The following is a 44,549-nucleotide window of genomic DNA, read 5'->3' as shown; positions in this document are numbered from 1 at the left end:
GCCCGGTCCGCATGCGGACCGGGCCGACGACGTTTCTCGCGTATTCGCCGCGCGTCTCCCCGCCGCCGCGGAGACGGCCGGAACTGACCGGTGAATTGACATGAGAATTTCCCGTGAACGACGGAACGGCCTCTCACGCCGAGGCCTCCCGCATCACGGTCTCCCGCACCGCCGCTTCCCGCATCACGGTCTCCCCCGCCACGGTCTCCCGCTCCGCTACGGCCGGGCCATCCAGCCGCCCACCCGCCGCGCCGCCGCCAGGCTCGCCCACGCGGTCAGCTCGATCAGGCCCGCGTCGTCCGGGCGATCCGCCCGGAAGTCGTCGACGACGGACCGGCCGACCTGGTAGGAGGCCAGGGCCGTCAGCAGGGCCAGCCGCCCCGCTGGACGCTGGGCGACCGGCAGCCCGGACACGGCGTCGTCGGCCCAGGACCGGCCGAGAGCGACCGGCTCCCCGTCCCAACCGGCCAGGGTGGTCACGACGAGGTCGCGGACGGGCTCGGGCACCGAGCGCAGGCCCGCCTCCTCGACGGCCCTGGCCGTACGGGCGAACGCGCCCGCGATGTTCGGCGCATCCGCCGCCCAGGACAGGTCACCGGGCAGCGGGGCGGCGGGCAGCAGGCCCAGCGAGGTGCCGGGCTCCCGGTCCCCGCGGGCCGCCTGCCGCATGAACCGGCCGAGCACCCGCATGAGGCCGCCGCGCGCCGGGGCGGGCACGCGCGGCGGCAGGGGGGTGTCGTCCAGGAACACGTTGACCATGCGGTTCAGGTAGTGGAAGGTGACCGCGACTCCCACGAACTCCGCGGCCTGCCCGGCCGGGAACGGTGTCCCGTGCCCGGCGGCCTCCCGCCGTACCCCGCCGGCGCGCGCCCACTCCGTGATCGGCCCGGCGGCGCCGCCGGTGACGTCCCGCCCTCCGAGCAGGCCGTGCAGGGTCGCGCCGTGCACCCCCACGCAGTAGGGGCAGGCGTTGCCGAGCGAGACACCGGTCGCGACCGCCTCCTTGGCCACCCGTCCCGCCCGCCCCTCGACCACAAGCGTCTCCCGCAGCATCATCCAGCAGGCCGCGAGGATCTCGGGGGCGGGCGAGTGAAGGGCGACCGGCGGCGCGAGCATGCCGAACTCCCGCTCGGCCCGCGTGTACACCTCGGCGACCAGGCCCCGCGCGGCGGCGGGCCGTACCGGGGAGACGTGGTGGATCCGGTCCAGCGACCTGCGAAGTGCCCGCTGGGTGAACGTCCCGTCCATCACACGCTCCCTGGTCCGGTGGAACCGCCGCTACTTGCGCGTCAGGCTGGGGACGAACGGCAGGGCTCCGCGCCTGCCGCTCGTGGCGCCGTCCGGCGACGGCGCCCCGTAGGTGACCTCCACGCCGCGCTGCCTGGCCGCCTGCACGATGCCCGGGATGGCCCGTTCAGCCAGCGCCGCGATGGTCATCGCGGGGTTGACCGTCAGCGCCCCCGGTACGGCCGAGCCGTCGGTGACGAAGATGCCCGGGTGGCCGCGCAGCTCGTGGCGGTCGTCGAGGGCCGAGGTGCTCGGGTCGTCGCCGATGCGGCAGGAGGCCAGGGGGTGCACGGTGTAGGCGCCCACGACGTCGTTGGTCCACGGCATCACCCTGGCCAGCCCGTCGCGCTCCAGGATGTCCCGCACGTCGGCGTCGGCCTGGGCCCAGCCGCGCAGCGTGTTCGCGGTCGGCCGGTACTGGATGGTGCCGCGCCCCAGCATCTGCTGTGAGATCCGTACGGCGTTGCCCGTGGGCGGAGGCGGCCCGAAGACCCCCTCGTTGTCGTCCTCACTCATCGTGAAGACGGTCAGCCAGGACTGCCAGCGCCGTACGATCTCCTTCTTCTCCACGCCGAACCAGGTCGGGCCGGTCGCCCCGGGCACCTGCGCGAGGATGGTGCCGAACCCGGGCGGGAAGTAGAGCTGTTCCAGCGAGTAGCGGGAGTACTCCGGCAGCGTGCCGTCGAGGCGGTCCCAGCTGGCGACGCACGGCCCCTTTCCGATCTGGGAGGCCGCGTAGGCCGATCCGTCGCCGCGGCTCAGCCCCAGCAGGTCGCGGACCCGGTCCTCGTCGAGGATGGCGGTGTTGAGCCGTTCGCCGTTGCCGGAGAAGTATCTGCCGACGGCGGAGGGCATGGCGCCGAGGGTGGCCGCCGAGCGCTGCAGGATGACCGGTGTGGCGCCCGCGCCCGCCGCCAGCACGACGATCTTGGCGTCGATCGTCCCGCTCCCGGTGTGCACCCGGTAGTCCTCGTCGTCGACGACGTTGTAGTGCACCCGGTAGCCGCCGTCGTCGGTCCGGGACAGGTGCTGCACCTCGTGCATGGGCCGGATCTCGGCCCCGTGCGCGATGGCGGCGGGCAGGTAGTTGAACAGCAGGGAGCGCTTGGCGTCGAAGCGGCACCCGGCCATCATCCAGTTGCAGTTCGTGCACTTGTCCGTGTCGATGGCCACCGGTACCGGGTTGGCCGTGCGTCCCGCGTGCGCGCACGCCGCCGCGAACAGGCCGCCGGAGTAGGTGACCGAGTTCCAGTCCTGCCGGGTCACCGGCAGCGCCTCCGCCACGCGGTCGTACCAGGGCTCCAGCGTGTCGCGGTTGATGCCCCCGGGCCACATCCGCCTGCCGATGCTGCCCTTGCGCTCGAAGACGAACCGGGGCGCGCGGGGCATGGCGGCGAAGTACACGACGCTGCCGCCGCCGACGCAGTTGCCGCCGAGCAGGCTCATGCCGTCGCCGACCACGAAGTCGAAGATGCGGGTGTAGGAGGACCCGAGTTTGAAGTCGTGCTCGAAGTCCTCACCCTCCAGCCAGGGCCCGCGCTCCAGCACCACGACCCGCGCCCCGCCCGCCGCGAGGTGGTAGGCCGCGATCGCGCCGCCGAAACCGCTGCCGACCACGAGGACGTCGGTGTTCTCCGTTACGGTCATGCGGGGCTCCCTGACGAGGTCGTGCCCGGGTGGAGGCTGGCCAGTTCCCGCCCGTAGGAGTAGACGGGGAACCGCCACAGGCCGTCGGCGTTCGGCTCGGCGAAGCCCATCGCCGTCAGGCCCGGGTGTCCGGCGGCGAGCGCGTCGAGGGTGTGCATGTGAGCGGCGGTGTCGAAGGCCATGTTGCTGAACAGCGCGATGCTGACCCACGCCTCCCGCTCCGGGTGGCCGGGGGCGGTCAGCATCCCCACCAGGGCGGTGCGGTCCGGAAACTGCAGGGCGACGAACGCCGGCACGGAGCCGTCGAGGTCGAGCCCGTGCTGGTCCGCGTAGGCCTGGGCGTGCCTGTTCAGCAGCTGGGCGAAGTCCCCCAGCGCGGGCGCCAGCCCGGCCGCGGACGTCTCCAGCAGTTCGACGGCGCCGGCCGCGACCGCACCGCCACCGGTCGCGGCGCCCGCGACCGCCTTGTCGTCGGGGGAACGCTTCTCGCCGGGGACGATCGTGTCCGCGAACGCCTCCAGCGTCATCGTCCTGGCCTGTTCTTCATCTGGGATACCCGGGTGCACCGGCGTTTCCTCCTGTCGGCAGGGGGGGCGGCCTGAGCCGCCGAGAAGTCGGCGCGTCAACCGAAGCCTCGTTTCACAGACGGGACCCGGCGGCGGGCGGGGGCCGGCCGACGCGGTCCTTGTCCGGCGCGGCGAGATCTGCGACCAAATAGAACTCACATATCGAATTCGGTTCCGCTCGGATCCATCGTCCGAGCGATGTCACTCCTGACGCATCTTCTGAATTGCCGTCCTGTCAACCCTCTTTCGAGGCGGTTTTGGACGTGCCCTAACACTGGATTTGCAGTGCCCGCAACCTAGAGTAGCAGCTTAAACACGCGGAGCATGCATCACAAGCACAGTTGACAGCAGTCAGATGTTGATTTAGAAATATTGATGCCGATCATTTTCTGAGTCGTTCGACAGGCATATAGAAGCCCGCACGGCGGTAAATCAGCACGGCAACCAAACCCACATTGAGGCCCAAAGGCTAATTGAATGCAGGCTTTTTGGCGATGTAAGCGTGGATGAATTTTCAACAAATGGAGAGGGCGATGGAGGACGTTCTTGAGAAAGCCGTCAGGCGGGTTATCGAGACGATGCGTGAGCGCCTCGGCGACGAGCTCACCATCGACGACATGGCCCGCACCGCCATGTTCAGCAAGTTTCACTTCTCCCGGGTCTTCCGGCAGGTCACCGGTGTCTCACCGGGCCGTTTCCTGTCGGCCCTGCGACTCCAGGAGGCCAAACGGCTTCTTCTCTCCACCTCGTTGAGCGTCGCGGACATCAGCATCCAGGTGGGCTACTCCAGCGTCGGCACCTTCAGCTCCCGCTTCAAGAGCTGTGTGGGCCTGGCCCCCACCACCTACCGCCAGCACGGCGGCTTCGCCCCGTTGATCCTCACCAGCGGCAAGTCCGACGGCGAGGAGACCCGGTCGGCGACCGTGCAGGGGAAGGTCTGGGCTCCGCCCTCCGGGCAGTGCGGCCTCATCTTCGTCGGCCTGTTTCCCACTTGCATCCCCCAGGGCCCCCCGGTCCGGTGCGCCGTACTGCGCCGGCCGGGGCCGTACGTGCTGGAGGACGTGCCCCAGGGCACCTGGCACCTGCTGGCGCACTCCGTCGCGCCGGGCAGTGAGAAGGTCGTGAGCAGTCTGGGGAGGGAGCAGTCGCTGTACGTCGGCGGCTACGGACCGATCACCATAAGGCGTGACATCGTGGTGAAGCCGGCCGACGTGCAGCTCAGACCGATGGGAGCCCTCGATCCCCCGGTGTTGCTCGCACTGCTCGACGTACGACTGGTGGCGCTCAACTCGGTCGCGAGCTGAGCCGCAGCTCATGAGGAACGGCCGCAGACGAGGAGCCTGCGGCCGTCCTCATTTCGCGGAACGTTGCGCGGGATGCACGGTCATCGGCAGGCCGCCGCGCATCCGGAGAGAGAGCATGGGCTCGGGGACCACCTCGTGACCGGGCACCTTGACCAGGCGGAGATCCCTGGCGATCATCGCGATCACGAACACGGCCTCCATCATGCCGAGGCTGTTGCCGACGCAGAACCGCGGCCCCGCGCCGAACGGGATGTAGGCGTACCGGGGACGGGAGGAGGAGCCTCCCGGATCGAAGCGCTCCGGGTCGAAGCGCTCGGGGTCCTTCCACAGGCCCGGGTGCCGGTGCAGCGTGTAGGGGCAGATCAGGACGTCGGCCCCGGCGGGCACGTGGTAGCCGCCGACCTCGTCGTCGGCCTGCGCCTGGCGCGTCAGGATCCACACGGGCGGGTAGAGCCGCATGGCCTCCTCGACGACCATCGTCGTGTATCTCAGCCGGTGCAGGTCCTCGTAGACCGGGCTCCGGTCGCCGAGCGCCTCGACCGCCTCCGCGTGCAGCCTCTCCCACACCTCCGGACGGTCGTCGATCAGGTGGAAGGTCCAGCCCAGGGTGCTCGCCGTCGTCTCGTGCCCGGCGAGCATCAGAGTGATCAGCTCGTCCCGCATGCGCTGCCTGCCGACCCGGGGGTCGCTCTCCTGCCCGGTCGAGACGATCAGGCGGGAGAGCACGTCGTCGCCCTCCTCGGCGCCGCGCGCCGTACGCTGGGCGACCAGCAGGTCGACGACCCGCTGCAGTTCCCTGCGGGCCCGGCGGAAGCGCAGCTGCTTGGGCAGCGGAAGCCACATGGGGACCGCGCCCAGCGTCACCATCTCGAACATCGCCTGGTCCTGCACGGCCTCGAAGGAGTGCGCGACCGAGCCGAACGCGCCGAGGTCGGCGTCGAGGAGGGTACGGCCCAGCACCCCGAGGGTGAGCGACGTCATCTCCTGGAGCACGTCGACCGGCCCCCGGCCCTGATAGGCGCGCAGCCTCGCCACCAGACCGGCCGCCTCCTCGGCGACGGCACCGGCCTGCTGGGCGATCCGCCTGTGCTGGAACACCGGCTGGATCATCCGGCGCTGCTTGCGCCACAGCTCGCCCTCGCTGGTCAGCAGCCCGTCCCCCAGGGCACGGCGGGCCTGGACCAGGCCGATTCCCTTGTGGTAGTTGCCGCTGTTGTCGGCCAGGACGTGCTTGGCGTGGTCGGGGTGGTTGAAGAAGTAGAGCGTCTTGGGACCCAGGGAGATGCGGACCGCGTCGCCGTACCGCGCCGCGGCCGACGTCATCAGCGCGAGCCGGTCGCGGGTCAGCTTCACGAACAGGCCCATCGCCGCCCGGCGCGGCGGACCCGGCGGCGCCTGGCGGCCGCCGGGCGCCGGGGACTGTCTGTCTGGTACGGATTCAGCATGTCGTCCGGTGAGACTCATGCCGTCACCTCGCTACGGTCGGGGATGATCTGACGGAACCTGCCGTGGAAGAACAGCAGGGCGTCCTGGTCGTCCTGCTGTTCGAGGGAGAGCACTTTCCCGATGAAGATCGAGTGGTCGCCGCCGTCGTAGGTGCGCCACAGCTCGCACTCGAAACGGGCGAGGGTGCCGGTGAGCAGCGGCGCGCCCGTGAGCCCGCCGGGCAGCCAGTCGACGGTGTCGAACTGGGCCGCCCCCAGGGCCCGCCAGCGGTTGGAGAAGTGCCTGGCCGCGGCCTCCTGGTGGGCGGCCAGGACGGACACCCCGAAGGCGCCCGCCGCGGCCAGGCACCCGTGCATGATCGCGTTACGGCCCACGCAGACCAGCACGAGCGGCGGGTCGAGCGAGACCGAGGTGAAGGAGTTCGCGGTCATGGCGTGCGGGGTGCCGCCGCCGACGGTCACCACGGTGACGCCGGTGGCGAACTTCCCGAACGCGCGTCGCATGACTTTCGGGTCCGTCACCTCGTGGGACGGCTCAGGATTGACGCTCATACTGATCTCCCGTGTGGGCCCGTCTAGGACAGATACGGTTCGAGAGCGCGGGTCAGCGACTCGGGGACCCGGGCCGGGACGGTGCGGTTGTTGGGTCCGCGCATGCACGCCACCCGCTGCCGGCCCCGGGCGACCAGCGTCTCCCGTTCCCCCAGGGCGAGCCGGACGTAGTCGAAGCTGAACTCGAGCTGGGTCTGGGCGAGGTCGACCAGGCGCATCCTGATGGACAGCTCGTCGAAGGCCGTGATCTCGGCGAAGAACTCGCAGTCGACCTTCAGCGTGAAGAGCTTCAGGTCGTCCTGCAGATCGGCGAGCACGTCGGGCGCGTGGAGCTTCAGGAACATCTCCCGGCAGCGTCCCTGCCAGCGCAGGTAGTTGACGTAGTAGACGTTGCCGACGATGTTGGTCTCCTCGAAACCCACCGTGTGCAGGTGTTCGAAGTAGTTCCCCATGCCTACGGCCGCCCTTCGGTGAGGATCGCGAACACGACGGGTTCCGGGACGCCCCGCAGGCTCGTGACGAGCGTCGCGATCCGCAGGGCTCCGGAGGCGAAGACCGTCCACGCGTCCCGCCGCTCCGGCGTCCAGGTGAGCGGGGCGCCCGTCGGAAGACCGGCCTTCTGCAGGCACTCGACGGCGGCCCACACCCGCGTCGCCGCGGCGTCCAGGCTTCCGCCCAGTTCCATGGCGACCAGCTCGGCGAGCCGGAAGCGGGGACCGAGCAACCCCTCCCAGGTGTCCGCCGGCCGCTCGGCCACGGGCTCGACGTCGCAGCCGAGCGTGCCGGTGGCCGCGACGCAGAGGGTCACCCCCGCGCCGTGGGAGGCCGAGACGGTCTTGCCGCCGTCGATCTCGGGGCGCCCGTCGGCGCGGTAACGGACCTCCACCGGACGTCCGAGCGCGCGTCCCGCGGCCACCGCGGTCAGCGCCCGGCGCTCGGCCGCGCCCTCCGGCCGCTCCGGCCGCTCCGGCCGGTCGGGCTCGACCGCGACCGCGACCCGCGTGCCGACCAGGTCCTCCAGCGTGCGCTCCAGGTAGGGCCCGAGCAGCGGGGGCACCCACGGCCCGCGCCCGTCGCCCTTGCGCACCGCCCGCAGGCGCAGGCCCTCCCACCGCTCGACGACCTCGCCCGCGCCCGTGCGCACGGCGATGTCGTAGACGTAGGTGTCGCCGTCCCGGTACCGCTCGGTGGCGCAGTAGCGCAGTCCGCCCTCCCCCGCCAGTGAGGCGAGCGCGGCTCCGCCGGGGTGGATCCGTTCGATCCCGGCGGGCAGCAGGGTGGCGTCCGGCACGCAGACCTGGTTGCCGTGCATCAGCGCGTCCCGCATGCCGGGGTCGCCGAGCAGCAGGTCGCCGGGGAGGAAACCGGTGAACCAGTCCGCCGCGTCGACCGCCGCCACATCGGCGTCGACGTGCCTGGCGGCGGCCCGCCGGTAGCGGCGCAGCCGCTGGAAGCGCCCGCCCTGGAACAGGACGTCGCCGTACAGGTCGGTCGCCGGATCCAGCGGTACCGCCGGCAGGCCGTCGTCGGCCTGGTCCGGCGGGCCCTCGGGCGCCGTCTCTCCGGAAAAGCACAGGCGTGCCCTGAAGTGGTCGGCGTCGAAACCGGTCTCCGCGCTGCGGATGGCCACCTCGACGGTGTCGTCGCCGGTGACGGCCGCCGCGACCCGGATCGTCGTGCTGCCGTCCGGCGGCACCACGATGGGCCGCAGGAACTCCGCCTGCTCGATCGTCGGCACCCCGGCGGCCCCGGTGGCCGCGACCGCCACCTGGGTCATCGCCTCCATGCCGAACACCGCGGGGAACAGCAGGTTGCCGTCCAGGTGGTGGTCGGCGAGGTAGAGGTCGGTCCCGGCGTTCAGCTCGACCTCGGTGACCAGCTCGACACCGTGGTAGCGGATCAGCGGCGTGCCGACGAACCGCAGCAGCGGCAGCGGGGGAAGGTCGTGGCGGACGGTGTCGACGCCCTCGGTGCGGCCGCTGATCACCACCACTGCCGGCGCGTCGGGATCGGCGACCAGCCGCCGCATGATCCGCACCCCCTGGTCCGGGGTGATGGGGGTGATCCCGTCGCGGGAGAGCGCCTCGACGACGGCCAGCCGCTCCCCCATGCCGACCCCGGACCACACCGACCACTCCATGCAGAGACTGCGGCATCCCGGGTGCCGCTCGGCCACCTCCTCGGTGAGACTCGCCAGCCACTCGTTCGCGGTGGCGTAGTGCGCCTCGCCGCGCAGCCCGGCCCGGCCGATGATGCTGCCGAACGTCACGAGCAGGCGCAGCGTCCCGGGGTCCACCGCGTCGAGCACCGCGCGCAGGCCGTCGACCTTGGGGGCGAAGGTGCGGCGGAACGCGTCCATGTCCAGGCCGGTGAGCGCGCCCGGCTCGTTGCGTCCCGCGCCGTGCAGCACCGCGGTGACCGGCCCGGTCTCCCCGGTCACCGAGGCGATCGCCGCGCGCACCTGGGCGGGGTCGGTGACGTCGGCCCTGGCGTACCTGACGACCACGCCGGCGTCGCCCATCCGCCGCAGGTTGGCCGCCAGTTCCTCGTCCCCGGCCGGGTCGGAGCGGCCCAGGACGACCAGTTTGGCGCCGCTGTCCGAGGCCAGCGCCAGCGCGCACTCCGCGGTGATGCCCTTGCCTCCGCCGGTCACCAGCAGCACGTCGGTGCCGTCCAGCGGCTGCCGGGGGCGGGCGGGCCGTACCGGCATCGCGCGCAGGGTCGGCACCCGCCGTACGCCGTCGGCGTCGTAGTGCACCTCGGCGTAGTGGCCGGTCGCCGCGACCTCGGCGACCACCAGGTCGGCCGCCCGCTCGCCCTCCGGCACGTGCACGATGGTGACGCGCAGGTGGGGCGCCTCCAGCGACAGCGTCTTGGCAAGTCCGGCCGCGCCGCGGCCGTGCTGGACCAGGACGAACCGGCTGCCCGGCTCGCCCGCGACGGCCGCCTTCGCACCGAGCAGGGCCTGTTCCAGGTCCCGCTCGGCGCACCCGGCGGGCAGGCACACCAGGACGCCGGCGCCGACGCCGGCGTTCTCCAGCCGCCCGCGCAGCGACTCGGCGAACGGATGGCCCTCGGTCGTGTGGAGCCGCCACGGCCCGTTGCCCTCCCCCACCCGCGCCGCGGGCAGCGGCAGCTCGTCGAGGTCGACGGAGAAGGGCCTGGCCCACGCGGCCGCGCCGGTGACCCGGGAGGCCGGGCTCGTCTCCGCGTCCCGGCCGGTCTCGGCCAGCGCGCCGAGCGCCTCGGCGAGTTCGGACACGGTCGCGGTGGCGAAGTTGGTCGGTGTCTGGGCCGAGGACAGGCCGAGCCGCTGGGCGGCCTGGTTGACGATCTGCCCGACGGTGATCGAGCTCAGGTGCAGGTCGTCCAGCAGGTGGCTGTCGACGCGCACCATGTCCATCGGCAGTTCGGCGCGCTCGGCCGCGAGCCGCCGCAGCAGGTCGACGGCCGTCTCACCCGAGTCACCGGAGTCGCCGGAGTCGCCGCCGTCCTCGCGCGGCGACGGCGGGGCGACGATCCCGCTCCGCCGCGCGGTACCGCGGATCCGGACCGCGGGCACCTGCTCGCAGGGGCTCTCGAAGAACGAGAACTCCTCGCCGATCCGCAGCGGCCGGGCCAGCCGCCCGTGGAAGAGCGCCTCGTGCACGACCGGGGCACCGGCCACGTAGGCCGCCGCGACCACCCGCAGCAGGCCGCCCAGCGACTCGTCGTCGGTGTCCAGCGCGACCGCGGGCACGTCGGTCACCGCGCCGACCAGCCCGCTGAGCACCCGTCCCGGACCGACCTCGACGAACAGGTCGATGTCCTTGGCCGCCAGCTCGACCGCCTGGGAGAACAGCACCGGATCGGTGATCTGGTCGCGCAGCAGCGCCGGGATGTCCGTGTCGGCGGCCAGCGCCTCCCCGGTGACCGTGGAGATGATCCGCAGCCCGACCTGGCCGAACTCCTCACCGGCCAGCCGCGCGCCGAAGGCGTCGGCGGCGGGGGCGACGAGCGGCGAGTGGAAGGCGTGCGAGACCCTCAGCGGGGTCCACTGCAGCCCCTCGGCGACGGCCTTGCGCCCGGCGGCCTGTACGGCGTCGGCCGGCCCTGCGATGACCGTCTGCTCCGGCCCGTTGTATCCGGCGATCACGACGGGCAGGCCCGCGGTCAGGACGGAGACCGCGTCCGCCGAGGCGGCGACGCCCGCCATGGTGCCCGAGGCGCTGTGCTCGGTCATGACCCGGCCCCGGGTCCCGGCCACGCGCAGCAGGGTCTCCTCGTCCATCGCGCCCGCCCAGTGGAGCGCCGAGATCTCGCCGAGGCTGTGGCCGACCGCGACGCTCGCCTCGATGCCCAGCATGGCCAGGGCGCGCAGCCCCGCCATCGAGCCGGTGACGATGCGCGGCTGGGCCACCGAGGTGGCGACCATGTCGCCGCCGGCGGGCAGCACCGCCTTGAGGTAGACCTCCTCGACCTCGGCGAAGCGCCTGCGCAGGGCGCCGCCGCTGGTGCCGCGCCCCGATCCCTGGCCGGGGAACAGGTAGCCGATCCGGCCGGGACCGCTGACGTGGCCGAGGAAGCCGCGGCCGTCGCCGGCGAACAGGGGGATCTCCCCCGCGTCCAGGGACTCCAGCGTCCGGCGCAGCCGCCGCTCGGCGTCCTCCGGCGAGGAGACGACGACGGCCGCCCGGTAGGGCAGGTCGCGCAGGTCACGCTGGAGGGTGGCCGCCAGGTCGCCGAGCTGGGCGTAGGACAGGCCCGGCACGAAGTCGACCAGCCGGACCAGGCGCTCGCGCAGCTCCGCCGGCGACCCGCCGTCCAGGAGCAGCAGCTCCGCGTCCTGGACCGAGGAGGCCAGCGCCTTGGTCCGGGTGTCGAGGGAGACGCTCCGCCGCGGACCGGGCTTCTCCAGCACCACGTGGGTGTTGATGCCGCCGAAGCCCATGGCCGTGACGCCCGCGCGCACCGGGGCGCCGGCCGGCCACGGCTCGGCCTTGCGGAGCACCCGCAGCTGTGCCGCCTCCTCCTCCAGCACAGGGTGGGGCTCGACGCAGCCGGTGGTCGGCGGCAGCACCTGGTGGTGCACGGCCATCACGGCCTTGATCAGGCCCGCGACCCCGGCCGCCGCCTTGGTGTGCCCGATCATTCCCTTGATCGAGCTGACCGCGGCGCGGGTGCCGTCGGCGCCCTCCGCGGCCCTGGCCTGGGTCAGCGCGGTGAGCTCGGTCCGGTCCCCGACCTCGGTGCCGGTGCCGTGGCCCTCGAACATGGCCACGGTCTCGATGCCGAAGCCCGCCCGCTCGTAGGCCCGCCGCAGCGCCAGCCGGTATCCGCTGACCTCGGGCCGGGTGATGCCGCCCTTGCCGTCGGAGGAGACGCCCCATCCGGCGATGGTGGCGTAGATCCGGTGCTTGGCGTCGCGGGCGTCCTGCTCGCGCATCAGCACGACCATCCCGCAGCCCTCGCCCGGCCAGAAGCCGTTCGACCTGCGGTCGTACAGCCGCATCTCGCTCTTGGCCAGGGCCCCGGTCTTGGCGAAGCCGACGATCTCGAACGGGTCGATGGACAGGTCGACCCCGCCGGCGACCGCGACGTCGATGTCGCCGTCGATGATCGCCTTGGCCGCCGTGACCACCGACAGCAGCGAGGAGGAGCAGGCACCGTCGACGGTGTAGCCGCCTCCCTTGAGGTCGAAGTGGTTGCAGATCCGCCCGGCGATCGTGTTGGACAGACCTCCGGCGAGGGTGTCCTCGTCGGGGACGGGGAAGGGTTCCTTGTAACCGTCCTCCAGGTCGTCGAGGAAGTTCGCCAGCGTCTCGTCCTCCCAGCCCCGCTCCTTCAGCGCGCGGGCGACCGTGCGTCGCACGTACGGCCAGCGCAGGCGCATCAGGTTGGCCCGGGCGAACTCGCCGGTGAGGGTGTTGCCGACCACGACGCCGGTGCGTTCCCTGGCCAGTCCCTCGGCCTGCGGGAAGCCCGCGTCGGCCAGGGCCAGCGCCGCCGTGTCCAGCGCCAGCCAGTGGGTGAGGTCCGTCGAGCGGTACGTGCTACCGGCGATCTTGTAGCCGACGCGGTCGAACTCGTAGCCCTCGATCACCGCCGCGTTGCGCGCGTAGAAGCGGTCGGGGGTCGCCGGGTCCGCGTCCCAGTAGTCCTCCAGGCGCATGCGCGTGTCGGGCAGCCGCCGGAAGGCGCGGCGTCCGGCGAGGACGTTCTCCCACAGCTCTCTTGGCGACGCGGCGTCCGGGTACCGGCACGCCATGCCGACGATCGCGATCCTGCTCATACCGAGGCGACCTCTTTTCCGGTGCTCGGAAGGGTGGGGATGTCCTTGCCGAGCGCCCCGTTCGCCATGCGGCGCTCGTCGGCCTCGCGCCGCTCGCGTGCCTTGTCGGCCAGGTACAGCGCCCACAGGAAGACGCCCCGGATGAGGCAGACGGTCGCGGTGGCGAAGAAGATCCCGTAGGGGATGTGCACGGCGGTGTAGAAGCCGTAGGTCAGGGCGACGCCGCCGCCGAAGGCCATCTGCGCGGCGGGTTTGGAGGGGCTGGTGCCCGGGTCGGTGATCATGTAGTTGCTGAACAGGATGAAGGCGACGCCGGTCATCGTGCCCAGTGCCCCGGGGATCGAGGTGCCGAAGAAGAGACCGCGCAGGATCGACTGCAGGGCGAAGCCGCCCACCCAGGCGGCGATCAGCCACATCCGGCCGGTGAGCTTTCCGTTGATCATGCTTCCGCCGAGGATGATGATCGCCGGGATGAGCCAGTCGATCCAGCTGTCGACGTTCTCGGTGAAGTGGTACGGCGGTGCGATGCTGGCCCAGGGCAGGATCAGCAGGATGACCGCGATGCCGAAGTTCGACGGGTTCATGAAGTGCCGCAGCCTGCCGCGCACCGGTGCCCGGAGCACCCACTTGGCGCCGACGGCGACGGTCACCCCGAAGATCATCACCAGCAGCTGGTCGTTGACGTAGATCAGCATGTTCATGGCCAGGCTGGTGATGTGCGCCGGGTAGAGGAACTCCACGAGGCCGCGCACGCCGTTGCCGGTGTAGCGCGGCGGGCGGCCCTCTCCGCGGGCCGAGACGTACTCCAGCGCGATTTCCACGGTGTAGCCGGTGAGCAGGGCGATGACGGGCCACAGCCACGGCTGCTCGAACCCGAGGAGGGTGTAGCCGACGATGTTGAAGACGGTGATCGACATCGCGAAGTTGCGCAGCGCGATGGTGACCTTCGGGTCATGACGCGGGGGGGTCGGCGTCTTGTCGGACATCTCGATCACTTCTCCTTGGCCTGCCGGCCGAGCTGGAGCGAGTGCCAGCCCGGGGTAAGCTGAAGATCTTGGTCATGTACCTGTCCGGCTCGGTCGCGCCACCTCAGGTGCGCCCGCACCGGGCCGGTGACGTTGGCGCCGAGCCCGATGTGCACGTCGCTGCTGCGCTTGCCGGAGTGACCGCTGCCGCCGTCGACCCGGCCGAGGAGCCTGCGCCCGCCGGGCAGGGTCACCGTGACCTGCGCGCCGGTCACCGGCGAGCCGGGGGCCGGCAGCGCCCCCGCCACCGGTGCGGCCTCATGGGTCAGCCGCAGCCCGAGGAAGGCGCCGGGGGACGGGCTCTGGTTGTGGTAGAAGACCGGTTCGGCCCACTGCCTGGCGACCGCGAAGTCGAGCCTGCCGTCGCCGTCCGCGTCGCCGGTGGCGATGCCCCGGGTGGGCACCGGTACGGCCAGGCCCAGCTCCTTGGCCAGGTCCACGTAGGTGCCGTCGGGGCACTTGACGAAGAAGTGCAGCGTCTGGTTTCCCGCGACGTCGTCGCCGGCGCGGACGTTCGGCCACCAGTAGGGGTTCTGCAGCAGCTGGTCGTTGGCGGTGGCCAGTTCCTGCAGCTGCGGCCAGCGGTCGATCTGGCCCTTCACGAACCCGGTGGCCTGGACGATGCTGAGGTCGCCGCGGTTGTTGAAGTCGTCTATCTTGACGTCCCAGCCCCAGCCGGACCAGGCCGTGCGCGCCTGCCCGCTGCGGTCGGCCCACGGCGCCTCGCCCTGGCGCATCTTGGCGCGCAGGTCGGCCTGGTCCTTGGCCGTGGAGGTGAACTGGAAGTTGCTCTCCTCGATGCCGAACGACGTGGTGATGTTGCTGACGAACATGTCGTAGATGCCGTCGCCGTTGAGGTCGCCGAAGTCGAGGCCCATGCCCTTGAAGGAGTCGTGGCCGACCGTCTTGGACTTGGGGATCAGGGGCGTGCGCACGCCCTCGACGGGCGAGAGCTTGATGTGCCCCGGCGTGGACCGGTTGTAGAACATCCGGTCGGGGCCGAAGTCGTTGGCGAGATACAGCTCGGGCAGCTGGTCGCCGTCGAGGTCGGCGGAGGCGGCGGCGAGTTCCCAGCCCTTGGAGGCGTCCTCGGGCAGGACGTTGTCGAGCTTGGCGTAGGTGACCGAGGGACGGGGGCTCGCGGTCGCGCCGGTCCAGCGGAAGAAGTAGTCCTCACCGCCGTTGTGCGCGTTGGACATCGAGTGGTTCATGCTCACGGCGCCCTCGGCCCCGGAGTCGAGCACCGGGCTCTCCGGGAAATAGTTGCCGATGAAGATGTCGTCGTGCCCGTCCCCGTCGAAGTCGGCGACGGTCGCGGCGTTGGTGTTCCACTGCGGCCCGCCGTAGACGCCGCCGATCGAGTTGGCCCCGGGCACCAGCTCGGTCGGCTGGTAGGCGTTCGCGTCGAGCCCGGTCGCGTCGGGCCTGGCGAGGTAGAGGATCGGCGTGCGGCCCCACATGTAGACGAGCAGGTCCATGCGGCCGTCCTCGTTGAAGTCGGCGGGGACGCAGCCCATGGGCGCCATGTGGTCGTTCATGGGCAGTGTGCCGGGGTTCAGCGCGAAGGGGGCGTACCGGTTCGCGCGCCCGCCGGGCGCCGGGGTGACCACGGTCTGGTCGATCCGCGGATCGACGAGGCACAGGTCGTTGGACAGGCCGTCGCCGTCGAGGTCGTTCATCGCGATCGCCGCCCCGACCGAGGAGATCCACGCGTCGATGTACGTGTAGTCGCGGTTGACCTTGCGGATCTCCTGCTGCTTGAAGCCGCCGGGCAGCGAGATGGACATCGGCGCGAAGGAGTAGTCGCGCGCCATCTTGCCCGTGTCGGCGGCCGAGGGCGAGGGGATACGGGCCACCATGAATGTGCTCACGATCAGCACGAGAGCGACGACTCCGGGCAGCTGCCTGCGCAGCCAGCCAACTGTCGCGGTCACGTCCTAACACCTCCCAAGGGATGCGAACTCGTCGGCGATGCGCCGCCGCCACACCTCGTAGGCCGGCACATCACCCTGGACCGGCCCGTCGGGGCGGGCCTTTTCACTGATCCGCGCCGCCTGTTCCGGCGTCATGTCGCAGAACACCCGCGTGGCGAGCAGCGTGTGCGGCACCACGAGGCCGGCCCGCTGCCTGGCCTCGGCCGCGAACGCGCAGCCCTGGGCGACCTGGGGCCGATACTCTCCCGCGCGCTGCCAGAACGTCCGCAGCTCCTGCTCGTCCGCGCCGCCCGCGTAGGTGGCGGCCAGCCCGGCGCCCGCATACAGGTCGCTTCGGCGGGACTCGGGGAACCTGTCGATCATCGTGGCGACGAGGTCGGCGTCGGTGCCGCCGACGAACCACATGGCCCGGCCGATGCCCTGGTCGACGGCGTGGTTGGCGTACCACTGGAAGCGGTCGGCCGTCCAGGGGAAACGGGGGTCGAGGAACTGCCCGTGGACGTACCGGCCGGTGCGGAAGTAGGCCTGGTGGAAGCCGTAGCCGTCCAGCACGAGCCAGCGCAGCATCGGATCGAACGCGGAGATCTCCGGCCATCGGAACCTGGGCAGCCGGGCCATCGCCCAGCCGATCCCGACGTAGACCATGTAGATGTGGTCGTCGCCCCGCCCCGCGAGGAACCGGGCGATTCTGTCCCCGCCGCCGAGCGGTAGCGCGTCGAGGACGGCGAAGCCCATCGCGGCGCCCTCGTAGGCGAAACCGCGGAACCTCGTCGGAATCGTCTCCAGCCGTTCCTCCGCCTCCGCGGGGGAACGCGCCTCCGCCGCATGGGCGTAACCGGTCAGGAATTTCTCGCCAATCGTTTCCAGCAATTCTCTCGCGGCCGGAGTTTTCTCATTGAAACCGCGTGTCTCAAGTTTTGTGGCCGAGACGCTCGGGGTCAGAACACGGCGCCTCAGCATCCTCCACATATTGGCCACTTGTTCTCTCACACCCCCCATCCAATAGATTCATCTCCTTAAAGCGATCTCTCGACAAATCTACACAGAAGGCTCAAGTGACTGTCTACTTCAAACGTGCTCACGAAAACACAAAGGAAACTTTCCAGCAAGAGGCCGCGCATTGTTCAACCACATCCGGAGATCGGCCGGAATTTCGGCGCCATAAACGCGGTGAAAGGCGGCGACGGTAAACGGCGGACCCTCGCGGGCGGGCACGGCGGACGACGACCGGAAGGGCCGTCCGGTCAGATCGAGAGGCGGCCGGCCGGTGAGAGGAAGTGCGCGCGCACGGCCCGGCGCCACAACTCGTACGCCGGTGACGTGTCCGAGCCGCGCTGGACGGCGGTGCCGTCCGCGAGCGCGACGGCGGCCTCGACGGACAGGCCCGCCAGGACCGAGGCCGCGACCTCGGTGTGCGGTGGCACGAAACCGGCGTGGTGACGGGCCTTGACCGCGAACACCACGCCCTGGGCCAGCTCTGCCCTGTGCTCTCCGGCCTGCCTGCGCAGCGCGGCAAGGGCCTCGGGACCGCAGCCGCCCGCGAACGCCGCCGCCAGCCCCACACCGCTCCACAGGTCCGCCCGCCGGTGTTCGGCGAAGCGCTCGACCGCGGTGGCGACGTCGGTCACCTGGGCGCCGTGGATGAACCACAGCGCCCGGCCGATGCCCTGGTCGACCGCCCGCAGGAAGTAGCCGGGCGAGCCCTCCCACGGGTAGGGCGCGGGCACCGTCTGCTCGTCGACCCAGCGCCGGGTGTCGAAGTAGGCCCGGTCGAAGCCGTACCCGTCGACCGCCAGCCAGCTCATCGTGGGGTGGTACTCCACCCCGTCCAGGTCGGGGACCACCTTCCGCCACAGCGGCCTGGGCAGTCGCGCCATGGCGAAACCGACGCCGATGTAGGTCAGGAAGATGTGGGGCCTGCCCGGCCCCGTCAGCAGGTCGCGGGCGCGGTGACCACGACCGCCGCTCATCGCGTCCAGGACGGTGAACGCCATCGTCGCGCCCTCGTAGGCGAAACCGCGCAGCTCCTGGTCGACCATGCCGAGCCTGCGCTCGACCTCCCACTGGTCACGCGCGTTGATCCCCCACTCGAATCCGCAGACCACCGCCTGGGGGATCGCCTCAAGGCGCCGGGTCGCCTCGGACGGCGTGACCGGGAAACCCCTCCCGGCGAAGGTCACCTCGGCCAGGGACGGCGCCATCAGAAGAGTGCGCAGCGAGCCGAAAAGCGTCGGCATGGGACCTCCCTGCCTTGGGCCGGCGCGACCTTCCAGCACCGGCTTGACCATTTCATGCTCATCTGCACGAAAACGTGATGCATCTTTTGAATTGCGCTGCTCGGCGGCCGGAGGAGCCGCGGATCCGGACGCGGGCGGGGAAACCCGGGACCCGGGCTCCCGGAACACCGGGGATCCCGGGCACCGGAGAGGCGGGCGGGGAGACCGGCCGGGTGAGGGTGCCGGAGGGCGCGGCGGGCGCCCCGCCCGCACGCGCTATCGCCGCGCGGCCGCGAACTGGCCGGGAGTACGGCCCTGCCCGGCGGGCCCTCGGTAGGCCTGGGCGATGTCCAGCCACCGGTCGGCCTCGGCCCCCGAGGCGGTGAGCGTGAGGTCGTCGCGGTGCCTGCGCCTGACCACGAGCAGGCAGAAGTCGTGGGCGGGCCCGGTGACGCGCTGCGCGGCGTCCTCGGGACCGAACGTCCACAGCTCGCCGGAGGGCGCGGTGAGCTCGAAGCGGAACTCCTCCTCCGGGGGCGTCAGGCCCCGCGACAGGTAGCCGAAGTCCCTCGTCAGCACGGCGAACCCGACCAGGTGCCTGATCCGGTCGGTCGGCTCCCGCCGAATCCCGAACGTGTCGGCGATGTCCTGGCCGTGCCCGAACATCTCCATGTATCCGGCGCTCGCGAGCACGGCGGGCGGCAGCGGCCTGACGAGCCAGGGCACCGTCTGGTCGGGCGGCACGGCGGCGAGCGCCTTGAGCGAGGCCTCCCGGTCCGTCCGCCAGCGGGCGAACAGGGTCTCCGGGGACACCTCCAGGTGCTCGGCGAGCGCGGCGTTCACCGCCTTCTCCAGGTCCTGCCCGGCCCTGGCGATCATCGCCTTGAACTGCTCCGGGTCGGACGCCGCCAGCCCGGCCAGGCGGAAGATGAAGATCAGGTGGGCGATCTGGTGCTTGACCGTCCATCCGGGAGCGGGGGTGGGCAGCGCCCACTGGGCCGCGTCGAGACCGGCGACCAGGCGGTCGACCTCCTCGCCCTCCGCGGTCAAGTCGGAGATCACGTCCTGCAGCTGGCTCACGAGTCTGTCCTCTCGCACGGGGGAAGCGGGTTTCCGGATGCTCGTTCGTCCGGAGTTCGTCCGGGGCTCGTCCGGGGCTCGTCCGGCGTTCTCCCGGGACCTGCCCGGAGCCCGTCCGGGGCTCGTCCGGGGCTCGTCCGGCGTTCTCCCGGATCCCGTCCGGAGCCCGCCGGAGCCCGCCGGAGCCTGTCAGAGCCCGTCCGGACGCTCGGCGCCCGGCCGTTCCGGGGCGGTCCCGGCGACGGCAACGCGCCCGGACCAAGCATGCAACGGCGTTCACCCCGCGTCTTCTCTCTCCGTGCTCTCCGCCGGGAAACGCGAAAGAACAACGGCCCGTCAATCCCGTGGCCCCCATCCGGCACCGGCATTCGACCGGCGATGGGCGCGCACGCCGTCGCGAGCCGGAGGTGGATTCGGCATCCGGCCGGACCACGCCTCTCCCGGAACATTCCCGGAGCGAACCGCCCGCGGCGACACCGCCATATCCGTGACGTCCTCGCGGCGATTCGCATGTTTCACACCGTTCCCGCCTCCACCTCGCTCCGCGGGCGGAGAGGAATCCCGCGCGCCACGGACCGATACCGGGGCACCCGCACCGAGGGCATTCCCGGTGATATCTCTCCCGGCGTTTCAAGAAACGACGGGAGAAGAAAAGGGAAAACCTCGCGGGTCAGCCGGTGACGTTTCCCGCCGCGGCCCCGTGCGCGCGGGCCTGCGGCGCCCCGGCCCGCGCGGGCGTCTCGTCGTGCCGGCCCTCCCGCCTGCCCCGCGGGCGGGCCGCGGTACCGCGCGAGCGGGACGGACTCGCCGGGACGTCCACGTCGGCAATGGCCGCAGCACACCTTCACAGCACGTACTTTGAAGTTCACAGGTGTTTGCCCTGCCGGCTCTCCATTAAGGATGTGATCGCCGTGACAGCCTCCGCCGAGGACAACGCGCTGATCTTGGCCGACGACGATGACGAGCTGCCCGGCGCTCTGGCGGGAGCGGCGGGCGCGACCGCCGATCCGGTCAAGGACTACCTCAAGCAGATCGGCAAGGTCCCCCTGCTCAACGCCGCGCAGGAGGTCGAGCTGGCCAAGCGCATCGAGGCGGGCCTGTTCGCCGAGGAGCGGCTGGACATCGACGGCGACCGGCTGCCGGTCGACGTCCGCGCCGAGCTGGAGTGGATCGCCGAGGACGGCCATCGGGCCAAGAACCACCTGCTGGAGGCCAACCTGCGCCTGGTGGTCTCGCTGGCCAAGCGCTACACCGGCCGCGGCATGCTCTTCCTGGACCTGATCCAGGAGGGCAACCTGGGCCTGATCCGCGCGGTCGAGAAGTTCGACTACACCAAGGGTTTCAAGTTCTCCACCTACGCCACCTGGTGGATCAAGCAGGCGATCACCCGCGCCATGGCCGACCAGGCGCGGACCATCCGCATCCCGGTCCACATGGTCGAAGTGATCAACAAGCTGGCCAGGCTGCACCGGCAGATGCAGGCCGACCTGGGCCGCGAGCCCACCCCGGAGGAGCTGGCGGTCGAGCTGGAGATGACCCCGGAGAAGGTCGTCGAGGTCCAGCGGTACGGCCGCGAGCCGATCTCCCTGCACAGCCCGCTCGGCACCGAGGGCGACAGCGAGTTCGGCGACCTCATCGAGGACTCCGAGGCGATCACCCCCGACGACGCGGTGGTCTTCGGCCTGCTGCAGGAGCAGCTGCGTGCCGTCCTGTCGGGGCTCTCCGACCGCGAGGCCGGGGTGATGTCGATGCGGTTCGGCCTCGTCGACGGTCAGCCGAAGACGCTGGACGAGATCGGCAAGGTCTACGGGGTGACGCGCGAGCGCATCCGGCAGATCGAGTCCAAGACCATGACCAAGCTGCGCCACCCGTCCAGGTCCCAGGCCCTGCGCGACTACCTGAGCTGACGCCGCCCGCGCCGGCGCCGTGACCGGGAACGTTCACCGGGTCGGGCACCGCTCGCCGGCGCCGCTCCGCTCCGTTTCACCACCCGCCGTACCGGCGCCCGGACACGGACACGGACACGGTGAAGACGGGTGGTCACCGCGTCAGGCCGTGACGCCGTCGAAGGCGATCTGCAGGTGGCGGGGGCCGCGCAGGACCGGATTGCGCCGGTAGGGAGGCGGGTCGTCGACGAGCCGGGGGTTGCCGAGCCTGCGGGCCAGCTCGGTCAGCGCGATCTGCGTCTCCAGGCGGGCCAGCGGCGCGCCGAAGCAGTAGTGGATGCCGCTGCCGAACCCGAAGTGCTGGTTGTCCGGGCGTTCCGGATCGAACCTGTCGGGGTCGGCGAAGCGCCTGGGGTCACGGCTCCCCGCGGCCAGGACGAGCCAGATCGGCGCACCCCGGGGAATGACGGTTCCGGCGATGTCGATGTCGGTGAGGGCGGTGCGCTGGGGCAGGAACTGCACCGGCGGCTCGTAGCGCAGCAGTTCCTCCACCAGCGGGACGGCGAAGCCGGGGTCGGCCCTCAGCCTCTTGAGCGCGTCGGGGTGGCGCAGCAGGGTCAGCATTCCGTTGGTGATGAGGTTGACGGTGGTCTCGTGACCGGCGATGAGGAGCAGGACCGCGGTCGTGACCACCTCGATCGGCGACATGCGCCCGCAGGGACCCTGCTCGGTGACCAGCGCCGACAGCAGGTCGCCGCCGGGCGCCCGGCGGTGTTCCTCGATCAGCCCGGCGAGATAGCCGCCCAGCTCGGTCCTGGCCCGTTGGGTGGCGCGCTGCCGTTCAGCGGGATCCTCGGCCGGGTTGGGGTCGAGACCGGCGACGACCTGCTCCGCCCAGGCGTGGAAGCGGGCCTCGTCCTCGTGGGGCACCCCCAGGAGCTTGCAGATCACCATCACCGGGAACGGGTAGGCGAAGTCGTCCACCAGGTCGACCTGGTTCCCGTCCCGGAAGTCGTCGATCAGGCCGGTGACCATCCGAGTGAGTTCGCCGCGCATGTCGTGGATGCGCCGGGGGCTGTGCGGCGGCCCGAACGGCCGCATCGCCAGCCTGCGCAGCCGGTCGTGCTCGGGCGGGTCGAACCTGATGAAGCTGGGTGGCAGGCCCTCCTCCTCCTGCTCCGGCAGGAGCCCGCATCCCTCCTGGGGAAGACGGTTGCGCACGTCGGAGCTGATCCGCGGATCGTGCAGCAGGCCGAGGATCTCCCAGTAGGTGCTGACGGTGTAGGTCCCGTCGTCCTGCCGCGCCACCGGCGTCCTGCGGAGCTCGGCGTACAGGGGGTAGGGATCGGCACGGTTGGCGTAGTCGGTGATCTGCTGCAACAGCGTGCCCTGCGTCATGGCGGAGTCCTCGAAGGTTCTCGGTGGAAGGCGCCCGCTGTCAGGCGCGGGCCGGGGTGAACTGGAGCCTGCGCTCGCTGGGCGAGTAGCCGCTCAGCGTCACGGTCGGTCCGTGGGTCGGCAGGGAGGGGTCGGGGAAGTCGGCGGGCACCGGCCGCGCGCCCTCGGGGCGCCTGTCGACACCGGGGAAGTCCGGCGGGAAGGGCGCGGCCGACTCGATGAGCCTGCGGTAGAAGTCCAGCCACTTGGCCTGGTCGAAGGCGACCGCCGCGATGACGCGGCCCTGGTACCCGTAGGCGGCGACGAAGCGGTTCTCGCCGAGCGCCCCCTGGGTGACGACGAGTTCCTCGCCCATCGGCGGCACGCCGATCGACTTGATGTTGACGCCGAACTGGGCGGACCAGAAAGCGGGCACCCACAGGTGGGGGCGGCGGTCAAGCCCAGTGTTGATCATGTTGTGGGCGGCGACCTCGGCCTGCGCGACCGCGTTGCCCCAGTGCTCCAGGGAGAGGAACTGGTACCCGAAGAGCGGATGGGGGGACCGGGCGACGTCCCCGGCGACGAAGACGTCGTCGGTGACGATGCCGTGAACGTCGAAGGCCCGGCACCCGGCGTCGCAGGCGATGCCTCTCGGGCCCGCGGCGAGCCCGGAGCCGGTCAGCCACTCGGTGTTGCGCATCGCGCCGAGTCCGATCACCGCCACGTCGACGTCGAGCGCGGTGCCGTCGGACAGGTGGGCGCGCCTGAGCCGTCCGGCCATGTCGCCTTCGAGCGAGGTCACCGTGATGCCGCAGCGCAGGTCCACGCCGTGCTCCCGCTGCAGGCGCGCCGCGACCGCGCCGATGACGCCGCCGAGGGCTCCCACGAGAGGGGCGGGGCCGCGTTCGGCGACCGTGACCTCCAGCCCCCGCTCGCGGCAGGCGGAGGCGATCTCGGAGCCGGTGAACCCGGCCCCGACGACGAGCACCCGGCGGGGGCCCGCGCTCAGCCGCCGGTTGAGCCCCGCGGCGTCGTCGCTGGTCCGCAGGACGAAGACCCCGTCCAGCGTGGCCTCCGTCTCCTTGATCCAGGGGCGGGCGCGGGCACCGGTCGCGATCAGCAGGCGGTCGTACTCGACCTCCTCGCCGTCCGCGAGACGCACCCGTTTCCCGGCCAGGTCCAGCCCGGTGGCGGCGACCCCGAGCAGCCAGCGCGCGTCGAGTCTCACCCGCCGCGGCAGCGCGGTGTCGTCCGCCGCCGTCCGGCCCAGCAGGACCTGCTTGGACAGCGGTGGCCGGTCGTAGGGCTCGTGCGGCTCGTCACCGATGACGGTCAGCGATCCGGTGAAGCCCTCCTCGCGCAGTGTCTCCGCGGCCCGCAGGCCCGCCAGCGAGGCGCCGACGACGACCACCCGCCCCTGGCGGCGGAACGCCTGCGCGGCGGCGTCAGCCGGCATGGGTCCCGGTCTCCTCGGCGTCGGCCCGGTCGACGGTGATGGCCTGCACCGGGCAGGCGGCGACGGCCCTCATGACCTGTTCGCGGTGCGCCTCACTCGCACGGGGAAGGTACATCAGGGCCTCCTCGCCGTGCATGGTGAAGACGTCCGGCGCCAGGAAGGCGCACTGGGCGTATCCCTCGCAGCGGTTGAGATCGACGACAAGCCTCACGGGAACCCTTGCCCCTTCGACGCCCTGCGACGGGCACGGTCATCACACGGCCATCAGGTGATGCTCAGCCTAGGGCGGTGACCTGCGAAAACAACATCCGCAATCACCGTGTTGCGGCTTTTGGCACTGTCTTTGCCGCCGCCCTCCCGGCGGGTGGGCGGCGGATCGAGGACGGCCGCGGTTCCGCGGAGCGGACGTCTCAGGAGACCTCCAGGGAGTCGACGACGGGCGGGACCGTACGGCCCAGCCGGGCCCGGACCGCGTACGCCGCCAGCGTCACGGCCAGGATGACGGCGACGCCGAGCACGACGGGCCCGACGCCGGGAGAGGTGGCGACGGCGAGCAGCGCGGCGCCCAGCAGCGCGAGCACGGCCCAGCTCAGCCACGGATGTCCCCACATGCGCACCGTCAGTGTCGCGGGATCGGCGAGGGCGCGCAGCCGCAGCTGGCTGACCGCGATGAACAGGTACAGCACCAGGGTGAGCAGACCGGAGGTGTTCAGCAGGAAACCGAAGATCGCCTCCGGGTCGAGCAGGCCCGCGGCGGCCAGGATCACCAGCCCGGCGCAACCGCCCGCCAGGATGGCGAGGGCGGGCACGCCCGACGACCGCACCCGGGCCAGCGCCGAGGGCGCGTCTCCCCGCTCGGCGAGGGACATCAGCATCCGGGAGGAGCCGTACAGCCCGGCGTTCAGGATCGACAGCACCGCGACCAGGACCACCCCGCTCATCAGGCCCTTCGCGCCCGGGACGCCCAGGGCGCCGATGGCCGCGGCGAAGGGGCTGTCCTCGCCGTTGGCCGGAACCTCGTTCCACGGCACGATCGCGACGATCAGGAAGACGGAGCCGACGTAGAAGAGCAGCACCCGCCACACCACCCGGACGGTCGCCCTCGCGACCTCCCTGGCGGGCTCGGCGGACTCGGCGGCGGCGATCGTGACGATCTCCGCGCCGAAGTAGGAGAAGATCACCGTCACCAGCGCGGTCAGCACGGCGGTCCAGCCGTGCGGGGCGAACCCTCCGTGGCCGGTCAGCGTGGACAGGCCGGTCCCGCCGTGCGGCCACAGGCCGACGAGGTACAGCGTGCCCACGGCCAGGAACCCGACGACGAGGGCGACCTTGAGCGAGGACAGCCAGAACTCGGTCTCGCCGAACACCTTCACCGAGATCAGGTTCGCCACGGTGAGGGTCAGCAGCAGGGCCGGTGCCCCCAGCCACACCGGCAGGCCGGGGACGATGCCCGAGACCAGCTTGGCGCCGGCGACCGACTCGAACGCGATCGCCACGACCGTGAAGTACCAGTAGCTCCAGCCGACCAGGAATCCCGCCCAGCGGCCCAGGGCCAGTTCCGCGTAGCGGGAGAACGAGCCGCTGGTGGGATGCGCCGCGGCCATCTCCCCGAGCATCCGCATCACCAGGATGACGATCACGCCGCCCACGGCGTAGGCGACGACTGCGGCGGGCCCCGCCGTACCGATCACCGCGCCGCTGCTGACGAAGAGGCCGGCGCCGATGACGCCGCCCAAACCGATCATTGTCATGTGCCGCCGCCGCAGTCCGCGGTGGAGCGCTGTCTCGCCTTGCGCCATCGATGCTCCTTGGTTTCGTGGCCCCCGAGCCGGTTTTCGGGCATGGCAGGTTCCGGGCGCACCGGGGCGTCCGGGGCCGCCCGCCGCCGTGGGGCGGGCGGTGGAGAAGGGACGAAGGAGGTGCAGAGGGGTTCGAAGGGGTTCGAAGGGGATCGGAGAGTGGGCGGAGGAGGTGGACGAGAGTGACGGACGGTCCGAGCGGGAGAGAGCGAACGGACGAGGCGGGGGCGGGCCCCGGGTCAGCGGCCTCTGAAGGCGGGGCCGCGCCTCTCGGTGAAGGCGTGCAGCCCCTCGGCCAGGTCCTCGCTGCGCAGGCAGGCGAGGGATCCCTCGGTCTCCAGGGCGAGCATGCCCTCCAGATCCAGCTCCCAGGTCCTGCGCAGGTGCTGTTTTATCAGCCGGACCGGGACCGGCGCGGCCGATCCGATGGTCTCGGCCAGGGCCGTCGCGGTGGGGAGCAGGTCGTCGCCGGGGACGACGCGGCTGACCAGACCGGCGGCGAGCGCCTCGGCGGCGCCGATCCGCTCGCCCGCCAGCAGCAGGTCGACGGCCCGGCCGTGTCCGACCAGGCGGGGCAGGAAGTACAGGACGCCGTTGGTGGGGTACAGGCCGCGGCGCACCTCCATGAAGGCGAACTCCGCCTCGGCGGCCGCGATCCGCAGGTCGCTGGCTATCGCCAGCTCGGCCCCGACCCCGACCGCGATCCCGTTCACCGCGGAGATGACGGTCTTCGGGTAGTCCACCAGTCGTCTCGTGACGTTCTGGAAGCCCTCGACCACCGCGGCCATGTCGGCTTCGGCCGTACCGGACAGGCGGGCCGCGGTCTCGGCCAGGTCGACGCCCGCGGAGAAGGCGCGGCCGTGCCCCGTGAGGACCACCGCGCGCACGGTCTCGTCGTGTTCGGCCTCGTCGAGGGCCGCGCCGAGCTCGGCGAACGTCCGGTCCCTGAAGGCGTTCAGCACCTCGGGGCGGTCGAAGGTGACCACCAGCGTGGCGCCGCTGCGCGCCGTCCGGATGTCGGCCGTGCCCTCCCCTCCTCGCGCCGGTCCGTCCCCGTCCGCCGCTGGGGCGGGGGTGTCCTGCGGCTGCCCGGTCATACTGCCTCCTGTCTCGCGTCGTATTCGTTGTCACGTCCCGTGGGCAGCAGATACTTGGCGATCCGCTCCGACGGCGTCATGGGGAACTCCTCGACGTACTCCACGAAGCGCGGCACCTTGAAGCCGGCGAGCCGCTCCCTCACGAACGCGATCAGCTCCTCGGGCGGTACGGCGGCGCCGACCTGCACGAACGCCTTGACCTCCTCTCCCCGCAGTTCGTCGGGCACCGCGACCACGGCGGCGGCGCGGACGGCGGGGTGCCGGGTGAGGGCCGCCTCGACCTCGGCGGCGGCGATGTTCTCCCCGCCGCGCCGGATCATGTCCTTGCGCCTGCCGACGAGGTGGAGGTGGCCGCGCTCGTCCCGGTGGCCGAGGTCGCCGGTGTACAGCCGGCCGTCGCGGATCCGTTCGGCGGTCGCCTCGGGGTTGTTCCAGTAGCCGAGCATCATCGGGCTGCCGCTGACGACGATCTCGCCGTCGACGAGCTCGACGTGCTTGCCGGGCACCGGAACGCCGATCGCGCCGCTGCCCACGCAGGTGTCGTCGTCGATCGGGACAGCGAGGTCGACACCGGTCTCGGTCATGCCGTACGCCTCCCGCCAGGGCGCCCCCCACCGCCGCTCGAAGGCGGCGTGCAGTTCGGCGACGATGCCCGAGCACAGCACCAGCCGTACCCGGTGGTCGCGGTCCCGCGGGTCCTCCGGTTGCCGGAGCAGGTAGACCGGCATGGTGCCGAGCAGGTAGAAGAACGTGACCCCCTCCTCGCGTACCGACCGCCAGAACGTGGAGGCGGAGAACCTGGGCAGGATCACCAGGGGGATGCCGGCCATCAGGCACAGCACGGTGTTCCACTGCGGGTCCATGTAGGAGAAGGGCTGCGTGGTCAGATCCACGTCCCCGGGCCCCACCCTGACGAGCCCGGCCGCCAGTTCCGCCAGGCGCAGCCAGTATCCGTGGGTGAGCATGCATCCCTTGGGGAAACCGGTCGTCCCCGAGGTGTACTGGAGGTTCACCAGGTCGTCGGGGCCGACCGGCGGCAGTTCGAAGGACGGCGAGGCTGCGGCCGACTCGGCTCCGGCGTCGAAGGCGCCGGGGACCGTCCGGCGCGCGGGGCCCGCGTCCGCCGGGTCCAGGAGCCCGACCTGCCCCACCGGGGTGCCGAGGAGCGCCAGCGCCGCCTCGGCCGTGCCCGCCAGCGCCAGCACCGCGCCCGAGTCCCCGATCACGTGGGCGAGGTCGTCGCTGCGGTAGCCGACGTTGAGCGGTACGGCGACCGCACCGAGCTTGCCGACGGCCAGCCAGGCGACGGGAAAGCCCGCGCCGTTGGGGAGCATCACCGCCACCCGGTCGCCCCGGCCGACGCCCCGGGCGCGAAGCACGTTGGCCAGCCTGTTCGTCCGTTCCTCCACCTCGGCGACGGTGGTGGTGACGCCCTCGAAGCGCAGCAGCGGCCGGTCTCCGGCGACCGTGGCCCGCTCCCTGAGCAGGTGGCCCAGGCCGGCGGCGCTCACCGGCCGTCCCGGCCGGGACGGCTCGTGGTGAGGTCGAACATGACGGCCAGCTCCGCGGCGCACCCGGCGAGGTCGACGGCCTCCTCGTCGAAGACCCACTGGAGCATGACGCCGTCGATGGCGCCCTGGATCGTCGCGGCCAGGGTACGGGGGGTGAAGTCGCGGAACTCACCGTCCTGCTGGCCCTGGCGCAGGATCGCCTCGAGGTGCCGCCTGCAGGGGTCGTAGGCGGTCGCGTTGAAGGCGCTCTTGGCCTCGGTCGTCCCGAAACTTCCCCAGATGTCGACCATCGTGACGAAGTTCTCCCGGTGCTCGGCCATGAACGCGAAGCTGGCCTCGACGTAGCCGCGGAGCTTGGCGCGGGCGCCGGTCCGCTGTTCGACCCTGGACCTGATGAACCGGTTCGACTCCGACAGCAGGGCGTTGACGATCTCCTCGATCAGCTCGTCCCTGCCGTCGAAGTGGTAGGAGATCACGCTCTTGCTGATTCCGACCTCGTCCGCGATCCGGGCCAGCGACGCCTGCGCGAGCCCCGCGCTCGCGATCGTCGTGATCGCGCTGCGCACGATCTGGCGTCTGCGCGCCTCCTCGATGAACGTGGACTTCTTCCTGCCCGGCGATTTCCGTCCGTCCGGAATATTTTTCGACCGCATGGCCTACATTTAGGCCGTACGGTCTCGTCATGGCAAGTGGCCTGCGCGAACTCTCTGGTTTTCCCTACTCCGTGAAGCTGGTGCGCCATGGATGATCTTCCCCCGCTCCGCCCCCGCGAGAGGGAGGTGCTCGCGCTCATGGCGGAGGGCTGCTCGAACGCCGAGGTCGCGGCCCGGCTCCACCTGTCCGCCGGCGCCGTCGAGAAGCACGTGTCCAGCGTGTTCGTCAAGCTGGGCCTGCCGCCGACCTCGCCCGGGAACCGCCGGGTCCTGGCCGTCCTGCGCTATCTGGGCCGTCCGGCGGCCCCCTGACCACTCCCCCTCTCCCCCTCGACTCCCCCTCGGCCCCCTCGACCGGCCCCGGCCCGCTCACGCGGCGACCCGGCCGGGGAGTCGTCCCCCGGCCGGGCCCGCGGGCGATTCGGCCGGCCCCCGCCTCCGTCAGGGACGTTCCGGAGCAGGGCCCGCCGCGCCACGGCCCGTCAGCGGGTCGGCGTGACGCCGTGGGGCGGGGCGGTGTGCGGCGACTTGCCGCCGCCGTGGATCTGCTGCAACAGGTCCAGGTGTCCCTGAATGACAGGCTTGGCGTCCGAGGCGAGCTTCTTCACCTCGGGAGAGGACCCCTCGCGCAGCTCCTTGTTGATGTTGGCGAGGAACTGCCGGTGACCGGCGATCTGCGTCCGCACCCAGGCCGAGTTGAAGGCCGCGCCGTTCAGCTTGGACAGCTTTTCGAGGCCGGAAGTCTGCTTGGACCCCGGCTTCTCGGGCAGCTTCACGCCGACCTTCTCGGCCGTCTGCTTGATCTGGGAGTCCAGCTGGGTGTGGTCGGCGACCAGCTTCCTGGCGATGGCTTGGATGGACTGGTCGCTCGACTTCTTCTCGGCCAGCTGCGCCGCCTGGATCTCCGCCAGGTTGGACCGGTGAGCCTGAGCGAGGAACGCCTTGTCATGCTCGTTGAGTTTGGGCTTGGCGAGAGCACCGCCGGCGACGCCTCCTACCACGACGAACACGACGGCCAGCAAGACCATGATCCTTCGAATCATCGAAACCTCCGTCGATCGATTCTTGGACGTAATTAGGACTTTCTCCCCATATGCACCGATATTCACCGAGTTAACAACGGATATCAACAAATGCTGTCAAAAGTTCTGTAGAGAGGTGTACCCAGACGCCCCCGCCCCCATCAGGGGGAGCCGTGGAAACGGCGGTGCAGGTCGCGCACCCGCTCCGCCAGGGCGGGAACCGGCCCCTCGACCTCCAGACCGGGGACGACCTCCCCGATGGGCAGGGCCCGCACGGGAGGCGCGGGAACGCCCAGTTCGGCGAGCCAGGTCACCAGCTGTTCCGAGGAGCTCACGTACACGATGCGGCCGAGCCCGACCCACCCGTGCGCGGCGGCGCACATCGGGCAGTGCTCCCCCGAGGTGAAGACGGTCGCCGCCGCCCGCTCCCCCGGGGTCATGTTCGCCGCGGCCCAGCGCGCCAGCTCGAACTCGGGATGGCGGGTCGCGTCGCCGGAGGCCACCCGGTTGTGGTCCTCGGCGAGGACGGTCCCGTCGGCGGCGACGAGCACGGAGCCGAACGGCTCGTCGCCCGCCTCCAGCGCCTCGGCCGCCAGCTCCACGCAGCGGCGCAGGTGCCTCAGATCGGTCTCGCTCACCATGACGGCCTCCCCGTTGTGCTCGTGCGATCTTCACCGCAATGCTAGGCCGCCCGGCTACCGGGGCTCCGCGGCCGGCGCGCAGGCCTCGACGAAGGCGGCCACGGCCCTGCGGCGGTCGTCCGTACGCCAGACGACGGCGAGCTCGCTGGGGGACAGCCCGGTGACGGGGCGGCAGACGATGTCGTCACGCCGGTAGATCTCGGCGTTGCCCGAGGACAGCAGGAGCACCCCGCGGCCCGAGGCGACCGCCTCCAGCGCCTCGTCCGCCGTCTCCGCCTCCGCCGCGACGCGGGCCGGACGTCCGCGCAGGTCGGCGGCCAGCCAGAAGTCCCGCAGCGCTCCGGCGGCCGCGGGGAGCGCCACGAACGGTTCGTCGAGAAGCAGGGCGAAGGGGATGACGGGGCGGTCCGCCAGGGGGTGGCAGGAGGGAAGCGCGATCCAGCGGTCCTCCGTGACGATCACCCTCCAGGAGAGGTCACCGGTCTCCGGAACCGGCAGCCAGGCGATGGCGACGTCGGTGTCCCCGCCCGCGAGACCGGTCGTCGGGTCGTTCCACGGGACCTGGCGCAGGAGGATCCGCCAGCCGGGAGCCAGCCTGCTCATCCGGGAGGTGGCCAGATGGATGAGCCCGCGCCCGATGCCGGTCTGGAATCCCACCGTCAGGACCGCCGCCTGCGCCGCCGCCGCGTCGGAGACCGCGCGCCGCGCCTCCTCCCAGTCCTCGACGATCCGCCGGGCGCGGGGCAGGAGTGCCTCCCCCGCCGACGTCAGGACCACCGTCCTGTGGCCGCGCTCGAACAGGGCGGTTCCGAGGGAGATCTCGAGACGGCGGATCTGCTTGCTCAGCGCGGGCTGCGAGATGAAGAGCCTGTCGCTCGCGGCCTTGGTGAAGCTCAGCTCCTCGGCGACGGCGACGAAGTAGCGCAGGTCCCGGACGTGGACATCCATAGCCGAAGGCTATGACAGCAGATCTTGGACATGCGACCGGAGCCTGTCCGACGATGAGCGACGCGGGCACCGCGCCCGGCCTCCCCCGCGACGACCGTCCGCCGCCCGGCAGGCGGACAGACAGGAGATTTCATGGAGCTCGGCGTCAACGGCCTCAACGCGAAGGCCGCCATCGCACCGGAGGAGACCGTACGGCTGGCCCGCCTGGCCGAAGAGCTGGGATACCGGTCGTGGTGGGCCGGAGAGCACGTCGTGCTGCCCAGCCCCAGGACCGAGGCGTCGCCGATGGAGCCGACCGACCCCGTCCTCGACCCGCTGGTGCACCTGGCCTACGTCGCGGCGGTCACCGAACGGCTGGAGCTGGGCACCGCGATAGTGATCCTGCCGCAGCGCAACCCGCTTGTCCTGGCCAAACAGGTCGCGAGCCTGGACGTGCTCTCCGGCGGCAGGCTGCTGCTCGGGGTCGGCGCCGGATACCTCGAACCGGAGATGACGGCGGTCGGCGTGCCGATGGCCGGGCGGGGCGAACGCACCGACGAGTATCTCGACGCGATGCACGCCCTGTGGACCCAGCGGGCACCGGCCTACCGGGGCAGGTATGTGGCCTTCGACGGCGTGGACGCGCACCCGAGGCCGGTGCGGGCGGACGGGCCCCGCGTCGTGGTCGGCGGCCACAGCCCCGCCGCCTTCCGGCGCGCGGTCTCCCGGGGCCACGGCTGGTTCGGCGTCGCGACCCCCGACGAGCTGGCCGGTCATCTCGAAGGGCTGCGCAGGGCGGCCGAGGAGGTCGAGCGTCCCGCCAGGCTGGGGCGGCTGGAGATCATCGTGATGCAGATCCCCCCGGTCGACGCCGACACGGCCAGGCGGTACGCCGATCTCGGCGTCGACCGGCTCATCGTCTATCCGCTGCCGATCGAGGACCCCGCGGAGGTGGCCGCGTTCCTGGAACGTCACGCGGAGCTGCCGCGCTGACCACCGTCCCGCCCCTCGTCCCCTGCCAAGCCCGCCCCACCTCGGTGGGTCGGGCCGTGCGGGTCGGCGCAGTGGGCCTCGGCGCCGCCGATGGTGAGCAGCCCGGCGGGCGCGTGGTCGACCTGCATCGTGGTGTGCTCGATACCGTACTCGTCGTGGACCATCCGCTCGGCGGCGGCGCGTACGGCGTGGCAGTCGGCTCCCGGCTCGACCAGGATGTGCGCCGACAGCGCCGCGTAGCCCGAGGTGACCTCCCAGATGTGCAGGTCGTGAACCTCGACGACGTGTTCGAGCGCGGCGGTCCTCCGGCCTATCTCCGCGGGGTTCATCCCGGCGGGGGCGGCCTCCATGAAGACCCGGCCCGCGTCGCGGACCAGCCCCCATCCGGCCTTGAGCATCAGCGCCGCCACGATGAGGGCGGCCACGGCGTCGGCCCTGCTCCAGCCGGTCAGCCAGACGACGGCCCCGGCGACGGTGGTCGCGATGAAGGCGTACAGGTCGTTGAGGATGTGCTGGAAGGCGCCCTCGACGTTGAGGCTCGACCGGTTGGCCCTGCTGAGCAGCCAGGTCGCGGCGAGGTTGACCACGATTCCGGCCAGTCCCGTCACCACGACGTACACGCCCTCGACGGTGGGCGGCTCGATCAGCCGCCGGACGCCCTCGTAGACGAAGTAGGCGCTGAGCAGCAGCAGGGTGATGCCGTTGATCTGCGCCGAGACGATCTCCGCCCGCTTGAGGCCGTAGGTGAAGCCTCCCTGCGGGGGCCGTGCCGCGATCCGCATCGCGATCAGCGCGAAGACGATCGCGATGGCGTCGGTCAGCATGTGCCCCGCGTCGGAGATCAGGGCGAGCGAGCCGGCGGCGAAACCGACGATCACCTCGGCCACCATGAAGCCGGTGATCAGCACGAGCGCGCCGGTCAGGTAGCGGCGATCGGCCTCGGCGCTGACAGCGTGGCCGTGCCCGTGGCCCTGGCCCTGGCCGTGCCCGTGGCCCCGGCCGTTCTCCCGGCCGTGACCGCCTCGCCGCCGGACCCCGCCGTCCCGCCCGCCGCCCGGCTCGTGCCCGCTGCCCGGCCCGTGCCCGTGCTCGTCGTGTCCCGGCCCGTGGCCGTTTTCACCGAGGTTCCCGCTTTCGTCCCGGGTGGCGGCGTCAGACATCGTCGTGCCCCATGTGGGTGATGGCCAGGTCGAAGAGCATCCGCACGTGGGAGTCGGCAAGGCTGTAGTAGGCCATCCGTCCGGCTCTGCGGACCCTCACCACCCGGTGCGCGCGCAACAGCCGCAACGCGTGCGAAGCGGCCGACATGCTCTGCCCGGTCGCCGCCGCGAGGTCGCACACGCATAACTCGCCGCCCTCCAGCAACGCCGCCATCAGCCGCAGTCGTCCGGGGTCGGCGAGCAGGGCGAAGACCTGGGCCAGGTCCTGCACCGCCTCCTCGGAGGGCAGCGCCCGCCGGACCGACGAGACACGCTCCGCGTCCACCGTCGGCACCGAGCATTCGTCAGGGTCCGCCACCGCAACACTTGAACGATCTCTCATATGTTCAACTTAGCATGTATCCATTGTGAGTCGCGTCACACGCCCCGCGGCGGGAGGTACGGGCGACACCCGCCTCGCGGCGGTGACGACCATCCCGCAAGGCGGACAATGCCCACAAAACGCCAGAATGCGCCCCACGCTCCTAAAGCAGGAGATAAAACCGGGTTATGTCACATTAATAATTAGTTTTATGCTGGCAGTAAACCCGCCCACCAGCCTCCACGTCGGTTTGACATGTGCACCATATGCCACAACAGCCAACCGATTCCGGATATCGAGTGATTCGCCTGAATTGTGAGTAATGCCTACTTCACTGCCCGAGAGGACGCCGGTCCTCCACTACGGACCGGGGACCGGCCCGCCGGCGCCACGCGTCCCCCTGCCACCCCTGCCACCCCTGCCGTCCCGGCCGGCAATCGGTTGATCGTCCCCGTCCGGGCCACGGGGGGCGCCTCCCCGGTCACGGACACGGTCTGACATCGGATCGAAGAGAAAGTACGAACGTGAAGCAACTCCACGCGAAGCCACGGTTCATCCCGTCGGGCAGGGTCCTCGACCCGCTCATCATCGGCGACGAGCCGATGACGCGCCCGGTCACCGGCGCGATCCCGGACGTGACCGGGAAACGGCCCGACAGCGAGCTGGACGGGGCCGACCTGCCGGGCCTGGTCGTCAGGGCGGCGTCGGTCAGGGGGGACGCCCATCGCCGCCGCGGTACCCCGCGCCAGGACTCGATGGGACTGTGGCAGATCGACGACACCCGGCTCCTGGCGTGCGCCGCCGGCGGGGTCGCGGACGCAGAGCTGTCGCACGTCGGATCGGCGGAGGCCTGCACGGCGGCCCGCCGTGCTCTGGCCGGCCTCCTGCGCCACGTGGAGCGCGGGGCGCCGGTCAAGCACTTCTTCGAGGACGTCGCCGACGACCTGCGGGGGCGGGCCGAGCGCGACCGGGTGCCCGTCGAGGCGCTGCGCACCACCCTGCTGACCGCGATCATCGACATCGGCGAGCAGTGCGCCCACGTGGCGCGGATCGGCGACGGCGGCGCGATGATCCTGCGCGGGGGCGACTGGTCGCCCTGCCTGCCCGAGGAGACCGGGACGCCCCACGCGCTTCCCGGGGACACGGGACACCTGGAGACCGCGACGGTCGACCTCGGGGAGGGGGACATGCTGCTGCTGTGCACGGGCGGCCTCGCCGGTCCGATGCGCGGCGGGCAGGTGAGCGACCAGGCCTCGGCCTGGTGGGCACAGGCGACGGCCCCCTCACTTCCCGAGTTCTTCTGGCAGCTCAGCTTCAGGGCCGAGTCCTACGACGCCGACCGTACGGCGATATGCGCCTGGCGGCTCTGAGCGGCCCCTCCGTCCAAAGTCCTGGAAACCCCCGCTAAGCGGAATAAACCTCCGCTTAGCGGGGGTTTCCGCCTTCATGGCTGAAGACACCATCCGTGGCGTGGCGCGCGGCTCCGCCGAGGTCCCGCTGTCGATCCTGGAACTGGCCGTCGTCGGGTCGGGAGTGACCCCGACGGAGACCTTGCGTGCCGGTACCGAGCTCGCCAGGCGGGCCGAGGCGTGGGGATACCACCGGATCTGGGTGGCCGAGCACCACGGCATGCCCTCCGTGGCCAGCTCGTCCCCCGCCGTGCTGATCGCCCATCTGGCCGCCGCGACCACGACCATCAGGCTGGGATCCGGCGGCGTGATGCTGCCCAACCACGCCCCGCTGATCGTGGCCGAGCAGTTCGGCACCCTGAACGCGCTGCACCCGGGCCGCATCGACCTCGGGCTCGGCCGGGCGCCGGGCACCGATCCGGCCACGGCCAGGGCACTGCGCAGGCACGGCCTGGACGCCGACGACTTCCCCGAGCAGCTGGCCGAGCTGACCGCCTTCCTGGACGGCTCGTTCCCGGCCGGCCATCCCCTGGAGCGGGTCGTCGCCATCCCCAGGTCGCCCGAGGCCGGACGGCCGCCGATCTGGCTGCTCGGCTCCAGCGGCTTCAGCGCCCAGCTCGCCGGCATGCTCGGCCTGCCGTTCGCGTTCGCCCACCATTTCAGCGCGGCCAACACCCTTCCCGCGCTGGAGCTGTACCGCTCCCACTTCGAGCCCTCCGGCGTGCTCGACCGGCCGTACGCGCTGATCGGCGTCTCCGCCGTCGCCGCGGACACCTCCGCGCAGGCACTCCGCCTGGCCCGCTCGGGCGCGCTGTCCACGCTCAGGCTGCGCCGCGGGGTTCCCCAGCCGGTCCCCACCCCCGAGGAGGCCGAGGCCTATCCCTACAGCCCGGTCGAGGAGGGCTTCGTCCGCGACCACCTGTCCAACGTGGTGTTCGGTGATCCCGCCGAAGTGCGGGAGGGGCTCGACGAGCTGCGCAAGCGCACCGAGGCCGACGAGCTGATGATCGCCACGATGGTGCACGGCCCTGCCGACCGGATCCGCTCCTACGAGCTGATCGCCCAGGCCTACGACCTGCCCGGCGCGATCACCGGCGCGGGCTGACGTCCCCCTTTCCGGCTCCTCCCCGGCACGGTGTCCGCCGCACCTGGCCCGGGGAGGTTAGCGTCTGTTCCCGTACGGGACTTCGCACGAGGCGCCGGAGGAAAACCGCGTGAACGATCTGCCGATCTGCCTGACCTGCGGCGTGCAGTACGCCGCTCCCCGCGAGGACTGCCCGATCTGCCTGGACGAGCGGCAGTACGTCGGCTGGCAGGGACAGCGGTGGACGTCGCTGGAGGAACTGCGCGCCTCCGGGCACAGATCGATGGTCGCCGAGGAGGGCCCCGGTGTGATCGGCGTCGGCACCGATCCGGCGACCGCCATCGGCCAGCGCGCGCTGCTGGTCCGCGCCCCCGGCGGGAACGTGCTGTGGGACATGGTCACCTATCTCGACGACGACCTCGTCAGGCGGATCCGCGAACTCGGCGGGATCAAGGCCGTCGCGATCAGTCATCCGCACTTCTACGGGACGATGGTGGAGTGGGCGCACGCCTTCGACGCGCCGATCTACATCCACGCCGACGACCGTGAGTGGGTGGCGCGCCCCGACGACTCGATCGTGTTCTGGGAGGGTGAGACCCACGAGATCGCGGAGGGCCTCACCCTGATCAACGCGGGCGTGCACTTCGCCGGCGGCCAGGTGCTGCACTGGCGCGACGGTGAGGAGGGCCGGGGCGCGCTGCTGTCCGGTGACATCCTCCAGGTGGTGGCCGACCGGAGATGGGTCAGCTTCATGTACAGCTACCCCAACCTGATCCCCGAACGCCCCGGGACGATCCGCCGCGCCCTGTCGCTGCTCGCGCCCTACGACTTCGACCGCGTCTACGGCGGCTGGTGGAAGCGGATCGTGCACACCGGGGGTGCCGACGCGGTACGGCGCTCCGCCGAGCGCTACCTCGCCTTCGCCCTCGACGACGACCGGGAGGGACCTCGGAACGACCGGGAGGGACGCCGGGGGGAACGTCAGGGGGGAGGCGACCCCGGCGGGGCTACGGCCGGTCCGCCCAGCTGACGAGGGCCCTGGCCTCCTGATACGTCCCGCGGTGCCGCTCCACGGCCGCGCCGAGCGCCCGATCGACCTCTCCCAGCCGCTGGTCGATCTCGGACAGCGCACGGCCCACCTGCTCGGCCCCCGGCCAGGGACCGGGCTCGCCGGCCACCGGGCGGTCCGCGGTGACGGCCTGGAACAGCGCCCGGTCCGCCTCGTGGTATGCCCGCAGCGCGGAGAGCCGGTCGGCCCCGCGGGAGCGCAGCTCCTCGAACCCGGCGACCGCCTCCTCCAGGGCCTTCCTGTCCTTCTCCGCCCGCTCGCGCTCGGCCGACAGCGCCCGCTGCGCCCGCGCCGCCTCCTCCACGAACCGCCGGGTCTCCGCCGAAAGCAGCCCGCGCTGTTCCTCGGTGAGGATCAGCAGCTCGTGGGAGGCGTCCCTGAGCCTGTCCTCCGCGTCGGCGGCCACGCCCACCGCCGTCATGCGGCCCTCCAGTGCGTCGCTCTGGGCCCGCATCGTCTCCAGTTCGGCCGCGAGCCGTTCGAGCCGGTCGATGTCGTCGAGACGGGTGCGCAGCGTCCGGTGCTCGGCCTCCAGCATCCGCAGCTCCTCCTCGTCCCGCCTGCGTCCCTGGAGGTTGGCGCGCTCCCTGGCCACGATCTCCCTGAGCCTGCCGAGTTCGAGCTGCCGGTCCCTGGCGTGGTCCTTCACCGCCTCCCCGGCCATGGCCAGGTCCAGCAGCCCGGAGACCTCGCGTTCCAGCGCGTCCACCCGCGCCAGGGCCTCGTCGAGCACCACGACGCACTCGAACGCGGTGAGGTCGTCGGGGCTCCCGGTCACCCGGAGGACTTCGACGGCCCACGCGAAGGACCAGTTCAGCGCGGTGAGGGCGGCCAGCGGGCCGGTTTCGCCCGCCGCCCGCGCGACCATCTCCCTGGCACCGCCGTACGGCGGGGGCGTCGTCATCACGTTCCTCCTGTGCTCACCGGATACATGTGTGAGGGGCCGCCGCCGGCCGGAGCCAGCACGAGCGTTCCCCGGCCGTGCCATGCGGGCAGGAACGCCACGTGGTACGGCCCCGCGCCGGGCCGGACCTCGGGCGGCGTCAGGCGCCGGGACCCGCCCGCCGGGTCCGTGACGACCAGCAGCGGCCTGCCGGTCCCGTACGGCGTGGCCTCGACCACCAGGGAGGAGCCCTCCACCTCCGCGAAGGGCGCCGCCGGCCGCAGGTCGGGACCGGCCAGCGGTACGGCGATCTCCCGGAGACCGTCCGCGGTGAGGCGGTGCGCCAGCAGCCCCACCCGGGCGATCCGGTCGTCGACGCACCCGATCCGCCCCTCGGCGATCAGGAGGGCGCCCAGTGCCGCGGCACCGGGTTCCAGCACCTGGGTGCGGCCCTCATGCCCCGGCCCCGCCGGTCCCAGCGCGTCGGTCACCGCCTGGCGGACGAGGGGGAAGGCGCCCAGCGTTCCCGCCGTGACGACCTGCTCGGCCGGCAGCCGCAGGCCGGGAACCGCCCGGGCCAGGGCGGCCGTCTCCCGCAGCAGGTGCGCGGCGAAGGGCGCGAAGGCGGTTCTGAGCTGGGCGACCGTCACCTGCCCGCCGTGGTCGGTGTAGACGGTCGCGTCCTCGAACCTGGTGCCGCCCCACGCCCTGCCTAGCACCGTCTCGGCCCGGGACGCCCCGCGCTCGCGCATCGCGGCCTGCGCGGAGGCGGGGACGCCCGTGGCGGCGGCGAGCGCCCGCTCGAAGGCGTCGGCGCCGAAAGGGAGGTCCGCGGCGCTCTCCAGCGGTCTCACACCGGTTTCCGACACCTCGCACACCGCCAGGCCCGTCGCGTCCGCGTGCACGTCGCACACCAGGTAGCGGCCGGAGGTCGCGCGGCCGTCCCGCCACGCGGCGGCCACCGCCAGGCACAGCAGCCGGTCCACCGCGACGACCGACACGCCCGGCAGCCCGCGTAGTGCCCGCAGGAGCGTCTCGTGTTCGCGGGCTCCCCGGCGACCGCCGTCGAACCAGGTGCCGGGGGCGGCGACGGCGACGGAGGAGGTCCCTCCCCGCGCGAGCGGGTCCGCGAGCCCCGTCCGGCTCTCCTCCTCGGCGACGCGGCCGGCCGGGGTGCGCCGGACGATCCTGGTGGTCCCGCCTGTCATGTCGGCGCCGACGGCGCCGACGGTACCCCTGCCACCGTCCGTCTCCCTCACCTCCATCGGGTCAGCCTGGAGAGGAAGGACCGCGGCCGTCTGGTCCTGTCCCGCTCGCCGGATTCCGCGATGCCGGTCAGGCGGGAGAACAGGTCACGCTCGTCGCCGAGTCTCGCGACGATCCGCCGGTCCAGCGGGGGAAGGTCCTCGATCATCCCGCCGGTGAACCAGGCGGCCCGCTCCTCGGCCTCGTCCGGAGCCATCTCGTGGACGAGGCTCAGGGCGCGGTAGAGCAGGAAGCCGAGCACGACGACGTCCCGTTCCGGAAGCCTCCTGTCCGAGGTCCGCAGGGCCCAGACGGCGAGGTCGACGGGGTGGCCGTCGGCGAGGACCGCGGCCAGCGACTCGGCGACCTCCTGCAGCGAGGCCCGTGCGCCGATCTGCGCCAGACGCCTGAGCCGGTTCTCGCGGTTCGGCCGCGCGGCGGGCGCGGTGACGTCGGCCCCCGGCGCGGCGCGGGGCCTGTCCGGCCGCCGGTCGGCGGGCGCGCCCCCCTCGGGCTCCAGGGCCGCCCGGGATCGCTCCGGCCGCCGGGTGGCGGACGCCCTCTCCTCGATCTCCGGGGCGGCGCGGAGACCTCGCGTCCGGCCGGAGCCGGAGGCGCCGCCCCCGCGGAGGAGCCTGGGCGTCCCCCGCAGCAGGCCTCGCAGCGGCTCCCAGTCCAGCCCGGGGATCCCGGTGAGTTCCCTCGCGAGTTCGCGCAGCGGGTCGTCGCCGGGACGTTCCCGCCACGGTTCGAGATGGGCGGCGAGCCGGTCGGCCAGAACGGTGTGGTGGCCTCTCAGCGCGTCGGTCCGCCACACCTCGGCGAGGGCGCGGCAGTACCGGCTCCAGCCGGGGCGGTCGTACTCCGCGTTCCCGGCCATGGCGTCGAGGAAGCGGGGCCTTCCTCCGAAGAGCAGCAGCAGGGCGTCGATCTCCGCCCGTGAGGCGGCGTCGTCGACCTCCAGCTCCGTCAGCGACCGCGCCCAGGCGGAGCGCTGTTCGCGGTCGAAGGAGCGCTCGGCGGCGAGCTCGGTGAAGGCGCCCAGGACGAACGGCAGGCAGCGGCGCCGCGCCGCCTCGCGCAGCAGCCGCATGAGGTAGGCCTCCCCCGCCTCCAGCAGGTTTCCCAGGCTCAGCTTGCCGACGGGCGCGCCCCCGCGGTCGCGCAGCACCACCTCGAACGGCGTGAGCACGTCCTCCAGGCGGCCTCCCGAGCCCAGCCAGTCGAGCCACTCCCCGATCCGCCGCGGGGCGGCGTCCAGTTCCTGGAGGAGGAGTTCGTAGACCAGGGGAGGCCAGGCGCGCGCGGCCCGGGCGAACGGGCCGTCCGGGTCCGTCCCCGGTCCCGCGTGCCGCCGCAGCAAGGCGGCGGCCGACCGGACGGGCACCGGGGGCCGCAGCAGGGGGACGAACAGGTCCTCGGGAAGCCCGTGCCGCCCGGCGAACGCCACGTACTCCGCCACCCGGTCCTGCGCGTCCCCCCGGAGCATGTGGGACAGGGCGGCGTCGCCGAGCGCCGCCCCCAGCCGGGGGTCGTCCTCGCCCCAGCAGGCGCCGAGGAGAGCGAGGTCCGCGGGGTCGGCGAGCCCGACGAGGAAGAGCAGGATCTCCCGCCACTGCTCGGAGGTCAGCACCTCCGACCGGCCCCGCTCCAGCAGCCGCCGCACCTCGGCGGGCTCCGCCGAACCGTCCCGCACCCCGCGCAGCACCCGCAGGGGCGCGTCCATGTCCCCGAGGCTCTCCCACACGTAGTACCACTCGTCGGCCTGTCCCCGGTCGTGGCGTGCGGCGAGGTGGCCGATCACCTCGGTGAGGGAGACTCCCCGGGAGAACAACGCCTCCAGCCGGTCGCGGTAGGCGAGGGCGCGCGGCGAGGTCTCCGGTATCTCGGGGATCTCCGAACGCCAGTCCAGCGTGGTCCGGTCCGCGCGCGGCCTGCGGCTGAAGCAGATCCGGATCCGGCCGGAGGCGCCGCCCTCCATCCAGGTGGCGGCGCTGTAGGCGGTCCGCAGCCCGTAGGGCAGCAGCGACGCCACGGCGTCGAGGAAGCGGAGCCTGTGCTGGGCGCTCAGGTCGCACTGGACGATCGTGACGGGCCCGTCGAGCAGGAGCGCCGCGGCGGCCGTCACCCGCCCGCGGCCGAAGCCCCTCACCTCCTCGGCCATGACCTCGGCGTCGAGGGGGGCGACGTGGAGGACGAGTTCCCTGCCCGTCCCCCGCAGCTCGTCGGCCTGCGACTGGGTCTCGGGCCAGGGCAGCCGCACGTCGCCGAGCGCCCGGAACAGCTCGGCGTAGGAGACGGGCTGGTCGCGCAGCTGACGGTACGGCACGCAGAAGTAGCTGATCCTGGCGATGTCACGGTTGGTCCCGTCCACCTGGTCGGACCACTCGTGCAGCGCGACCCCCAGGTAGGGGTCCCCGTTGCGGGGGACGTAGTTGACGGTGATCCAGGGCAGGGCCTCGGTGCCCTGCCGGGTGGCCGGAGGCGTGCCGGGGGTGAACCGGCCCAGGAGCGTCTCGAAGTTCTCCGGCGAGAACACCCCCCTGCTGGAGCCGATCACCCCGTACTCGGCCCGGCTGAGGGGCACCTTGCCGTGCAGCGCCCATCCCACATCGAGTCTGGCCATGGCGTGTCACCTCAGCGCGGCTTGACGGCGAGTCGCTTCGCCAGCCAGAGAACCGGTTCCAGGACGTTGATCGGCCTCACCGGGCCGCGGATCCTGGCCTTCCCGTCGGGGCCGACGACGACGTTCTGGAAGTCGCGTTCCATGAAGCGTCCCGAGGGCCCCACGTGGAAGCCGACGGCCGAGGTGACGAAGTAGGCCACCCGGTCGGGGTGGAAGTTGTTCTCGATGGCACGCCGTACCAGGTCCGCGCCGCCGTCGTGGGTGATCGAGCAGAGTTCCCTGAACGCCTCGGCCGCGTCCTCGTCACGCACCCGGGGCAGCATCTCGTCGGTGTCGTCGACCGAGCGCAGCCCCCTGCTGCGGATCCTGTCGTAGACGGTCTTGTGGTCGAACTTGGTGACGCAGACGGCGAGGTGCTGCGGCAGGTAGCCGTCGGTGAAGCCGCGCTGCTCGAAGGAGCGCTGCTTGAGCCGTTCGAGCGTCCGGTTGAAGAAGCGGAACGCGTCGCCCTTGTCCGCCTCGCGGACCGGGTCGTAGAGGTAGACGATGCCTCCCTGCCCCGCCAGGTGGTTGAACAGGACCTCGTCGTCGTCCCGGTCGGGTTCCTCGCCGAAACCGAGCTCGTCGCCGTCGCGGGCCGGGGTCGTCGGGACGCGGTCGAACATCCCGCCGCCCACGTCGAGGAGGTCCAGGTTCACCTCGAGGGTGACCTCCTCGGTGATCTCCCGCCCCCAGCGCCGCCCGGCGGGCACCTCGGCCCTGCCGATCAGGCTCCAGCGGAACGGCTTGATCGCCACGGTGGCCGGCGGGAAGACGCGCTCCTCGACCAGGCTGTGGGTCTGGTCGACGAGGAAGTCGGTGGCCTCGTCGTCGGTCCCGACCAGCTTCCAGCGGCTCTGGCTGCGCATGGCCGCGATGTTCAGCGCGGCCAGGAAGGTGGTCTTCCCGCTTCCTATCGGCCCCCACATGCCGATGTCGTGCATGGAGGCGCGCCTCTGTGCCTGGGGGTTCTGCGGCGCCGGGCCGCGGTGAAGCTTCATGGATGCCTCATTCGGTGTCGGGTGTCGGGAAGAGAAAGGGGTGTGCGGGCGGCGAGAGCATCCCGAGCTCCTTGGCCAGGGTGTGGGCATCGGTCTCCGCCAGCGGGGTCAGCCGGGTGAAGCCGATCTCGTGCCAGGCCTCTCCCGCCCGCCGCGAACCGCCGACGACGGCCACTCCGGCCGCTCCGGGCTCCTCCTGGAACCTGCCGAGCAGGCGCCGCCAGTCCCTGAAGGACGGGCAGGGCAGCGCGTCGGCCACGGCCGACCCTCGCTGGCTGCCGACGTGGGGCTGGCGCTCGCCCACGGTGACGAGGATCGGCCTGCGCCCGGGGTCGCGGCCGGGCAGGCGCCGGACCAGCTCGTACAGCATGTCCTCGATCGGCGCCACCGCGGAGACCGCGGGGGACGGTTCGAGCTTCGCCAGGGTGTGCAGGGCCTCCCGCGGGGTTCGCAGCCACGCGCCCTGGACCACCCTCCGGTTCCGCGCCCCCCGCTCGAAGAGGTGGTCGGTGTAGCCGAACACCGCGACCCGTCCGTGGCCGGGCTCGGTGTCGGTGCCGGCGACGGCTTGGAGGAGCTCCCGTGTCCAGCGGAGCCTGGCCTCGACCTGCCCGGCCGCGCCGCCGAGCTCGACCGCGCAGATCAGGTCGAAGGGCAGGCCGCTCGGGTCGAGGCGGCCGGGGAGCGCCGCCAGCAGGGTGTCCCATTCGACCGGCTCGACCGCGTCGCCTCCGGTCAGCTCCATGTCGACCTGGCCGGGCCCGCGCAGCAGCAGGCGCAGCTCTGCGCGGGCCCCCGGTTCCAGGCGCGTCGCGCCCACCGCCACCGGGAGCCAGCTTCCGGGCGTGGATCCCCCGGGGACGACGACCGCGAGGGCGAGCCGCTGGAAACGTCCTCGCGGCCCGCGCACCCGCAGGCCGACCCGGCGCGCGCCGTCGCCGCCCGCGGAGAAGACCTTCCTGGTGAACAGCCGGACGGCCCCG

The 44,549-nt window shown here is 72.0% G+C and carries 34 protein-coding genes and 2 pseudogenes (1 of these 36 only partly in view); 7 read left to right on the top strand and 29 right to left on the bottom strand.

Annotation, left to right across the window (positions count from 1 at the left end; all coding sequences use genetic code 11):
• Positions 1–216: 216 nt before the first annotated feature.
• Genes AB0N02_RS18955 through AB0N02_RS18945 form a run of 3 tightly spaced genes read right to left on the bottom strand, consistent with a single transcriptional unit; the run spans position 217 to position 3,500 of the window.
• Positions 217–1,248, bottom strand: coding sequence for a carboxymuconolactone decarboxylase family protein (locus AB0N02_RS18955; protein ID WP_363947883.1), 1,032 nt, complete (start codon positions 1,246–1,248; stop codon positions 217–219).
• Between the two features lie 30 nt (positions 1,249–1,278).
• Entirely contained in the window at positions 1,279–2,934 is a 1,656-nt protein-coding gene (locus AB0N02_RS18950) for a GMC family oxidoreductase (RefSeq protein WP_363947881.1), read from the bottom strand.
• Positions 2,931–3,500: a DUF5987 family protein gene (locus AB0N02_RS18945; protein ID WP_363947879.1), complete on the bottom strand. Its 570-nt coding sequence runs from the start codon at positions 3,498–3,500 to the stop codon at positions 2,931–2,933. The genes AB0N02_RS18950 and AB0N02_RS18945 overlap by 4 nt, the downstream gene beginning before the upstream one ends.
• Positions 3,501–4,033: 533 nt before the next feature.
• Between AB0N02_RS18945 and AB0N02_RS18940 the strand changes: the two genes are divergently transcribed.
• The gene (locus AB0N02_RS18940) at positions 4,034–4,804 is read left to right on the top strand and encodes an AraC family transcriptional regulator (protein WP_363947876.1); all 771 of its coding nucleotides are present in this window, start codon (positions 4,034–4,036) and stop codon (positions 4,802–4,804) included.
• Positions 4,805–4,852: 48 nt separating this feature from the next.
• Here AB0N02_RS18940 and AB0N02_RS18935 read toward each other — a convergent pair whose 3' ends face one another.
• The 9 genes from AB0N02_RS18935 to AB0N02_RS18895 all read right to left on the bottom strand — a co-directional run bounded on the left by AB0N02_RS18935 (position 4,853) and on the right by AB0N02_RS18895 (position 19,327).
• Positions 4,853–6,268 carry a cytochrome P450 gene (locus AB0N02_RS18935; protein WP_363947874.1) on the bottom strand — a complete coding sequence of 472 codons (1,416 nt, stop codon included), beginning with the start codon at positions 6,266–6,268 and terminating at the stop codon, positions 4,853–4,855.
• The gene (locus AB0N02_RS18930; protein WP_363947872.1) at positions 6,265–6,801 is read right to left on the bottom strand and encodes a flavin reductase family protein; all 537 of its coding nucleotides are present in this window, start codon (positions 6,799–6,801) and stop codon (positions 6,265–6,267) included. The genes AB0N02_RS18935 and AB0N02_RS18930 overlap by 4 nt, the downstream gene beginning before the upstream one ends.
• A 23-nt stretch (positions 6,802–6,824) precedes the next feature.
• Positions 6,825–7,253, bottom strand: a complete 429-nt coding sequence (locus AB0N02_RS18925) for an acyl-CoA thioesterase (RefSeq protein WP_363947869.1) — start codon at positions 7,251–7,253, stop codon at positions 6,825–6,827.
• Between the two features lie 2 nt (positions 7,254–7,255).
• Entirely contained in the window at positions 7,256–13,072 is a 5,817-nt protein-coding gene (locus AB0N02_RS18920; RefSeq protein ID WP_363947866.1) for a type I polyketide synthase, read from the bottom strand.
• The gene (locus tag AB0N02_RS18915; RefSeq protein ID WP_363947863.1) at positions 13,069–14,058 is read right to left on the bottom strand and encodes an enediyne biosynthesis protein; all 990 of its coding nucleotides are present in this window, start codon (positions 14,056–14,058) and stop codon (positions 13,069–13,071) included. Before AB0N02_RS18915 ends, AB0N02_RS18920 begins: the two co-directional genes overlap by 4 nt.
• Before the next feature lie 5 nt (positions 14,059–14,063).
• Positions 14,064–16,031, bottom strand: coding sequence for a CRTAC1 family protein (locus AB0N02_RS18910; protein ID WP_363947860.1), 1,968 nt, complete (start codon positions 16,029–16,031; stop codon positions 14,064–14,066).
• Between the two features lie 3 nt (positions 16,032–16,034).
• Positions 16,035–16,991, bottom strand: coding sequence for a DUF1702 family protein (locus AB0N02_RS18905; protein WP_363947857.1), 957 nt, complete (start codon positions 16,989–16,991; stop codon positions 16,035–16,037).
• A gap of 284 nt (positions 16,992–17,275) precedes the next feature.
• Positions 17,276–18,268, bottom strand: a complete 993-nt coding sequence (locus tag AB0N02_RS18900) for a DUF1702 family protein (RefSeq protein ID WP_363947854.1) — start codon at positions 18,266–18,268, stop codon at positions 17,276–17,278.
• A gap of 255 nt (positions 18,269–18,523) precedes the next feature.
• Positions 18,524–19,327, bottom strand: coding sequence for a TIGR03084 family metal-binding protein (locus AB0N02_RS18895; protein WP_363947851.1), 804 nt, complete (start codon positions 19,325–19,327; stop codon positions 18,524–18,526).
• Positions 19,328–20,247: 920 nt separating this feature from the next.
• On the opposite strand from AB0N02_RS18895, the pseudogene AB0N02_RS18890 reads away from it, so the two are divergent.
• Positions 20,248–21,234 (top strand): annotated as a pseudogene (locus AB0N02_RS18890) (RNA polymerase sigma factor); the annotation flags it as partial.
• A 141-nt stretch (positions 21,235–21,375) separates the two neighbouring features.
• Here AB0N02_RS18890 and AB0N02_RS18885 read toward each other — a convergent pair.
• From AB0N02_RS18885 to AB0N02_RS18855, 7 genes are all read right to left on the bottom strand, one after another.
• Positions 21,376–22,611: a cytochrome P450 gene (locus tag AB0N02_RS18885; protein ID WP_363947848.1), complete on the bottom strand. Its 1,236-nt coding sequence runs from the start codon at positions 22,609–22,611 to the stop codon at positions 21,376–21,378.
• A 40-nt stretch (positions 22,612–22,651) separates the two neighbouring features.
• The gene (locus AB0N02_RS18880) at positions 22,652–24,046 is read right to left on the bottom strand and encodes an FAD-dependent oxidoreductase (RefSeq protein WP_363947845.1); all 1,395 of its coding nucleotides are present in this window, start codon (positions 24,044–24,046) and stop codon (positions 22,652–22,654) included.
• Positions 24,036–24,257 carry a ferredoxin gene (locus tag AB0N02_RS18875; protein ID WP_363947842.1) on the bottom strand — a complete coding sequence of 74 codons (222 nt, stop codon included), beginning with the start codon at positions 24,255–24,257 and terminating at the stop codon, positions 24,036–24,038. Before AB0N02_RS18875 ends, AB0N02_RS18880 begins: the two co-directional genes overlap by 11 nt.
• A gap of 199 nt (positions 24,258–24,456) precedes the next feature.
• Entirely contained in the window at positions 24,457–25,845 is a 1,389-nt protein-coding gene (locus tag AB0N02_RS18870; RefSeq protein ID WP_363947839.1) for an amino acid permease, read from the bottom strand.
• A gap of 239 nt (positions 25,846–26,084) precedes the next feature.
• The gene (locus AB0N02_RS18865) at positions 26,085–26,942 is read right to left on the bottom strand and encodes an enoyl-CoA hydratase-related protein (RefSeq protein WP_363947836.1); all 858 of its coding nucleotides are present in this window, start codon (positions 26,940–26,942) and stop codon (positions 26,085–26,087) included.
• Entirely contained in the window at positions 26,939–28,453 is a 1,515-nt protein-coding gene (locus tag AB0N02_RS18860; protein ID WP_363947833.1) for an AMP-binding protein, read from the bottom strand. The genes AB0N02_RS18865 and AB0N02_RS18860 overlap by 4 nt, the downstream gene beginning before the upstream one ends.
• Entirely contained in the window at positions 28,450–29,106 is a 657-nt protein-coding gene (locus AB0N02_RS18855) for a TetR/AcrR family transcriptional regulator (RefSeq protein WP_363947831.1), read from the bottom strand. Before AB0N02_RS18855 ends, AB0N02_RS18860 begins: the two co-directional genes overlap by 4 nt.
• A gap of 105 nt (positions 29,107–29,211) precedes the next feature.
• Between AB0N02_RS18855 and AB0N02_RS18850 the strand changes: the two are divergent.
• Positions 29,212–29,418, top strand: a pseudogene (locus AB0N02_RS18850) (helix-turn-helix transcriptional regulator); the annotation flags it as partial.
• 170 nt (positions 29,419–29,588) lie between these two features.
• Here the strand turns inward: AB0N02_RS18850 and AB0N02_RS18845 are convergent.
• From AB0N02_RS18845 to AB0N02_RS18835, 3 genes are all read right to left on the bottom strand, one after another.
• Positions 29,589–30,149: a DUF4142 domain-containing protein gene (locus tag AB0N02_RS18845; RefSeq protein WP_363947828.1), complete on the bottom strand. Its 561-nt coding sequence runs from the start codon at positions 30,147–30,149 to the stop codon at positions 29,589–29,591.
• A 140-nt stretch (positions 30,150–30,289) separates the two neighbouring features.
• The gene (locus tag AB0N02_RS18840) at positions 30,290–30,769 is read right to left on the bottom strand and encodes a nucleoside deaminase (protein WP_363947825.1); all 480 of its coding nucleotides are present in this window, start codon (positions 30,767–30,769) and stop codon (positions 30,290–30,292) included.
• 54 nt (positions 30,770–30,823) lie between these two features.
• A complete protein-coding gene (locus tag AB0N02_RS18835; protein ID WP_363947823.1) occupies positions 30,824–31,717 on the bottom strand; it encodes a LysR family transcriptional regulator in 894 nt (297 codons plus the stop codon).
• A 132-nt stretch (positions 31,718–31,849) separates the two neighbouring features.
• On the opposite strand from AB0N02_RS18835, the gene AB0N02_RS18830 reads away from it, so the two are divergent.
• Positions 31,850–32,689, top strand: a complete 840-nt coding sequence (locus tag AB0N02_RS18830) for an LLM class F420-dependent oxidoreductase (RefSeq protein WP_363947820.1) — start codon at positions 31,850–31,852, stop codon at positions 32,687–32,689.
• Here the strand turns inward: AB0N02_RS18830 and AB0N02_RS18825 are convergent.
• Positions 32,668–33,849 (bottom strand): cation diffusion facilitator family transporter, encoded by a 1,182-nt coding sequence (locus AB0N02_RS18825; RefSeq protein ID WP_363947818.1) that lies wholly within the window; start codon positions 33,847–33,849, stop codon positions 32,668–32,670. The two genes, AB0N02_RS18830 and AB0N02_RS18825, sit on opposite strands and share 22 nt — an antisense overlap.
• Positions 33,842–34,207 carry a metalloregulator ArsR/SmtB family transcription factor gene (locus AB0N02_RS18820; protein ID WP_363947816.1) on the bottom strand — a complete coding sequence of 122 codons (366 nt, stop codon included), beginning with the start codon at positions 34,205–34,207 and terminating at the stop codon, positions 33,842–33,844. Before AB0N02_RS18820 ends, AB0N02_RS18825 begins: the two co-directional genes overlap by 8 nt.
• A gap of 527 nt (positions 34,208–34,734) precedes the next feature.
• Here AB0N02_RS18820 and AB0N02_RS18815 point away from each other — a divergent pair.
• The 3 genes from AB0N02_RS18815 to AB0N02_RS18805 all read left to right on the top strand — a co-directional run bounded on the left by AB0N02_RS18815 (position 34,735) and on the right by AB0N02_RS18805 (position 37,733).
• Positions 34,735–35,580, top strand: a complete 846-nt coding sequence (locus AB0N02_RS18815; protein ID WP_363947813.1) for a protein phosphatase 2C domain-containing protein — start codon at positions 34,735–34,737, stop codon at positions 35,578–35,580.
• A gap of 76 nt (positions 35,581–35,656) precedes the next feature.
• A complete protein-coding gene (locus tag AB0N02_RS18810; RefSeq protein ID WP_363947810.1) occupies positions 35,657–36,724 on the top strand; it encodes an LLM class flavin-dependent oxidoreductase in 1,068 nt (355 codons plus the stop codon).
• A gap of 109 nt (positions 36,725–36,833) precedes the next feature.
• Positions 36,834–37,733 (top strand): MBL fold metallo-hydrolase, encoded by a 900-nt coding sequence (locus AB0N02_RS18805; protein WP_363947807.1) that lies wholly within the window; start codon positions 36,834–36,836, stop codon positions 37,731–37,733.
• Here AB0N02_RS18805 and AB0N02_RS18800 read toward each other — a convergent pair.
• The 5 genes in view from AB0N02_RS18800 to AB0N02_RS18780 are tightly spaced (at most 11 nt apart) and all read right to left on the bottom strand, a layout consistent with a single transcriptional unit that may run on beyond the window.
• The gene (locus tag AB0N02_RS18800) at positions 37,711–38,676 is read right to left on the bottom strand and encodes a hypothetical protein (RefSeq protein WP_363947804.1); all 966 of its coding nucleotides are present in this window, start codon (positions 38,674–38,676) and stop codon (positions 37,711–37,713) included. The two genes, AB0N02_RS18805 and AB0N02_RS18800, sit on opposite strands and share 23 nt — an antisense overlap.
• Entirely contained in the window at positions 38,676–39,920 is a 1,245-nt protein-coding gene (locus AB0N02_RS18795; RefSeq protein WP_363947801.1) for a hypothetical protein, read from the bottom strand. Before AB0N02_RS18795 ends, AB0N02_RS18800 begins: the two co-directional genes overlap by 1 nt.
• Positions 39,911–42,526: a hypothetical protein gene (locus AB0N02_RS18790; RefSeq protein ID WP_363947798.1), complete on the bottom strand. Its 2,616-nt coding sequence runs from the start codon at positions 42,524–42,526 to the stop codon at positions 39,911–39,913. The genes AB0N02_RS18795 and AB0N02_RS18790 overlap by 10 nt, the downstream gene beginning before the upstream one ends.
• Before the next feature lie 11 nt (positions 42,527–42,537).
• Entirely contained in the window at positions 42,538–43,566 is a 1,029-nt protein-coding gene (locus AB0N02_RS18785) for a hypothetical protein (RefSeq protein WP_363947795.1), read from the bottom strand.
• A 7-nt stretch (positions 43,567–43,573) separates the two neighbouring features.
• Positions 43,574–44,549, bottom strand: partial view of a hypothetical protein gene (locus AB0N02_RS18780; protein WP_363947792.1) — the 3' portion only. It continues 806 nt past the right edge of the window; 976 of the gene's 1,782 nt are visible here — the last part of the coding sequence; the start codon falls outside the window, past its right edge; the stop codon is at positions 43,574–43,576.

Source organism: Streptosporangium sp. NPDC051022 (assembly GCF_040683035.1).
Taxonomy (GTDB): domain Bacteria; phylum Actinomycetota; class Actinomycetes; order Streptosporangiales; family Streptosporangiaceae; genus Streptosporangium.
The sequence above is the reverse complement of the archived record's forward strand: the minus strand, read 5'-3'. Positions and strand labels throughout refer to the sequence as shown.

Bases quoted from the DNA above. Each gene is read 5' to 3' on its own strand.
- AB0N02_RS18955 (WP_363947883.1), bottom strand. From the start codon at position 1,248: ATGGACGGGACGTTCACCCAGCGGGCACTTCGCAGGTCGCTGGACCGG.
- AB0N02_RS18950 (WP_363947881.1), bottom strand. From the start codon at position 2,934: ATGACCGTAACGGAGAACACCGACGTCCTCGTGGTCGGCAGCGGTTTC.
- AB0N02_RS18940 (WP_363947876.1), top strand. From the start codon at position 4,034: ATGGAGGACGTTCTTGAGAAAGCCGTCAGGCGGGTTATCGAGACGATG.
- AB0N02_RS18935 (WP_363947874.1), bottom strand. From the start codon at position 6,268: ATGAGTCTCACCGGACGACATGCTGAATCCGTACCAGACAGACAGTCC.
- AB0N02_RS18930 (WP_363947872.1), bottom strand. From the start codon at position 6,801: ATGAGCGTCAATCCTGAGCCGTCCCACGAGGTGACGGACCCGAAAGTC.
- AB0N02_RS18925 (WP_363947869.1), bottom strand. From the start codon at position 7,253: ATGGGGAACTACTTCGAACACCTGCACACGGTGGGTTTCGAGGAGACC.
- AB0N02_RS18920 (WP_363947866.1), bottom strand. From the start codon at position 13,072: ATGAGCAGGATCGCGATCGTCGGCATGGCGTGCCGGTACCCGGACGCC.
- AB0N02_RS18915 (WP_363947863.1), bottom strand. From the start codon at position 14,058: ATGTCCGACAAGACGCCGACCCCCCCGCGTCATGACCCGAAGGTCACC.
- AB0N02_RS18905 (WP_363947857.1), bottom strand. From the start codon at position 16,991: ATGCTGAGGCGCCGTGTTCTGACCCCGAGCGTCTCGGCCACAAAACTT.
- AB0N02_RS18900 (WP_363947854.1), bottom strand. From the start codon at position 18,268: ATGCCGACGCTTTTCGGCTCGCTGCGCACTCTTCTGATGGCGCCGTCC.
- AB0N02_RS18885 (WP_363947848.1), bottom strand. From the start codon at position 22,611: ATGACGCAGGGCACGCTGTTGCAGCAGATCACCGACTACGCCAACCGT.
- AB0N02_RS18880 (WP_363947845.1), bottom strand. From the start codon at position 24,046: ATGCCGGCTGACGCCGCCGCGCAGGCGTTCCGCCGCCAGGGGCGGGTG.
- AB0N02_RS18870 (WP_363947839.1), bottom strand. From the start codon at position 25,845: ATGGCGCAAGGCGAGACAGCGCTCCACCGCGGACTGCGGCGGCGGCAC.
- AB0N02_RS18865 (WP_363947836.1), bottom strand. From the start codon at position 26,942: ATGACCGGGCAGCCGCAGGACACCCCCGCCCCAGCGGCGGACGGGGAC.
- AB0N02_RS18855 (WP_363947831.1), bottom strand. From the start codon at position 29,106: ATGCGGTCGAAAAATATTCCGGACGGACGGAAATCGCCGGGCAGGAAG.
- AB0N02_RS18845 (WP_363947828.1), bottom strand. From the start codon at position 30,149: ATGATTCGAAGGATCATGGTCTTGCTGGCCGTCGTGTTCGTCGTGGTA.
- AB0N02_RS18840 (WP_363947825.1), bottom strand. From the start codon at position 30,769: ATGGTGAGCGAGACCGATCTGAGGCACCTGCGCCGCTGCGTGGAGCTG.
- AB0N02_RS18835 (WP_363947823.1), bottom strand. From the start codon at position 31,717: ATGGATGTCCACGTCCGGGACCTGCGCTACTTCGTCGCCGTCGCCGAG.
- AB0N02_RS18830 (WP_363947820.1), top strand. From the start codon at position 31,850: ATGGAGCTCGGCGTCAACGGCCTCAACGCGAAGGCCGCCATCGCACCG.
- AB0N02_RS18825 (WP_363947818.1), bottom strand. From the start codon at position 33,849: ATGTCTGACGCCGCCACCCGGGACGAAAGCGGGAACCTCGGTGAAAAC.
- AB0N02_RS18810 (WP_363947810.1), top strand. From the start codon at position 35,657: ATGGCTGAAGACACCATCCGTGGCGTGGCGCGCGGCTCCGCCGAGGTC.
- AB0N02_RS18800 (WP_363947804.1), bottom strand. From the start codon at position 38,676: ATGACGACGCCCCCGCCGTACGGCGGTGCCAGGGAGATGGTCGCGCGG.
- AB0N02_RS18795 (WP_363947801.1), bottom strand. From the start codon at position 39,920: ATGGAGGTGAGGGAGACGGACGGTGGCAGGGGTACCGTCGGCGCCGTC.
- AB0N02_RS18790 (WP_363947798.1), bottom strand. From the start codon at position 42,526: ATGGCCAGACTCGATGTGGGATGGGCGCTGCACGGCAAGGTGCCCCTC.
- AB0N02_RS18785 (WP_363947795.1), bottom strand. From the start codon at position 43,566: ATGAAGCTTCACCGCGGCCCGGCGCCGCAGAACCCCCAGGCACAGAGG.